62 protein-coding genes, 1 tRNA gene and 1 pseudogene (1 of these 64 only partly in view) are annotated in these 54,714 nt (G+C 44.5%); 18 read left to right on the forward strand and 46 right to left on the reverse strand.

The genetic code is table 11. The annotated features are described in order from the left end of the window. A protein-coding gene (rodA, locus tag C2740_RS09040; RefSeq protein WP_215293360.1) for a rod shape-determining protein RodA crosses the window boundary here: on the forward strand, positions 1–91 show its 3' portion. 1,061 nt of this gene lie to the left of the window's left edge; the window shows 91 of its 1,152 coding nt (coding positions 1,062–1,152); its start codon lies beyond the left edge, outside the window; it ends in the stop codon at positions 89–91. 86 nt (positions 92–177) lie between these two features. Here the strand turns inward: rodA and C2740_RS09045 are convergent, their stop codons facing one another. Beyond that, a complete protein-coding gene (locus C2740_RS09045) occupies positions 178–462 on the reverse strand; it encodes an HU family DNA-binding protein (RefSeq protein WP_087908896.1) in 285 nt (94 codons plus the stop codon). A gap of 113 nt (positions 463–575) precedes the next feature. Then, positions 576–968, reverse strand: a complete 393-nt coding sequence (locus C2740_RS09050) for a hypothetical protein (protein ID WP_251369642.1) — start codon at positions 966–968, stop codon at positions 576–578. A 131-nt stretch (positions 969–1,099) separates the two neighbouring features. On the opposite strand from C2740_RS09050, the gene C2740_RS09055 reads away from it, so the two are divergent. Then, the gene (locus C2740_RS09055) at positions 1,100–1,996 is read left to right on the forward strand and encodes an aspartyl/asparaginyl beta-hydroxylase domain-containing protein (protein ID WP_251369728.1); all 897 of its coding nucleotides are present in this window, start codon (positions 1,100–1,102) and stop codon (positions 1,994–1,996) included. Here the strand turns inward: C2740_RS09055 and C2740_RS09060 are convergent, their stop codons facing one another. Next, on the reverse strand, positions 1,997–2,293 hold the full coding sequence (locus C2740_RS09060; protein ID WP_215293362.1) for a DUF167 domain-containing protein: 297 nt from the start codon (positions 2,291–2,293) through the stop codon (positions 1,997–1,999). Positions 2,294–2,315: 22 nt separating this feature from the next. On the opposite strand from C2740_RS09060, the gene can reads away from it, so the two are divergent. Genes can through C2740_RS09090 form a run of 6 tightly spaced genes read left to right on the forward strand, consistent with a single transcriptional unit; the run spans position 2,316 to position 8,558 of the window. After that, complete coding sequence (gene can / locus C2740_RS09065; protein WP_215293363.1) at positions 2,316–2,981, forward strand: carbonate dehydratase; 666 nt, start codon at positions 2,316–2,318, stop codon at positions 2,979–2,981. A 7-nt stretch (positions 2,982–2,988) separates the two neighbouring features. Beyond that, positions 2,989–3,888 (forward strand): lipid A biosynthesis acyltransferase, encoded by a 900-nt coding sequence (locus C2740_RS09070; RefSeq protein ID WP_215293364.1) that lies wholly within the window; start codon positions 2,989–2,991, stop codon positions 3,886–3,888. Between the two features lie 25 nt (positions 3,889–3,913). Continuing rightward, complete coding sequence (locus C2740_RS09075; RefSeq protein ID WP_215293365.1) at positions 3,914–4,666, forward strand: metallophosphoesterase; 753 nt, start codon at positions 3,914–3,916, stop codon at positions 4,664–4,666. 4 nt (positions 4,667–4,670) lie between these two features. After that, complete coding sequence (locus tag C2740_RS09080) at positions 4,671–6,089, forward strand: protein kinase (protein ID WP_215293366.1); 1,419 nt, start codon at positions 4,671–4,673, stop codon at positions 6,087–6,089. 47 nt (positions 6,090–6,136) lie between these two features. Next, positions 6,137–6,874 (forward strand): pseudouridine synthase, encoded by a 738-nt coding sequence (locus C2740_RS09085; RefSeq protein WP_215293367.1) that lies wholly within the window; start codon positions 6,137–6,139, stop codon positions 6,872–6,874. A 55-nt stretch (positions 6,875–6,929) separates the two neighbouring features. Continuing rightward, on the forward strand, positions 6,930–8,558 hold the full coding sequence (locus C2740_RS09090; RefSeq protein ID WP_215294380.1) for a peptide chain release factor 3: 1,629 nt from the start codon (positions 6,930–6,932) through the stop codon (positions 8,556–8,558). On the opposite strand, the gene C2740_RS09095 is transcribed toward C2740_RS09090, so the two are convergent. Next, the gene (locus tag C2740_RS09095) at positions 8,559–8,804 is read right to left on the reverse strand and encodes a hypothetical protein (RefSeq protein ID WP_215293368.1); all 246 of its coding nucleotides are present in this window, start codon (positions 8,802–8,804) and stop codon (positions 8,559–8,561) included. A gap of 25 nt (positions 8,805–8,829) precedes the next feature. Further along, positions 8,830–9,060 carry a DUF2798 domain-containing protein gene (locus tag C2740_RS09100; RefSeq protein ID WP_215293369.1) on the reverse strand — a complete coding sequence of 77 codons (231 nt, stop codon included), beginning with the start codon at positions 9,058–9,060 and terminating at the stop codon, positions 8,830–8,832. Positions 9,061–9,229: 169 nt separating this feature from the next. Here C2740_RS09100 and C2740_RS09105 point away from each other — a divergent pair, with 169 nt between their 5' ends. The 4 genes from C2740_RS09105 (at position 9,230) to C2740_RS09120 (ending at position 11,288) form a co-directional block, all read left to right on the forward strand. Further along, on the forward strand, positions 9,230–9,367 hold the full coding sequence (locus C2740_RS09105) for a hypothetical protein (RefSeq protein ID WP_215293370.1): 138 nt from the start codon (positions 9,230–9,232) through the stop codon (positions 9,365–9,367). A gap of 79 nt (positions 9,368–9,446) precedes the next feature. Then, a complete protein-coding gene (locus tag C2740_RS09110; RefSeq protein WP_215293371.1) occupies positions 9,447–9,842 on the forward strand; it encodes a GNAT family N-acetyltransferase in 396 nt (131 codons plus the stop codon). 20 nt (positions 9,843–9,862) lie between these two features. Then, complete coding sequence (locus tag C2740_RS09115) at positions 9,863–10,507, forward strand: histidine phosphatase family protein (RefSeq protein ID WP_215293372.1); 645 nt, start codon at positions 9,863–9,865, stop codon at positions 10,505–10,507. 10 nt (positions 10,508–10,517) lie between these two features. Then, a complete protein-coding gene (locus C2740_RS09120; protein ID WP_215293373.1) occupies positions 10,518–11,288 on the forward strand; it encodes a MipA/OmpV family protein in 771 nt (256 codons plus the stop codon). Here C2740_RS09120 and C2740_RS09125 read toward each other — a convergent pair. From C2740_RS09125 to C2740_RS09135, 3 genes are all read right to left on the reverse strand, one after another. After that, the gene (locus C2740_RS09125) at positions 11,281–12,054 is read right to left on the reverse strand and encodes a sulfite exporter TauE/SafE family protein (RefSeq protein WP_215293374.1); all 774 of its coding nucleotides are present in this window, start codon (positions 12,052–12,054) and stop codon (positions 11,281–11,283) included. The two genes, C2740_RS09120 and C2740_RS09125, sit on opposite strands and share 8 nt — an antisense overlap. A 15-nt stretch (positions 12,055–12,069) precedes the next feature. Beyond that, positions 12,070–13,371 carry an alpha/beta fold hydrolase gene (locus C2740_RS09130; protein ID WP_215293375.1) on the reverse strand — a complete coding sequence of 434 codons (1,302 nt, stop codon included), beginning with the start codon at positions 13,369–13,371 and terminating at the stop codon, positions 12,070–12,072. A gap of 79 nt (positions 13,372–13,450) precedes the next feature. Then, on the reverse strand, positions 13,451–14,005 hold the full coding sequence (locus C2740_RS09135) for a peroxiredoxin (protein ID WP_215293376.1): 555 nt from the start codon (positions 14,003–14,005) through the stop codon (positions 13,451–13,453). Between the two features lie 532 nt (positions 14,006–14,537). Here C2740_RS09135 and C2740_RS09140 point away from each other — a divergent pair. Continuing rightward, positions 14,538–15,296 carry a hypothetical protein gene (locus C2740_RS09140; RefSeq protein ID WP_215293377.1) on the forward strand — a complete coding sequence of 253 codons (759 nt, stop codon included), beginning with the start codon at positions 14,538–14,540 and terminating at the stop codon, positions 15,294–15,296. A 13-nt stretch (positions 15,297–15,309) separates the two neighbouring features. Here the strand turns inward: C2740_RS09140 and C2740_RS09145 are convergent, their stop codons facing one another. Together C2740_RS09145 and C2740_RS09150 are read right to left on the reverse strand one after the other, a co-directional pair. Then, positions 15,310–15,909, reverse strand: coding sequence for a histidine phosphatase family protein (locus C2740_RS09145; protein WP_215293378.1), 600 nt, complete (start codon positions 15,907–15,909; stop codon positions 15,310–15,312). Between the two features lie 141 nt (positions 15,910–16,050). Beyond that, on the reverse strand, positions 16,051–16,404 hold the full coding sequence (locus C2740_RS09150) for a MarR family winged helix-turn-helix transcriptional regulator (protein WP_215293379.1): 354 nt from the start codon (positions 16,402–16,404) through the stop codon (positions 16,051–16,053). Positions 16,405–16,473: 69 nt separating this feature from the next. Between C2740_RS09150 and C2740_RS09155 the strand changes: the two genes are divergently transcribed. Beyond that, positions 16,474–17,046, forward strand: a complete 573-nt coding sequence (locus C2740_RS09155) for a hypothetical protein (protein ID WP_251369643.1) — start codon at positions 16,474–16,476, stop codon at positions 17,044–17,046. A 150-nt stretch (positions 17,047–17,196) separates the two neighbouring features. Here the strand turns inward: C2740_RS09155 and C2740_RS09160 are convergent, their stop codons facing one another. From C2740_RS09160 to C2740_RS09180, 5 genes are all read right to left on the reverse strand, one after another. Further along, positions 17,197–17,844 (reverse strand): MIP/aquaporin family protein, encoded by a 648-nt coding sequence (locus C2740_RS09160; protein ID WP_215293380.1) that lies wholly within the window; start codon positions 17,842–17,844, stop codon positions 17,197–17,199. After that, positions 17,841–18,320 carry an arsenate reductase ArsC gene (locus C2740_RS09165; RefSeq protein WP_215293381.1) on the reverse strand — a complete coding sequence of 160 codons (480 nt, stop codon included), beginning with the start codon at positions 18,318–18,320 and terminating at the stop codon, positions 17,841–17,843. The genes C2740_RS09160 and C2740_RS09165 overlap by 4 nt, the downstream gene beginning before the upstream one ends. After that, positions 18,317–18,646 (reverse strand): helix-turn-helix transcriptional regulator, encoded by a 330-nt coding sequence (locus C2740_RS09170; protein ID WP_215293382.1) that lies wholly within the window; start codon positions 18,644–18,646, stop codon positions 18,317–18,319. The genes C2740_RS09165 and C2740_RS09170 overlap by 4 nt, the downstream gene beginning before the upstream one ends. Positions 18,647–18,792: 146 nt before the next feature. Continuing rightward, a complete protein-coding gene (locus tag C2740_RS09175) occupies positions 18,793–19,308 on the reverse strand; it encodes a DUF1003 domain-containing protein (protein WP_215293383.1) in 516 nt (171 codons plus the stop codon). Positions 19,309–19,418: 110 nt separating this feature from the next. After that, entirely contained in the window at positions 19,419–20,084 is a 666-nt protein-coding gene (locus C2740_RS09180) for a glycosyltransferase family 2 protein (protein ID WP_215293384.1), read from the reverse strand. Positions 20,085–20,269: 185 nt separating this feature from the next. Here C2740_RS09180 and C2740_RS09185 point away from each other — a divergent pair, with 185 nt between their 5' ends. After that, on the forward strand, positions 20,270–20,773 hold the full coding sequence (locus C2740_RS09185) for a hypothetical protein (protein ID WP_215293385.1): 504 nt from the start codon (positions 20,270–20,272) through the stop codon (positions 20,771–20,773). Here C2740_RS09185 and C2740_RS09190 read toward each other — a convergent pair. From C2740_RS09190 to C2740_RS09240, 11 genes are all read right to left on the reverse strand, one after another. Beyond that, positions 20,747–21,010, reverse strand: coding sequence for a Txe/YoeB family addiction module toxin (locus C2740_RS09190; protein ID WP_215293386.1), 264 nt, complete (start codon positions 21,008–21,010; stop codon positions 20,747–20,749). The two genes, C2740_RS09185 and C2740_RS09190, sit on opposite strands and share 27 nt — an antisense overlap. Then, entirely contained in the window at positions 21,007–21,249 is a 243-nt protein-coding gene (locus C2740_RS09195; RefSeq protein WP_215293387.1) for a type II toxin-antitoxin system Phd/YefM family antitoxin, read from the reverse strand. Before C2740_RS09195 ends, C2740_RS09190 begins: the two co-directional genes overlap by 4 nt. Before the next feature lie 156 nt (positions 21,250–21,405). Continuing rightward, entirely contained in the window at positions 21,406–23,049 is a 1,644-nt protein-coding gene (locus C2740_RS09200; RefSeq protein ID WP_215293388.1) for an ATP-binding protein, read from the reverse strand. A gap of 693 nt (positions 23,050–23,742) precedes the next feature. Then, the gene (gene cydB / locus C2740_RS09205; RefSeq protein ID WP_215293389.1) at positions 23,743–24,756 is read right to left on the reverse strand and encodes a cytochrome d ubiquinol oxidase subunit II; all 1,014 of its coding nucleotides are present in this window, start codon (positions 24,754–24,756) and stop codon (positions 23,743–23,745) included. Between the two features lie 2 nt (positions 24,757–24,758). Continuing rightward, complete coding sequence (locus tag C2740_RS09210) at positions 24,759–26,111, reverse strand: cytochrome ubiquinol oxidase subunit I (protein ID WP_215293390.1); 1,353 nt, start codon at positions 26,109–26,111, stop codon at positions 24,759–24,761. A 199-nt stretch (positions 26,112–26,310) separates the two neighbouring features. Continuing rightward, positions 26,311–26,487: a hypothetical protein gene (locus tag C2740_RS09215; RefSeq protein ID WP_215293391.1), complete on the reverse strand. Its 177-nt coding sequence runs from the start codon at positions 26,485–26,487 to the stop codon at positions 26,311–26,313. A gap of 90 nt (positions 26,488–26,577) precedes the next feature. Next, on the reverse strand, positions 26,578–27,108 hold the full coding sequence (locus C2740_RS09220) for a YeeE/YedE thiosulfate transporter family protein (protein ID WP_215293392.1): 531 nt from the start codon (positions 27,106–27,108) through the stop codon (positions 26,578–26,580). 2 nt (positions 27,109–27,110) lie between these two features. After that, positions 27,111–27,665, reverse strand: a complete 555-nt coding sequence (locus C2740_RS09225; RefSeq protein ID WP_215282143.1) for a YeeE/YedE thiosulfate transporter family protein — start codon at positions 27,663–27,665, stop codon at positions 27,111–27,113. A gap of 45 nt (positions 27,666–27,710) precedes the next feature. Beyond that, a complete protein-coding gene (locus tag C2740_RS09230) occupies positions 27,711–27,923 on the reverse strand; it encodes a DUF2892 domain-containing protein (protein WP_215293393.1) in 213 nt (70 codons plus the stop codon). 137 nt (positions 27,924–28,060) lie between these two features. Further along, positions 28,061–28,420, reverse strand: coding sequence for a hypothetical protein (locus C2740_RS09235; protein WP_215293394.1), 360 nt, complete (start codon positions 28,418–28,420; stop codon positions 28,061–28,063). A gap of 22 nt (positions 28,421–28,442) precedes the next feature. Continuing rightward, positions 28,443–28,721 carry a heavy-metal-associated domain-containing protein gene (locus tag C2740_RS09240; protein WP_096673119.1) on the reverse strand — a complete coding sequence of 93 codons (279 nt, stop codon included), beginning with the start codon at positions 28,719–28,721 and terminating at the stop codon, positions 28,443–28,445. A 20-nt stretch (positions 28,722–28,741) separates the two neighbouring features. Here C2740_RS09240 and C2740_RS09245 point away from each other — a divergent pair, with 20 nt between their 5' ends. Next, positions 28,742–29,392, forward strand: coding sequence for a Crp/Fnr family transcriptional regulator (locus C2740_RS09245; RefSeq protein WP_215293395.1), 651 nt, complete (start codon positions 28,742–28,744; stop codon positions 29,390–29,392). Positions 29,393–29,667: 275 nt separating this feature from the next. On the opposite strand, the gene C2740_RS09250 is transcribed toward C2740_RS09245, so the two are convergent. The 13 genes from C2740_RS09250 to def form a co-directional block, all read right to left on the reverse strand. Beyond that, the gene (locus C2740_RS09250; RefSeq protein ID WP_215293396.1) at positions 29,668–30,450 is read right to left on the reverse strand and encodes a DUF4239 domain-containing protein; all 783 of its coding nucleotides are present in this window, start codon (positions 30,448–30,450) and stop codon (positions 29,668–29,670) included. A gap of 145 nt (positions 30,451–30,595) precedes the next feature. Continuing rightward, positions 30,596–31,960, reverse strand: a complete 1,365-nt coding sequence (locus C2740_RS09255; protein ID WP_215293397.1) for a TAXI family TRAP transporter solute-binding subunit — start codon at positions 31,958–31,960, stop codon at positions 30,596–30,598. 431 nt (positions 31,961–32,391) lie between these two features. Further along, a complete protein-coding gene (locus C2740_RS09260; protein WP_215293398.1) occupies positions 32,392–32,778 on the reverse strand; it encodes a hypothetical protein in 387 nt (128 codons plus the stop codon). Further along, positions 32,775–34,052: a polyhydroxyalkanoate depolymerase gene (phaZ, locus tag C2740_RS09265; RefSeq protein WP_215282801.1), complete on the reverse strand. Its 1,278-nt coding sequence runs from the start codon at positions 34,050–34,052 to the stop codon at positions 32,775–32,777. Before phaZ ends, C2740_RS09260 begins: the two co-directional genes overlap by 4 nt. A gap of 278 nt (positions 34,053–34,330) precedes the next feature. Further along, positions 34,331–34,406 (reverse strand) — tRNA-Phe (locus C2740_RS09270). 57 nt (positions 34,407–34,463) lie between these two features. Next, positions 34,464–36,668, reverse strand: coding sequence for an OsmC domain/YcaO domain-containing protein (locus C2740_RS09275; protein ID WP_215293399.1), 2,205 nt, complete (start codon positions 36,666–36,668; stop codon positions 34,464–34,466). A gap of 76 nt (positions 36,669–36,744) precedes the next feature. Further along, a complete protein-coding gene (locus tag C2740_RS09280) occupies positions 36,745–37,428 on the reverse strand; it encodes a response regulator (RefSeq protein WP_215293400.1) in 684 nt (227 codons plus the stop codon). 2 nt (positions 37,429–37,430) lie between these two features. Continuing rightward, complete coding sequence (locus C2740_RS09285) at positions 37,431–39,740, reverse strand: ATP-binding protein (RefSeq protein WP_215293401.1); 2,310 nt, start codon at positions 39,738–39,740, stop codon at positions 37,431–37,433. Further along, positions 39,737–40,318, reverse strand: a complete 582-nt coding sequence (locus tag C2740_RS09290) for a DUF4390 domain-containing protein (RefSeq protein WP_215293402.1) — start codon at positions 40,316–40,318, stop codon at positions 39,737–39,739. Before C2740_RS09290 ends, C2740_RS09285 begins: the two co-directional genes overlap by 4 nt. Continuing rightward, positions 40,315–41,631, reverse strand: coding sequence for a 16S rRNA (cytosine(967)-C(5))-methyltransferase RsmB (gene rsmB / locus C2740_RS09295; protein ID WP_215293403.1), 1,317 nt, complete (start codon positions 41,629–41,631; stop codon positions 40,315–40,317). Before rsmB ends, C2740_RS09290 begins: the two co-directional genes overlap by 4 nt. Then, positions 41,624–42,499, reverse strand: coding sequence for a zinc metalloprotease HtpX (htpX, locus tag C2740_RS09300; protein ID WP_215293404.1), 876 nt, complete (start codon positions 42,497–42,499; stop codon positions 41,624–41,626). Before htpX ends, rsmB begins: the two co-directional genes overlap by 8 nt. A gap of 2 nt (positions 42,500–42,501) precedes the next feature. After that, positions 42,502–43,500 carry a methionyl-tRNA formyltransferase gene (fmt, locus tag C2740_RS09305; RefSeq protein ID WP_215293405.1) on the reverse strand — a complete coding sequence of 333 codons (999 nt, stop codon included), beginning with the start codon at positions 43,498–43,500 and terminating at the stop codon, positions 42,502–42,504. Between the two features lie 9 nt (positions 43,501–43,509). Next, positions 43,510–44,025: a peptide deformylase gene (def, locus tag C2740_RS09310; protein ID WP_215293406.1), complete on the reverse strand. Its 516-nt coding sequence runs from the start codon at positions 44,023–44,025 to the stop codon at positions 43,510–43,512. A 71-nt stretch (positions 44,026–44,096) separates the two neighbouring features. Between def and dprA the strand changes: the two genes are divergently transcribed. Together dprA and C2740_RS09320 are read left to right on the forward strand one after the other, a co-directional pair. Beyond that, complete coding sequence (gene dprA / locus C2740_RS09315; RefSeq protein ID WP_215293407.1) at positions 44,097–44,771, forward strand: DNA-processing protein DprA; 675 nt, start codon at positions 44,097–44,099, stop codon at positions 44,769–44,771. Between the two features lie 222 nt (positions 44,772–44,993). Continuing rightward, entirely contained in the window at positions 44,994–47,657 is a 2,664-nt protein-coding gene (locus C2740_RS09320) for a DNA topoisomerase III (protein WP_215293408.1), read from the forward strand. A gap of 59 nt (positions 47,658–47,716) precedes the next feature. Here the strand turns inward: C2740_RS09320 and mnmC are convergent. The 7 genes and pseudogenes from mnmC to rpmH form a co-directional block, all read right to left on the reverse strand. Continuing rightward, positions 47,717–48,718: pseudogene (gene mnmC, locus C2740_RS09425) on the reverse strand (FAD-dependent 5-carboxymethylaminomethyl-2-thiouridine(34) oxidoreductase MnmC); the annotation flags it as partial. Positions 48,719–48,751: 33 nt separating this feature from the next. After that, complete coding sequence (locus tag C2740_RS09325) at positions 48,752–50,617, reverse strand: phosphoenolpyruvate carboxykinase (GTP) (protein ID WP_215293409.1); 1,866 nt, start codon at positions 50,615–50,617, stop codon at positions 48,752–48,754. Positions 50,618–50,708: 91 nt separating this feature from the next. Continuing rightward, on the reverse strand, positions 50,709–52,064 hold the full coding sequence (mnmE, locus tag C2740_RS09330) for a tRNA uridine-5-carboxymethylaminomethyl(34) synthesis GTPase MnmE (protein WP_215294382.1): 1,356 nt from the start codon (positions 52,062–52,064) through the stop codon (positions 50,709–50,711). A gap of 43 nt (positions 52,065–52,107) precedes the next feature. Continuing rightward, on the reverse strand, positions 52,108–53,781 hold the full coding sequence (gene yidC / locus C2740_RS09335) for a membrane protein insertase YidC (RefSeq protein WP_215293410.1): 1,674 nt from the start codon (positions 53,779–53,781) through the stop codon (positions 52,108–52,110). A gap of 15 nt (positions 53,782–53,796) precedes the next feature. Next, a complete protein-coding gene (gene yidD, locus C2740_RS09340) occupies positions 53,797–54,030 on the reverse strand; it encodes a membrane protein insertion efficiency factor YidD (protein WP_215293411.1) in 234 nt (77 codons plus the stop codon). A gap of 1 nt (position 54,031) precedes the next feature. Continuing rightward, positions 54,032–54,349, reverse strand: coding sequence for a ribonuclease P protein component (gene rnpA, locus C2740_RS09345; protein ID WP_251369644.1), 318 nt, complete (start codon positions 54,347–54,349; stop codon positions 54,032–54,034). A gap of 8 nt (positions 54,350–54,357) precedes the next feature. Then, a complete protein-coding gene (rpmH, locus tag C2740_RS09350) occupies positions 54,358–54,492 on the reverse strand; it encodes a 50S ribosomal protein L34 (RefSeq protein ID WP_011903922.1) in 135 nt (44 codons plus the stop codon). Positions 54,493–54,714: the final 222 nt, after the last annotated feature.

Below are 54,714 nucleotides of genomic sequence, written 5' to 3' on the forward strand. Positions count from 1 at the left end.
TAGCTATGGTGGAACGGCCCTAGTGACCCTTGGATTTGGTGCTGGCATATTGATGAGCATTCATCGCCATCGCCGCCTTGTGCAAAGTTAATTTAAAAATAGTTAGCTTGATTTTTTGAATTCTTGAAGGAATAAAAAAGCCCGGCATGCCGGGCTTTTTTATCAAGCAAGGAAGAATTACTTCTTGCGCTTGTTAACTGAATCCTTAAATGCTTTACCAGCAGAAAACTTCACTGTTTTAGCTGCAGCGATTTTGAGTGGCTCACCAGTTTTTGGATTACGGCCCATACGAGCTGCACGCTTGCCAGATGCAAATGTACCGAAACCGATCAGTTGTACTGAATCGCCCTTGGTAACAGCTTTGATGATGTTCTCAATTGCTGAATTCAATGCAAATTCAGCTTTTGCTTTAGAGATCTCCGCGTCGTCAGCAATCGCTGCGATTAGTTCGGCTTTGTTCAAGTGAAGCTCCTTATAGATATTGATGTCAGCGCACATTACGCTTACATGATTTTAACCACAAAAAATTACAAAAATAAAGCTTCGTTGCAGCAATTTTTTAATTCCACTACAAATTACTCATCCAAAACAACTATATCGGAAACAAAATATTCTGTGTCGCCAAAACAATTTGTAGGCAAGCCAATATGCTGTTCATATTTTAGGGCTACCTTTTTTCCTAAGTTAGCATTTATTTTTTGCGCTACGGCATCTTCACGCACCGTAAAGAGGAATTTTTCTGACATAGTGCCAGGCATGGAAACCATCGCCAACTCACCTTCCCAAGTTTTACATATGTAGCCACGATTCGAAAATTTCTGCACATATCCTGCACGCTCGCCACTTCCATAGCTCCAAGTGAGCATCACCCATGTGTATGCCGAAACACCCACTAGGCCAATTAAAACAAGGCTTAAGAGCCCCTTTATAAACCTATTCATACGATCATCCTTAGTCAATGTCCACATAAACCCTAACTGGGCGCCGGAAACTATCTTCTTTCAGTATATGAGCATCCCCCGATAAGAAATAGTCCATCAAGAGCCTACAGACAAATTAAAATGTTGCCAGTTACCTCACATTGGCAATCTCCATGCAAATTCGACACATTGTGTTTTTTATTTTTGTAGCCTCAGCTATTTATGTTTATTTTAGAGGCAAAGTTCGCTTTGGGATCGTGAGATCACTTATGGACTACCAGGTGCTTTTAGCTCCCGTCAATACGCTTTTATATTTATTTTCCAAAGTAAAAGCAAGTGCTTTTATTCCAGTAAGCCAATTTCCAGAAATGAAGCTTTTACAAGATAACTGGGAAATGATTCGCCAAGAGGCGCTCTCATTAAATGCAGATGGCGCTATTGCAGCAGCAACCGGCTATAACGACATTGGCTTTAACTCCTTCTTTAGGACAGGTTGGAAGCGTTTTCACCTCTATTGGTACGGAAAAGACTTACCCTCTGCGCAAGCGAACTGCCCTAATACAGTGGCGCTCCTCAAGTCCATACCAAGCGTTAAAGCAGCGATGTTTGCCTCTTTGCCCCCAGGGGCAACACTGGTGCGCCATCGCGACCCCTACGCAGGATCTTTGCGCTATCACATTGGCCTTGTTACGCCAAATGATCCCAAGTGCTTTATTGAGGTTGATGGGGAGCGCTATTTTTGGAAAGATGGCGAACCTGTCATGTTTGATGAAACCTACATTCACTTCGCTGCAAATGAAACTGATCATCAACGCATCGTTTTATTCTGCGATGTTGAGCGCCCCGTTTATACGAAAGTAGTGCGATGGATTAATCATTGGTTTGGTCGCTATGTTATGAGCGCAGCAGCATCCCAAAATGTTGCAGGTGAAAAAGTTGGATTTGTAAATGTCGCATTTAAATACTTCTATCACCTCAGAGCGCAAGCCAAAAAGCTGAAAGCTTCACATCGCAGCGTTTATTACATTGGCAAATGGGTCTTAATTTTGGGAATCTTGTGGGCGATCTTTTGGTAGCTAAGGTTTAAGTGTCTCAATAATCTGCTCAAGACTAATCGGCGCCCAGATTTCCACCCGCTTCTTTCGGCTATTTTGCCCAGAGATAAATTGAATTTGTTTTTGAGGAATCTTGAGTTGCTTCGAAAGCCAGGCCAACAGAAGCTCGTTAGCCTTATTTTCTAGGGCGGGTGCTTGAAGAGAAATTTTTAGACAGCCATCGTGTAAACCCGCCACTTTGGTGAGCTTTGCCCCTGGCTGACAATGCAGATTTAACGTAATTCCGTTAGGGGTTTGTTTTAGCCAAATAGGAGTCATTAAAGTACTTTAAACTTAAACCATGATTATGAAGAGCTCTAAAACATTAGATCACCTATTTGCTAACAATCGCGCATGGGCTGAAGGGATGATCGCCAAAGACCCCGATTTCTTTAAGCGCCTAGTAAACCAACAAGCCCCAGAATACCTTTGGATTGGCTGTGCCGATAGTCGCGTACCCGCCAATGAAATTGTTGATCTTTTGCCAGGTGAGCTATTTGTTCATCGCAATGTAGCCAACGTGGTTGTTCATACAGACTTAAATTGTTTATCTGTAATTCAATTCGCAATTGACTTATTGAAAGTCAAACATATCTTGGTAGTTGGGCACTATGGTTGCGCTGGTGTACATGCCGCACTGAGTGATCGTCGTGTAGGTCTTGCTGATAACTGGTTGCGTCATGTTAAGGATGTGCACCAAAAACATGAGCGCTACTTGGGTGAAGTTTTACCAACACCCAAACGTCAGGATCGTTTATGTGAGCTCAATGTGATTGAACAAGTCGTCAATGTATGCGAAACCACTATCGTTCTAGATGCTTGGGCCCGCGGCCAAGATCTTACTGTGCATGGCTGGGCTTATCGTCTTGATACAGGGCTTGTAAAAGATTTAGGAATGTCTTGTAGCTCTACTGAAGAGATGGAAGTTCGCTACAAAAAAACTTTAACCCGTTACGACTCCGAATAATCCGCATTTGCTCAAATCATTTTCTAATTACGCAGTAGTTGCTTTTCTGAAGCTCCTTTCCCTGTTGCCCTATAGACTTTTGGTGTCGATTGGCTATGGCCTTGGTTACATTGCTGCCCGCATTCCGGGGGATCGAAATCAGGTTGTAAAGACAAACCTGCAGCTGTGTTTTCCCAAATTGAATAATGTGGAGATTGATCTGTTGCGCAAAAAACATTGGCGCCTACTTGGTCGAAGCCTGGTTGAGAAAAGTATTATTTGGTTGGGCAGCAAGCAACAGCTGGCCGATATGATTGAAGTGAAATCAGCCGTAGACCTAGCGAGTAAAAAACCCCGGATTTTAGTTAACATGCATTTCACCGGCATTGAGGGCAGCATTATTTTGAGCGCTCTTGCAAAGCAAAATCATTGGCCACGCACTTCTGGGTTTTTTCAAAGAATGAAAAGCCCCTTCTTCAATCAGAAAATTATTGAATGGCGTAATCGTTTTGGTGGCAATTCAATTGATCGGCAAGGGAACTCAAAAGAAATTATTCGGGAGATTCGTAATGGCGACTTCATTATCATTGCGCCAGATATTGACCTTGGTACAAAAGATTCCGAATTCGTTCCTTTTTTTGGCATTGAAACCAATACCATTACTGCGGTATCACGTCTAGCCAAAATTACCGGGGCTGATGTTTGTCTGATGACAACCACTTTAAAGTCAGATGAATCTGGCTACCTTTGTGAAATCAGCAAACCCTTGGAAGATTTTCCGGGGCCCGATCCCAAATCAGATACTGCTCGCCTAAACCAATATTTTGAAAAAGAAATTCGCCTGCGCCCTGCTGAATACTATTGGGTTCATAAGCGCTTTAAAAATCCTCCTGGCAACGAAGCCAATCCCTATAAGCCTTCTATCTAAAGGTCTTTTAACCTATCATTGAGGGATGAGTGAGCGTATTGGGCTATTTGCCGACCTTCATAGCAATCTAGAGGCTTACGAGGCCTGCATGGCCAGGGCTGAAGAACTTGGCGTAACCCGCATGGTCTTTTTGGGAGATATTGTTGGGTATAACGCTGATCCCGTAGCCATCATTGATCGCATTGCCGAATTGGTAGAGGCGAAAAAAGCAATTGCTGTATTGGGCAACCATGATGAGGCCATCTATAAAGATAGTCACAAGCAAATGAATGCCAGCGCAAATACCGCCATCGAATGGACTAAGACTCAGCTAAAAGAAAATCATATTGAATTTCTGAAAAATTTACCGCTGATAGTGAACGAGGAAAAAATTTGTTTTGTGCATGCTTCTGCTCAAAATCCTGCCGATTGGAACTACGTCACCGATAGCATGAGCGCCTGGCATTGTGCCCAACACTCCGGCAAAAACTATACCTTTGTAGGGCATGCGCATGAACAGGCTCTTTTTTATCAAAGTGCCGTTGGGAAATTAATTCGATTTGCACCCCATCCCGGTGATGAAATTCCAGTCTTACAACATCGCCAATGGGTTGGGGTTGTTGGTTCCCTTGGTCAACCAAGAGATGGAAATCCAGAAGCCTGCTTTGCAGTTTTTGAGCCCGAAACTGAAGTGCTGACATTTCATCGCACTCCGTATGATCATTTTTCTGCTGCAGAAAAAGTTCGCCGTGCTGGACTTCCGGAAGACTTAGCCAATCGCTTAATTACTGGCAAATAAATCAATGCCAATCAACACAGATATTGAAGCAGTAGATGACATATTTCAAGAGGGTAAAGTAGTTGATGGCTTTGTATTGGGAAAAGAAGTTCATAGAGGTGGTATGGCGAGTCTTTTCTCGGCCACGAAAGAAGGAATTAATGGCCCCATCCTAATTAAGATACCTCGAGTAGGAAAAGATCAGCCAGTTGAGAGCTTAATTGGTTTTGAAACAGAGCTGACCATTCTGCGCTCGCTGAAAAGCCCCTATGTTCCAAAGTTTTTAGGTGCGGGAAATATGGCAACTCGCCCTTACATCGCCATGGAAAGGGTTGAGGGTCGGCCACTAGAAGACCTCATTCAGGAGGGCAAAGTTTTTACGATTGATGAAGTGGTTCGCATTGGCGCCGATCTCGCACAAGCGGTTCAATCACTGCATTCGCAAGATGCAATCCATTTAGATATCAAGCCAGAAAATATCCTGATTGATGCCAAAGGTAAATTAACGCTGATTGATTTTGGTCTATCGCATCATGAGCGCTATCCAGATTTACTTGCAGAGGAAATGCGCAAGGGAATTGGCTCTGCGCCCTATATCTCTCCCGAACAAGTAGCTGGCGTACGGTCTGACTCACGCAGTGATATTTATTCCATTGGTGTGATTATGTATGAACTACTCACTGGTGAATTGCCTTTTGGCAACCCTCAAACCATGAGTGGCCTCAGAAGACGTATGTGGGCAGAGCCCTTTCCGCCACGCGCGATTCGTCGAGAAATTCCCCGCTGGCTACAAGAGGTAGTTTTGAGATGTCTAGAGCCGCAAGCTGCGGGTCGTTATCAAAGCGCTACCCAACTACGACAAGTATTACGAGATCCTGAGGGCATCAGAATTACAGAACGTGGTGAGCGAGTAGAGCCGCCCAGCTTTTGGCAAAACCTGAAGGGCATCTTTAGAGCAGCGGGCTACGAACCCTCCCCAAGTCCTCGTCCTAGCATGGGTAACTACGATGCCCAGTTGATCATTGCCGCAATTGATACCCGTCAATCTGATCAAGACTTACGAGAACGCATGCAAGTCACCGCCAAAAACGTATTGCTTGCCTATCCCGAAGGTCGTTTAATTTGCCTGAGTACTATCGCAAGCACCCCGACCTATGAGGGCAATCATGAAAGCGAAACTGCAAGCGGTATCGTGCGGGGACACTTAGTTCAGCTAATGGAGTGGGCTAAACCCCTCAAGCTTCCTCCAGAAAGAATTTCTTATCACGTTCTGGAAGCGCTTGATCCTGCCGCACGGATTGTGGAGTTTGCGAAAGACAATGATGCGTCTCTCATTTTGATTGGTGCATCACACAAACCCCCTAATAAGGTCACGCCCTGGAGAACCTCCATGACAAAGATTGTTGAAGAGGCGCCTTGTAGCGTTCATATTGTCCGCACCTAAAAATCTGCTTTAGCGCCTGGTGCGAGTAATTACCGGATAATGGAGATATGGAAGAAAAAGTACGGGTTTCTAAACTGCTGTCAGAGTTGGGCTTATGTTCACGTCGTGAAGCAGACTCCTATATAGAGCAAGGCTTAGTCACTATTGATGGCGAAGTAGTCAATGAGTTAGGAGTTCGCGCTTATCGGCATCAAAAAATTGAATTGCAATCTGGTGCTAAAGCACAACAAGCTTCTCGCATTACTGTAATTCTGAATAAACCTGTTGGCTATATCTCTCACTATGATGATGAGCAAGAATACCAACCAGCAGCCTCCTTAATCACGCCTGATAATTACTTTGCCAGCCCACTTGATAGAGGCCGCAACCCTCGCTTTAACACTAAAGGTCTAGCGCCTGCAGGTAGGCTCGACATTGACTCAACTGGGATGCTGGTACTAACCCAAGACGGCCGCATCGCCAAGCTATTGATTGGTGAAAACAGTCCAATTGAAAAAGAATATTTAGTTCGCGTTGAAGGCGCGCTTTCCTTTGAAGACTTAGATCGGCTGAAACATGGCTTGTCTCTAGACGGTGTTGCGCTCAAGCCAGCACAAGTGAGCTGGCAAAATGAAGATCAACTCCGATTTGTATTGCGCGAAGGTCGTAAGCGCCAGATTCGTAGAATGTGTGAAATGGTTGGGCTCAAGGTTATTGGCCTAAAGCGCGTCAGAATGGGACGCATTTCACTGGGGCCGCTGCCCCCAGGTCAATGGCGATTTATAAGGCCTGAAGAGCAATTCTAGGCAGCCTAGCGCGCTTATAATTGCCTCCAAACTAGATAATAAGCACGGAATTACCATCGATACCACTACCTCCAGCACTCCGGCCGCAGAAGTATTGCGTCGTCGCAGCTTTGCCATCATCTCCCACCCAGATGCCGGCAAGACAACGCTTACTGAAAAATTATTGCTATATGCAGGCGCCATCCAAATCGCAGGAAGCGTTAAAGCACGCAAAGCCAGTCGACATGCAACATCTGACTGGATGGAAATTGAAAAGCAGCGCGGCATTTCTGTAGCAAGCTCGGTCATGCAAATGGAATATCGCGACTGCATCATTAATCTTTTAGATACGCCAGGTCACCAAGATTTTTCCGAGGACACCTACCGTGTGCTAACGGCGGTAGATTCCGCTTTGATGGTAATTGATGCTGCCAATGGCGTCGAATCGCAAACCTTACGCCTACTTGAGGTATGCCGCGCTCGCAATACGCCTATCGTTACCTTCATTAATAAAATGGATCGCGAGGTTAAGCCTCCGATGGAATTAATGGATGAGATCGAAACTGCCTTAGGTATTGAGGTGGTTCCGTTTACCTGGCCCGTTGGTATGGGCAAATCTTTTGCAGGCGTGATTGATATCGCTAATATGCGTATGCGCATGTTTAAGGCGGGTGAAGATCGCGTTACAGAAGACTCACATGCCGTAGTCGATGTGAATGACCCAGTACTCAAAGACCGACTTGGAGCAGATTTAGAAAATGCCCTGGCAGAAGTAGCGCTTATCAAAGAAGCCATGCCTGCCTTTGATCGAGAAGCATTCTTGGCGGGTCGCCAATCCCCAGTATTTTTTGGCTCAGCCATCAATAATTTTGGCGTGCGAGAAATTTTAAATACGCTTGTTGAATTAGCGCCATCGCCAGGATCACGCAAAGCACTACAACGCGAAGTAAGTCCTGCTGAAAATAAATTCTCTGCAGTAGTCTTTAAGATTCAAGCCAATATGGATCCAGCGCATCGTGACCGCGTAGCTTTTTTACGTATCTGCTCAGGACACTTTCAGCGAGGCATGAAATTAAAGATTTGTCGTAATAACAAAGAGGTGCGCACCAACAATGCATTGTCTTTTCTTTCACAAAGACGCGACATTTTGGATGAGGCATTTCCAGGTGACATTATTGGATTACCCAATCATGGCCTGTTACGGCTGGGCGACACCCTTACTGAAGGTGAGCAATTGCAATTTACTGGCCTGCCTTTTTTTGCCCCAGAAATTTTTCGCATGGTTGAATCTGCAGATCCCTTGCGCTCTAAACAGCTCAGAACTGGCCTCATGCAACTCGGCGAAGAAGGCGCTATTCAGGTATTCCGTCCCATGGCTGGCGGCATCATGCTCCTAGGAGCCTTCGGTCAGCTGCAATTTGAAGTCGTAAGTCATCGCTTACAAACTGAGTATGGCGCTGAAGTGCGCTTGCTACCTGCTCGTTATAACTTAGCGCGCTGGGTTAGCTCAGATGATCCCGTTGCTTTGAAAAAATTTATTCAAGAAAATATCCATCGGATGGCAGAAGATGTTGTAGGTGCATCTGTTTTTCTTGCCTCGCACAAATCAGAACTGGATGTGGCCCAACAACGTTGGGAATCCATTCAATTCCATGCGCTGAGAGAACATGCCGGTCTCATTTATCAATCAGACCTAGCTGGTTGATTATTTATTTTTGACCTGCGCTAGCTTACAGTCAAAAACTGCAACCAGTTGCGTATCGCTATTTCTAAAAGAGGCAATCTTGCCATATTGCGCACAGTAGTCAGCCGCCTTTTTTGTCAATTGCTCCATGGTCTCGCCGCTACTGTTTAAAAAGGTAACGTGATTTGCATCAGATGCATCCGTGTACACGGCTGCACACGCACTCAAAGCCAATAGGCAAAATACAGTAGGGAAATAAAGCTTCATATATATCATTCCTTATTTTTAAGTGCTATTTGGACATAATCTTCTCAACCAGTAAGGCGGTTATCTTGGTGGCAAGTGGTCTATAAATCAAAATGCAAACAATGGCGACGGGATAGGCCACCGACCATACCTCAAGCCATACTAGAAAGAAATTAGCAGCAGGCCCAACGCGCAAAAAGGTGGTTGCGAGCGTGATGCTTAATGACATCAAACACCCCATAACCAAGGCAAAGATGATATTTGGAAGATTAATCATGCCCTCATCATAGCGCCTGAACTTTTAAGCTGTTATTCTGAACTGTGATCACTATTGTGCGCCCTAGATAGGGGGATCTCTTGAGCATCTCTCTTGAATTCATCATTTCATTACCCTAGGAAAACTCATGGCTGTAGGCCAAAATCAAAGAAACAGAAAAAATGACCCCATGCTCACAAAAACAGGCAAACCACGCCTTGGGCCACTAAACGCTACTCAGCTCAATAAACTACTCGAGGCCAGCAATAAGCCAAAAGAGAAAAGCAAAATTTTGCGCGCAATTAGTAAACAGGCAGCTGCTGCATAAATACCAAGCCCCGATATTTCGGGGCTTTTTTTGATTTGAATGTTTATCATGGGCAATCAACTCTCCTAAAAGGAATCGGATGATTAGCTACCGAGTCAATGCCAACATCACTACAGAGCAAGCCATCGACCTCTACACTCATTCAACATTAGGAGAGCGAAGGCCCATTAATAACATCAATACTTTTGAGTCCATGCTCAAAAATGCAAACCTCACTATTACGGCATGGGATGGTGACAAGTTAGTCGGCATATCGCGCTCATTGACTGATTTTGCTTATATTGCCTACTTGGCTGACTTAGCAGTGGACCAAGAATATCAACGCACAGGAATCGGCAAGCAATTGATCGAGGAAACCCAAAATCATCTGGGCCAAGATTGCATGATCGTCCTGCTGGCTGCGCCAAAAGCACATGAATACTACGAACACTTAGGGTTTGAACATCACCCACGAGCCTGGACTCTCAAGAAATAATTAGCCCTTATTATTGCTACATGACTACAACACGCTTTTGCTTAGTGCGCCATGGAGAAACCGATTGGAATGCCGAGCGCCGCCTGCAGGGCCACACTGATATTGAGCTAAATACTCGCGGCTTAGCCCAGGCAACTCAGATGGCCAGAGCTCTGAAGAACATGAATTTTGAATTTGATGTTCTCTACACCAGTGACTTACAAAGAGCTCGGCAAACCGCTAAAGCCATCGAAAGCTTGTACTCGGTTTCGGCTATTGGCCACAGTGCCCTGAGAGAACGTAATCTTGGTGCTTTGCAGGGTCTCACCCTGAATGAGGCGCCCCACATTGAGCCAGATCTCTGGCAAGCTCACCTGAGCAGAGATATTCACCAAGAGATGCGTGGCGGAGAAAGTATCCTGCAATTTTCAAGTCGGATCAAATTTGCGCTTGATGAAATTCAAAAAAGTCATGCTGGCAAAACTATTTTGCTAGTAAGTCATGGCGGAGCCTTAGACATGATGTATCGAATAGCAAGTAATCAAGCGCTTGATTCAGAAAAAGTAGTAGCCGTTCCAAATGCATCGCTCAACTGGATTAGCCATGATGGATTGGGCTGGAAAGTCGAAAACTGGGCAGACACTAGCCATCTTGATAGCTTGGCCCTGGATAACTTGGACCTCTAAAGTAGTGAACATGAAACTATTCCTAAAAGCCCCTGCTTATCTGCTGCTTGTCCTTCTATCGACACCACTGTATGCCATGGACGATGTTCCAGATAGCCTCCCAGATCATATAGTCGGCGATATTGGTGCAGCGGTCTACACCTCCAACCTGCGCATTGGAACTGAAGGAACGCAATCTCTAGCATTGCCCTATGCCTTTTTTGACTATCAGCGTTTTTTTGTGCGCATTGATGAGGTAGGCATTAAAACCGTCAAGATGGGTTATGGTTACTTAGAAGTCATCGGCAAAATTAATCTGGATTCCTATAAAGTGAAGTCGCCATTTAATGGCACCTCGATTAATCGTAGCGATCCAATACCTCTTGGTATAGGAAGCTTTCAAGAAACTCCCATTGGTGGATTCTTTGTGAACGCCTATCATGATTTTGGAAAATCCAAGGGTGCTCTTTATGAGTTTCTTTATTTTGCTGAACTAGAAACCTATCAGAAAATTATTGTTTATCCACAAGTGGGAGTAGAGAGGCAATCAAGCCAGTATGCCAATTACTACTACGGCATCAATCCTGGAGAGTCCCAACTCACAGGCTATAGCGCCTACTCGGCACCGGCTACTAACAACCTACTAGCAGGTGTAATGGTTGAGATACCTGTAGTCGATAACTGGTATGTGAATGTATATGGCAAGCGCAAATGGATGGGTAATGGGGTTAACAATAGCCCAGTGATGAATCGCTCTTTTCAAGACAATCTATTTGTTGCCCTGGCTTATCGCTTTAAATAAGACGCAAACGATTTACTAATGCCCCTAAAAAAGACATCGCCAAGATAGAGGCTCCTGAGATCAGCATAACTAGCTCCATCAGCAATAAAAACTTCTCTTCTGGTAAAGCTAAAACAATTCGTTTAGAAAAAATTGAGCCTATCAAGACAAAGCCGCCAATCAATAGACCCTGCACAATTGCAGCGGCATTTAAAAAACCAAGCTGATGAAAAGTAATCCCCTTGGTCAATAAAATGGATAAGGTGCTTGCAGCCTCAGTGCCCAAGAAGGCGCCCTTCGTTAAACCAAATGCCAAGAAGAATGGTGTATTAATGGCGCCTGTCGTCGCCACTATTCCAGTGAGATAGCCAATTCCAGCACCCACCAAACTCATTTGCCATAGCTTCAAATAAAAATTCTTTTTTCGCATCCATCTACGAATCGGAATAAGGAAAATGAGAAAAAGCCCAAGGGTAATTTCAACAAGACGATCGTTAAGAGCAACCAAAGTATTCACGCCTAATATCACTGCGGGTATTGCAGTGATACTGTAGACAAAACATACCTTCCAGTTGATCGCGCCCCACCACAAAAAGATACGAGATAAATTTGCGACTGTGGCAACCAGTGCAATCACGGGTATTGCTTGAATTGGCCCGTAAAAATACACTAGGGCTGGCATTAAGATAATCGTAGTACCGAATCCTATAACGCCCCCCAAAACCCCAGCGCCCAGACCCAGGAAGCCCAGTACTAAGGCCTGAATCAGTAGGTCTGGAAAAATCATACTATTAAATTACCGTCAATTTTGTGGGCAGGCATTCGCTAAAGTTTTTCCTGCAATACGATCCTTTACCCAAGGTAAATATAAAGGTGCGGCGGTGCCTGGCGTAGAAAAATGGGTTTGTTCTCCCGGCAATTGAACTCTATCAATATTGCCGCCCAGCTTACACATCTGTTTTTGATAAAGCTCGCCCATCACGGGGGGTACAACCGTGTCTTTTGTGCCCCAGTAAATAACTACGGGGGCCAATGGCTTAACTGGATTAACACTTCCCCTCAAAAACGCTTGGGCCCACGCCAAAGTATTCTGCGCCTGAGGCTTTAAGAGATTTTTATATTCTGAACCATAGGCATAGTTCAAGGTATCGGCTGATGCATGAATACACTTATTAGAATAAATTGTATCGATTGCTTTAGCGCCATCATCGCTTAATAAATCCGTTAATTGAAGATTTGGAAAGGCTGCCTGTGTACCCCATAGGGTCATCGAAAAATGTGCAAAGTTAAAAACATTATCTGAGAAACTTGCCGTTAACTCACTAATCATTTTTTCTGATATCGCTTGATCAAGCCTAGTTCCAGGCATTGTTACCGCAACATCATAGGGAGCTAGTGCCACGAAACCTACTGGCTGAATATCGTCAAATGCCGTTCCTTTTTTGGAGACGTAATCTGGCATGCTGGCGGCAGCAATAGTAGTTCCACCACCTTGTGACCAGCCATAAATGATTGCCTTCTTGCCCGCGCCGGTTTCTGGCATAGAACCAACCGCTCTAATTGAGTCAATCGTATCTTTGGCCTGAGTAATTGCTACTGCGTATTGATGCTTGCCCCCGCCGCCCTGACCCTGATAGTCAGTGCCAACAACTACATAGCCTTCTTTAATAAAGGCCTCTACGCTTGGAAGTCCATAATCTGTCCAAGAGTTTCCATTCAATAAGAAATATTCATTTAGTGGAACAGCGGGATTGGTTAATTGGGACGGCCCACAGTTTTGCGCCGTTCCTGTAGTGCCATGTGCCCATGCCATTACCGGCCTACCCTTTGCTGGGGCCTTACCAATCGGCGCAACAATGAGTGCAGTAGAAATGGTTTTTCTATCGCTCACATCTGAAGAGATGTATGCAATTCGCCATGCTTGTGCTCCAGAAATGGGTGTTGGTATTTGTTCTTTTTTGATGACTTGTCCCAATTTACCCTCTGGAGTCATTTTGCTCACAGCCTGATAAAAAGGAGGAATCGATGGTTCTGCGTGAGAGACTGCCGCATACAGACTAAAGCCAATAGATATAGCAACAACTTTGCATAAGATCTGTTTCATTCTGGCTGACCCCAACGTAAATTAATAAAATTATTCTAGCGAAGCTTTTATATTCCAGACTGGAGGGCGAGAGTGTTGACTAACGCTTTTTTAAATAATCTACAACCCAAGCTGCGTCGCTGTCGCTCGGAAAGATTGGATAGTGAACAGCTTCGATCACGCCATGATTCGCTATCAGAGTAACTCGCTTCAGCAATGTCATACCTGCCGCAATAAAAGTTGGCATATCCAGTGCTTTTTGAAACTCATAATTTGCATCACTTACAACCGGAAATGGTAAGTGCAGTCTATCAACCATCTCTTGTTGATAATCTGTGGTTTGAACGCTTAAGCCCATTACATCAGCGCCAAGAGCCTGTAACTCTTGATAGTGATCTCTAAATGCACAGCTCTGTGGCGTGCAGCCTCGAGCACCAGGAATCTGATCCCAGCCATCAGGCAAAGCCACATTAGGCTGCCCCGTCATTGGGTAACAATAAATCACCAACCTTCCCTTAACGCCCCCGATTTCAATCAACTGGCCATTGGTGGCCCGCAATGAAAGGTTGGGAAGCCTCATGCCTTGTAGATGATCCGTAGAGCCATCATCCTGCGGAATAGGAAGATCGGCAGGGAGTTCGCTAAAGTTTGTCATATGTAATGAAGGGGATTATCTGCCCTGACAAACAAGCGGCCGCTCCCAGATTGGCTTTTCTTCACTAGGGCCGCAATTGACCCCTACCGATGAGTCGGTACTAGCAAGGCAACCCCCTAGAAGCGCAACAAATAAAAGCAAGGAAACTAGTTTGAATATTTGCTTCATATAAAGACATCCATCAATTTATATGATGACATTCTCTCATGTGCCGCGAAGCGGTAACCAGGCCAAGAAATTACCTGAGGGTGGCTTTAATGCGCCTCAGTGACGTGGGGCGTAGCTGAATGGAGCGACCATCCACTTCTAGACCGCCTTTTTTAGTGGAAGGTCAAATAAATAACCTCCAAAACCTCAAGTTTCTCTTAAGTTTTCCGTTATTTGATATGTAAAGGCACGGTTTTATGCAAAATTTATGGTTAAATGACAGTAGGTCATTTATATATGGGTGCCTCGAGTGTCTTCCTTAATTTCCAAGCTTTCCCCCACATTATCTAATGCGATAAACACCGTTCAGAGTAAAGTCGCAACTGTGCAAACTACATTAGCAACTAATGTAAATCCAGATTTAAGTGCGGCAAGCGCGAGCGCTATTTTGACCCTCACCTCAGACTTGAGCACCTGGGATACAAGAGCGACTAATCTAAAGACAGTAAAAGATATTGTTGACGTTGCACAGACGGGGCTTACATCAATCTCTAGCCTGATGTACCAAATGAAGACTTTAGCTAACTTAGCCGATTCGTTAGATCCAACAAGCTCAACTTATGACACTGAACTCAATAGCCTTTGGGCTAGTTATATCACTCTTGCAAACCAAATTACCAACACCGCTAGCAGTGCGTACATCAATAGTAATAGTAACAATCTACTAACAAGCGACGACGGAATCACTATTTATCCGGCACTCAGCTCAGACACAAACTCAACTATTGCCCTTACGAATAATTACGAGGATATTGGCAATCTATTTTCAGATTACAGCTGGACTGAAGGTGATACAGACTATCTCAGCCCCGGGGTTACATATGATGAGCTAACAACATACATAAGCAAACTCTCAGCAGACCAATCGGCTTTAACAGGATACGGCACCCTATTAAGCTCAGCCATTAGCAATATTACTGGGATCGAGAGTGGGATTAATTCTTATATCAGTAATTTGCAGGATATTGATACAACAGCCCTACAAGCAGACTTACAGTCATATAACAATCAACTAAGTATTGATTATTATTTAGTAGGCCAAATGAATGCGGCGGCCTCTTCTGAATTGGCGATCTTTCACTAAAAGTGGGTTGTAATCATTTAGAGGCATCAGCTAGTTCCCGACTAGGATATATTGTGTGGGAAAGATATCCTCCATCTTTATTTACCCTCACCAAAACCATATCACCCTGACTGATATTTTTCCCCATAAAGGCTCGAATATTGACATGATGTGTGACCAGAATAATGGGGGCGTTAGCTTGCTTATCTAATGTACCTTTAATAAATTGCGTTAGTTCTTTTGTTTTCTTTTGCTCCAAGCTCATATCATCAAAAAAAGAGCTTAGTGACAACTCTGTTTTTACAGGGCCCAAATTCAGCAGCCGAGCCGTATCAGAGCATCTGCACCAAGGGCTACTGAAAATTCGAGCATTCTCGATACCTTGCCTGCTTAGCCAATCGCCAATCGCTTTGGCTTGCTTTTTCCCATAATCACCTAAGTTGCGTTGGGTTGAACACTGGCCAATTACATAGCCAGCTGGGTCTCCATAGCCGGGAGCATCAGCATGTCGCATCAATAAAACATGCTGGCCATCTTTTAGATCGTCTGCTAGGCCAGCGTTTACTTGCGAAGCAAAAAGTAGGGTGCTGAATACAAAAATTAAAGTAAGAATTTTTTGATTAAAGCGGCTCATTTGAATAGGATTATTTGGTAGTTGAAATAAGAGCCCCATCCTAATCTAAGGTGCGAAATTCTGCCAGATCAAAATAAAAAACCGCCCTAAGGCGGCTTTATTGCTTCTTGATAACCCAAGGCATAAAAAGGACTATCCCACCTAACTACTTTTTAGCGCCTTCTCTAAACAAGCAGATAAATCCTCATAATGCTTCATTGCTTTTACTGTAGGAACCACTTGCTTTCTACGAGCATCGGCCTTGTCCTCATTGAGCTTTACGTAACCCATTGCGACTAAATTCTGAATGCGCCCATGGAGCGTCGCTTGTGAACCAAGTTCACGCAAGGAAATCAAATCGCTAACCAGCAGCACACTGCCTTGTGAGGCTCCCAAGGCAATGCGGTTAAGGAGTTGCTCTTCGGTTGCATCTAGTTTCTTACCTGGACTGATTCGATCTAGGCCATCCATAAAATTCAAAAAACGAATATAGGCTGAAGGTTTAATAGCTTTCATGGCCGAGATTTTACCCCCCCCGTGGTAAAAACCAGTATGCTGTGCACTAATAAAGCTCATAATTATTGAATGCCTATTTTCAAAGCCTTTGGCCAATCCCTCGTCGAAGTCGCCCTTAGTATCACGCTTTATATGGGATTCTTTTACGTCAATAAATTCATTACTGCGCCACTTGAAGATGCTAGAGGGGTTAATTGGATTTTCCTGCCTGCGGGCATCCGTATTTTTCTGACGCTGATATTCGATTACTCCGGCGCCATCGGCTTAGCCATCGCCTCTTTGTTCATTAACTATATTGGCTACTATTACGCCGACCCAATGACAACCCTGGGCATTGCGATTATCTGTGCGGCGGCACCTCTACTGGGTAGGCATTTTGTAATTCACAACCTTCGAGTTCGACCGGATTTGAGCAATATTTCCTTCAAACAGCTTTTGGGGTCAATCCTTGCATACTCTTTATTGAGCTCGGGATTTCATCAGTTATGGTTTGTGACAAGGGGCCTAGATTCGGGCAGCTTAAATCACTTCATTGCCATGTTCTGCGGAGATGTGATGGGGTCAATCTTATTCGTAGCCACAATCAAATATGGTATCGATCTTGTAAAAGGCAAGCGAGGTAGAGATCATTTGATTGAGTAATGCTGTTTTTCATGGACGGTCTAGTCACAGGGAGGATTGAAAATCCTTGAGAAATGGAATCTAACCAAGCCGAGCCTCAAGAGAAAATGGCCTGTTTACTGGGCTATCTTGATTCTTGGTGACCTAGGTCCAGGAGGCTTAATCCTATCGCTAAGACTGCCGCTTTGAATGACAAAACAATACTAGCATCACCAATGCCGCCAGCACTTCAAAAAGCGCAAATCCGAAAACATCATTCGGGGCGATTCCAACAAATGTATTTGTCAAACTTCTTGCTAGGGCAACGGCAGGATTGGCAAAAAATGTTGAAGAAGTAAACCAATAGCCTGCTGTGACAGTTAGGGCTACAAGCATGGGTACTCTATCTTTAGCCTCTTTGTCACCAATACGAATTACCGCGAGTAATGCGAGGGTTGATACAAATTCACTTACCCAAATACCTGGGCCTGCTCTGACCTTGGTAGATTCTTGAATTATGGACAGACTGTACATTAAATGGGTCAGCCATATTCCAGCAATAGCGCCACTGAACTGACAAACCCAGTAGCCCAACATTTTTTTCAAATCGAGATGGCCCAACTTCCAAAACATCAATGTAACGACTGGATTGAAATGCGCACCAGAAATGGGTCCAAGCAAAGTAATTAGCACATATAAGCCTGCTCCGGTGGCAATGCTGTTTCCTAGAAGCGCGACTGCAGCATTACCAGCCCCCAATGTCTCGCCCATAATTCCCGAGCCGGTAACGATTGCTAGTAGCAGGGCTGTGCCAATAAATTCAGAGAGGTAAGATTTCATGCTTTTGTGTGAATCTCTTTTAGGCTCATTGAATCTAGTTTATCCAATGGCATTGCGGCAAGAATGTTAATTCGCTTTTCAAGTCCATTCATAACGCTTACGAAAGCGGCTTTCTTTTCTAAGTCTGTACCCTGAACTTGTGATTGATCTGGAAAGCCCCAGTGAGCAGTCACAGGCTGGCCCGGCCAATAAGGGCATTGCTCGCCAGCAGCTTGATCACAAACAGTAATGATGAAATCCATCTTAGGAGCATCAGGCAGCCCATAGACATCCCAACTTTTGCTTTTGAGCTTGGCTGAGTCATAGCCCATTTCTTTTGCGAGGTCGGCTGCAATGGGATTAACAGAAGTGCCTGGACTAGAACCCGCTGAATAACCAACAAACTTGCCACTTGGGTGAGTAGAAGAAAGTGCCTCACCAATAATTGAGCGGGCTGAGTTATGGGTGCATAAAAATAGAATGTTGTATTGTTTCATTTGGCCTTGGCTTTCTGAAGAGGTTGAACGAGGCTACACGGTTTACCACCACAGCAGTTATCTAATAAAAACTCACTTAACTTTAGTACCTGTTCTGCATTTGGGCGATAAATCAAATTACGGCTTTGACGCTCAACCAACAAGAGTTCGGCATCAAGCAAATCTTTTAGGTGAAAACTAAGCGTGGCATTAGGAATGCCTAGTTTTTCAATAATCTCGCTCGGAGTTAATCCCTTATCACCACGCTGAACAATGAGGCGAAATACATTAAGCCGGGTTTCTTGCCCTAGTGCGAGAAATGCTGAAATAACTTGAGTATTTTTCATATTTCCAATTATATGGAAATATATATTTCATGATTGTGACAACTAATATCGTTTCAGACGATAGTAAGCAGCATCAGGATGTCTAGTGGATAAGTTCTTTTAAGGACAAATCATCATTCGAACAAATAGGCGAGAGATACCGCCTCTTACTTGCGATAGCTATCAAATTTTTGACTCAGCGCCTCTACGGCCTTTGTTAAGGCGAACAGCTCTTTCTCTTTCATCATATCTATTTTTTGATGGAGCAATTCAATTTCCAGCTCTGCCTTTACATTAACCTCAAAATCATTATTAGCCTGTTGCCGATCAATTTCTGAGAGTCGATTTTGGCTCATCATAATTGCCGGTGCGGTATAGGCAGCCTGAAATGACAGCATTAGATTTAAAAGAATAAAGGGGTACGGATCCCAAGTATTGCTGTTGCTTATTGAGTTATAAACAATCCAAGTAGAGATACATACACTTTGGATAATGATGAACTTCCAAGATCCCACGGTCTTTGCTACCACATCTGATATTTTTTGCCCGATAGTTAATGATCCGATGGGCTGTTCTATGTGCGCAGAACTTTGAAGGGGAAGACCGGCGCGGTGCTTTCTTCTGTGGGCACGCAGAGCCTCTAAAACTTGTAGCTCTTGATTGGTGGGCGTAGCTATTGTCATGTGGCTCTCCTAATAAACTTCACTCTACACCCTATAAACAATAAAACCACCCGTAGGTAGTTTTATTGTTTATAGGTGGCCCGGGGAGAAGTTGACCTGGGTTCTAGCCATTATTCAAAGTCGTAACTTTTCTCTAACTCCGGTATCTGGAAAATTTCATGAGAGTATTTCAAAAAATTTTCTCGGTGCCTTCTATAGAATAAAAGTCCCTCTTTGATACTAGCTACAGAGGCACCTTGTTCAAGCATCTTATCCCAAAGGTTCCAATCCTCTTGGGGGTGGGCACCATCTTCATATCTCTTTTTATAGCCGATTTTTTGACCCAAGGCTGTTCTATACATCATGGATCCGTGATGCTGTTCTTGACGATTCCAATATAAATCACCTTGATGGGGAAACGCTTGGATGGGTATCCGCATTAAGATGTCCTTCTTTAATTCTCCGGTAACAATAACGTCGTAAGTGACAATATCGGCACTGGCATTAGATAGCATTTCAATTGCGTCTGAGCGCAACCAATTATCAGCCCCTATAAATAAGACATACTCAGTATTTACTCTAGAAAGCATGTCTTGAAAGTTATCTACAACACCTAAATTTTCATCCCTCAGTACGTATTCAATATCAGGATATAAAGCTGGTAAATGATTGCAATCAAAGCCACCATCATCAACAAATAAAATTCTCGCAGGAGAAATCGTTTGGGAGAGCAGTGACTCGATGCAATGGGCGGCAAGGTGTCCATATCTATAAGAAGCAATAACGACAGTAATCATATTGAGTGTCATTAGAGCATGAAACCATGACATTAATACTCATATAATTCGAACCGCCATTCCCCAGACCCCAAAGATGCTTTGAATATTTTTTGGCGTTGCAGAATCGATCAATTAAATACATGTAATGAGCAAGTAACAAAGAAATTGTAAATTCTTTGGTTTTCTTCCAACACTTAGGTTTCATGCCACTAATTCGTAAAATTCTTTTGCTTCTTATTTTGATGGGGTCCTGCTTTGTTGCTCTGTCTTCTGAAGTAAAGTACGTAGTCCTACTTGAAAATGGAGTCAAAGCAGGTCATCAAACCGTCAAACGTCATGGCAATAAAGTTGATGTTAATTTTGACTTTAAAGAAAATGGGCGAGGACCAACCCTAAAAGAGCACATAACGCTAGCCTCTGATGGGACCATGAAAAACTATCGCGTTTCGGGTATTTCTGAAATGGGTGGTGCAGTAAGAGAACAATTTACCATCAAACATAGCCCCAAGAAATTAAATCAAGGCGGCTTTTATCTTCCCATGAATTCCTCTTGGGAGGTAAATTCGCTGATGATTACCGCCCTTAGTAAAAGTAAGAACAATTACTTACCATTGCTCCCCTCGGGCGGAATCGACCACGGCTACAGGATGCCTACATCCGCACTTAGACTAATGCCTACTTTATTCGTAGTGAGTCCACATTCTTAAGATTCGAACCGTCTTCTCCTTGCGGAAAATTTCATAAACTAAGCGATGCTGAATATTAATTCTGCGTGAGTAAGCCCCTTTTAGATCACCAACTAACTTCTCATAAGGCGGTGGATTTTGTAGGGGATCTACTTCTAAAATATCCAATAAAGCCTGGGTTTTATCTTTAAGGCCAGCGGCAGATAGTTTTTTTGCATCCTTAATGGCATATTTGGAATAAGCTAAATTCCAAGTCACCACTTCAATGCCCTTTTACTTTTAGCAATAGGCTCAGCCATAGCGTCTTTAATTGATTCACGCATTCCTGGAATTGCCAATAGATACAGCGTCTCCTGAATAGCGCTCCAATCTTCTTCAGAAACTAAAACCGCATTTGCTCGCTTACCAGAAATAACTACTGGCTTGTGTGACTCTGCTGTCTGATCAATCAACCGGTAGAGACCGGCGCGTGCTTCGCTTGCGGTTATTGTGGTCATGATTTCACTCCTTTTGAATATAGTACGCAAAAGCGTACGCTTTGTCAAGTTGCCATCTCATGCGCCTGACCAAAAGAAAATGCCCCGCATATAGCAGGGCATTATTAAGTTTGGTGGCCCGGGGCGGAATCGAACCAGGGCCTAGGATGCCTAACTCTAGCTATAGGCAGCAGATGGCAATTCAATGACAAACCGTGTACCACCGCCAACCAAATCCTCATGATGGATTGAGCCACTATATCTAGTAACAATATGCTTACAAAGCCATAAACCTAGACCCATACCAGTCTGCTTGGTTGTACTCAGGAGCTCAAAAAGCTGGGGTTTGAATTCAACGGGCACACCTGGCCCATTGTCAGAAACACTGAGACGGACGGACTGACCAACCTTAGTAGCCTCTAATGCTATACGATGCTGGAGCGTTCCTGACTTAGCCAAAGCCTGAATTGCGTTATTCAGTAGATTTAATATGACTTGCTCGATTTCAGATGGATTCACCATAATCACCAGATCATCATCGACTCGAAGCTGAATTTGAATATTCTTGCTCTTAAGCTCTGGCTTGACAATCTCTAGAACGCTTGAAACCAAGTCGCCCAATTGAACTGCTTGAGTGTTGGATTCGCCATCTGTAAAGATTGATCTGAGGGATTTAACAATCGTCGCAGCCCTCGTATTATCTTGCTCAAGTGAATCCAAGATTTCTTTACCCAACTCAGGATTAAGAGCCCCATTTTCTAATTTCATTTTAAGAAACTGAATATTCAGATTCGATGCGCCAAGTGGTTGATTGAGTTCGTGCGCAATGGATGCCGATAGGGCACCAGTCGCCGCGGTCTTATTGGCTTTTAGTAGTGAGCCAACCATAAAATCGCGTTCGTCTAATAACATTTGTATTTGTGCTTTTTCTTTTTTCAGCCTTTTATTCCAAGACCAAAAAAGAATGAGTCCCAGCAATAGCATCACCCCAAAGATGGATGCGTAAATTGCCACAATACGCCAATAACCATAATCAAATCGTACTGAAAACCATTTTTCTTTTAGGCTTTGCTTTTCCTGCTCAGTTAATGTGTCGAGCACTTTGTTGGTTAAGGTGACTAACTCAGGCCAATCCTTTCTAACCATCATAGACTCACCCTGAATGGGAAAGTTTGTAGGGGCCGCTACTGTAAGATTCGAAAAACCATACTGAGCGATCATAAAAGTAGCATTGACTAAGTCCGCGACATAAGCATCGCCAACGCCCGATGAAATGGCTTGTAGCGCTTCATGTTGTGTCTTTTTTTCGATAAACTCAAAATCAGATACCTCTTTACGCACCAAGCCATTTACGACAAAGCCCTTAACGCCTACAATTTTTTTTCCAGACAGATCACCAAGCGAAATAATTCGCGCGCTATCGGTCCTAGTGATAATTACCCATGGAGAGAAAAGGTACTGATTTGTATACAGCACATACTTCAGTCGTTCTGGTAAAAATCTGCCAGTCATGAACACATCTGGACCATTCGCTGTTCCTATAAAAGGGATTGCCTCAGAAAAAGAGCCAGAGAATTGATCTTTGAATTCGCAATTTAGCTTATATACCGCACATGTAATCTTGGCGTAATCTATTGCCAAGCCAACGGGCTGCTTTTTATCGTAAAAATATGGCGGGGCTTCAGCACTTACCCAAAATCTAATTTTATGATTGGCATCGATCCACTGTTTTTCAGAATCCGATGGCTGAATTTTCCCAATCAAGCGATCTGAAATCGCTACAACATCTGGGCTAATAGCATCATCTTTTATCTGAGCCAACGCATTGGAAGTAAAGATCCCAATAAAAAAGACAATATAAATATTGCTTAAATGGATTTTGGCAATATTTTTCAAAATGAATTTGTTGGCGCCTTTTTTTCTTAAATTCTATAGCAATACTTTGGCAGAACATAGAGGTAATAAATGTCGTTTTAAACGACATTGAGAGTTAATGGACTCTTGACCGACACAGGGATGTTTAATTGACATGTCCTTTAAAAGGACAATTCATGATGAGGATATCGGGCTCTAATGGTGGCTACCCCTACCAAGCCACTAAAGAAAATAGCCCAAAAAGTGGGCTATTGAGATTCTTGGTGGCCCGGGGCGGAATCGAACCACCGACACAAGGATTTTCAAATATCCTCCGATAGACCGCTTTCGCAAGCATTTCAAGGGCTTGAGTCACTAGTCTCGACTTATCAAAAACTATACGTCCTTGTGCCGGTCAAATTTGGCAATGAAATCAGAATCTTGCGAGGGGCAATTTTTCTGTGCGCACAGATTGTGTTGCCATATCCTTCCACTCAACTGCCATAGTGTCTTGTAATGTCGTTTAAAACGACATCTATCGTTAATTATCGCGGCAACTTTTACTTTGATAGCCTTATATGCGTATATACGCATATATGAGATGTCTTTTTAAAGGACGTTTCAGTAAGCGTCTATTACATCGACGCTTAAATTGCTGTTTTAGTAATAACTAAGCGGCTCAGTTTTGCCCCAGAAGATTTTGTAGGAATAAATGGTGTATCCGATAATAGTTGGTAGCACAATTACAGCGCCCCAAAATATTACCCATAATGACTCTGTAGCGGAAGCCGCTTCCCAGATTGTCATTTTGTCCACGACGATATAAGGAAACATGCTGTAAGCAATTCCTAAAAAAGCCAGAACAAAGATGGCTACGCTTAGGGCAAAAGGAATCCAAACTGCCGCTGGCTTATCTCTTTGCATTTTTATCAAGTTCAAATCAATTAAGACAAAACACGCCAGGGTCAGAACTGGAAAAGGAAGTAAGAAAAAGATATTAGGAAGGTTAAACCACTTAGCCGCAATCGCTGAACTAAAGAATGGTGTCGCCACAGAAATAATCCCAACACCTAGCGCCGTTAATAAGAGGCATTTTCTTGCCCAGCCAACAGCCTTAAGTTGTAACTCGCCAGACGTCTTCATAATCAGCCAGCTGGCTCCTAATAGAGCATATCCAGCAGGCAGACAAAGCGCCACGATGAAAGAAAATATCCAACCTAAGTAGCCCGAATCAAAACCAATCACCTCTCTACCAACCATCACACCTTGGGATGCCGCCGCCAAGAAACTACCAAAAAAGAATAAAAAATTCCAGACTGCCTTCTGGCTCAAATGTGCTTTTGCGCGAAAGTCAAAAGATACGCCTCGCAATATTAAGCCGGCCAACATGATGCCCACAGGCAAATAAAGCTCGGTCAGAATGATTCCATGTGCCATTGGAAAGGCAATCAAGAGTACGCCAACTCCAAGCACTAACCACGTTTCATTCGCATCCCAAAAAGGGCCGATTGATGAAATCATGATGTCTTTTTCAGAATCGCTTGCCTGATTTAATAAGATGCCAACGCCTAGGTCATATCCGTCCAGAACAACATAAGCGACCATAGCAATGCCCATTGCAACCAAAAAGAAAAGTGGCAACCAACCCGATGGTTCAGATAAATTAGGAATCATGTTTATGCTCCGGCAATGCTGTTGGTCAAGCCTGATTTTTGCCCATCAATAATATGCACAGGATTAGTTTGTCTTGCCAAATAAAAAACCACCCAAATGTAAGAAACAATGAGTCCCAAATAAAGTACTACGTACATCACCAAGGTTCCCAAAATCATATTAGTAGGCACTTTAGTAACTGCATCAGCCGTTTTTAGGACTCCACTAACAAGATAGGGCTGTCTACCAATTTCAGTCACGTACCAACCAGCAAGCACTCCTAGCCAACCAGAAAATGTCATAACGTTTAGAGCTTTTAAGAACCACCTTGGTAATTCTTTACTTTTTCTGGTCAGATAAAAGCCAATGCCTGCAGTAAAGAGCATCAACATACCAATGCCGACCATAATGCGAAAAGCAAAAAACACGGGCTTAACTGGTGGAGTAGCGCCAGGGAAGGCATCTAAACCTTTCACCTCTCCATCTAATGAGTGAGTCAAATATAAAGATGCCAGCTTTGGAATGGCTATTTCATATTGATTAGCTTTAAGGCTTTCATCGGGTATGGCAAACAAAACCGCAGGGGCACCTTTTGTTGTTTCCCAAATTCCCTCCATTGCCGCCACTTTTACAGGCTGATACTCTAACGTATTTAGGCCATGCAAATCACCAAGCACAATTTGAAATGGTGTCAATACAACCGCTACAGACATTGCTAACTTAATCAGGGCTCGGTTGCCAGAAAGATTAATGCCCTTTAAATATCGATAAGCAGAAATGCCTGCAATTAAAAATGTTACCGTCAAAAATGAGGCTGTCATCATATGGAACAAGCGATAGGGCATCGAAGGATTAAAGACAATCTCAATCCAACTGGTCGCATGTGCTTGTCCATTGATCATCACAAACCCTTGTGGAGTTTGCATCCATGAATCTAATGCAATGATCCAAAATGCTGAAAGCGAAGTACCGAAAGCAACTAGAAATGTGGCGACAGTATGAGCCCTTTGAGAGACTCGCTTAGAGCCAAACAACATGATTCCTAAAAAAGTTGCCTCAAGAAAGAATGCGGATAAAACCTCATAACCCAGTAATGGCCCTGCGATATTGCCTACAGTCTCCATATATCCAGGCCAATTGGTTCCAAACTGAAAGCTCATCGTAATGCCACTAACAACACCCAGAGCAAAAGTTAAGGCAAATATCTTGACCCAGAATTGATAAGCATCACTCCATATCGAATCGCCTGTTTTATTAAATTTAACTTTGAAATAGAAGAGTACCCACCCCAATGCAATGGATATCGTTGGGAAAAGAATATGAAAGGTCATATTCGAAGCAAATTGAATTCTGCTCAAAATAAGCGTATCAAGCATTTAATTACCTCTTATTGATAGATTACCTAAATTATTATGCTCTTTACTTTCATGGCTTGCTGAGCCTGACTTAATAGTCTTTTTCTCAACATGATGATTGAAATGAAAGTGCTAATAGCCATATATGCGTATATACGCATATATAAGATGTCCTTTTAACGGACGCTCGAGTCTGCGTCGCTTAAATCGACACTTGAAGTTAAAGCTCTTTATATTTCTTACCCAACTTCTCAGGATTGCCATTTCCATAAAGACACCACTGCTTAATTTCTTCGGTGAGCTGTTCAATATCCTTCATCTTCAGATTTCTAAAGTCTTCAAGCCCAATAGACCCAGTCTGTCTTAATTTCTCTAGAGCTTCTTTTAATGCCTTCATATGAGTTTTAGATAATGCCGAATTTGTCGTTTAAAACGACATCGCGAGTTAAGGCGTAGCGAGAGCCAACTACAAAGCTCTCGCATACCTTCAAAGTCCTTTTTTCTCAAACCAGCGAAACATACCAAGAGTAATCAACGCGAATACTACGGCAACAACCCATTGATTAACGCCAAGAGTCTCGGGTAATCCAATCTTTCCTAAGTCGGCCCAAGCAAGCACCGTTGATTTAAAGAATGGATACATTTGGGCATAAATTCCTGCGCCTACAACCATACCAATCACGCCAAAGATTGCAGTCCAGCGACCTTCACCCACTGCGCCTACTGAGGTGCCAGGACAATAGCCCAAGACTGCCCAACCCACACCAAACAATGCGCCGCCCACCAAAATGCCACCGACATTCATTGCTTTAAGGCTCAATGTAATAAGCCCCATCTCATGCAAAGCTAAAACACCAAACATACCCACAACAATGGCTGAGAGCATGAACTTAAATATTGTCATGTCTTTTAATAGCAATGCGGCAACTTGCTTGTCATAGCGTAGAACACGCCCTTTTTGTAATAAGAAACCAAAGATAACGCCAGTTGCTAATCCTAATAGTTGATCTATAGACATGATTAGCTTGCCTTTCTGTACATGAAGCTTGCGACGATGACGCCAAAACCAAAGAACATGGCTAATGCGACAAAAGAACTTACTGATAACTGCATCATGCCGCTCAGTCCATGTCCACTAGGACAGCCATCGGCTAAGCGAGCGCCAATCATTGCCACGATGCCGCCAACAAAAGCAAATACAGCACGCTTTGGAACTGAAGAGCCAAAACGTTTTTCCCATAATGGTGGCAGGCTTTCTAACTTAAAACTGCCATCCATTTTTGAGGAAAGCAATGCGCCAAAAAAGATGCCAATCACCATGAGAAATTGCCAATCAATAACAACTTTTTCTTTTGCGTAATAAACATTTTGTGCAACATAGCTAGGGTCTACCACTTGAACTGCTAGACCTGCCGCGCGAACAAAAGTAGTTGATGCTCCTAAGTAGGTGGACTTGCCCATATAAACGGTAGTCAGATAGACAGAAACGATAGCCAGCACTCCAACTAAGGCACCTGCCAAATAGGGACTCCAACCTTTAGAGCTAGATGCTCTGGTTTGTTCTGGATTGATCATCTTGGATCCTTATCAGTGATTTGCTTGTTAGCTGTTGGCAAAAGATTACTTAGAACAACTGCCATTGCTACAGCCAGCGCCGCAAGAATTGATTCCCAAGATTGGATACATTGGGCAGAACTTAAATAAGCCAGTTGCCAAAGGAATAATGCCAATCCAGCCCCATACGCCAACCACATTGCTTGCGGCTAAACCAACTAAGACCAGTCCAACAGAGATGCGTAGTACGCGATCGATACGGCCAACATTACATTTCATATAACCCCCATTAATTATTATTTTTGCTTTGTTAAGACTATGCTCATAAGCACCAAGCCATTTGATCTATATCAATAACTTGTCTGCATTGAGCGGTGTTACCACCCGAAGGTGGCTTCTACCCACGCTCAACTGATTTATCCGCAGTTTCTGCCCGACATCATTTGCGGGCCATGTCCTGCTGGCAAAGTAATGCCTTTTTCTTTGGCGCGCTTTTCCATCTCTGTATGTGTAGCTGTCATGATTGCTTGCCGCTCTTCTACTGTCTTGGCATCAATCATCTTGTCCATCATGGCCAGTCTTTCGGCAGGAGTCATCAACTCACGCATAATTTTCATGTTGGCGTTTTGCCCCATCATCTGACCTTGCATCATTTGGCCACGCATCATGCCTGGGCCCATGCCATTACCCATTGGACCTGGCTGAGCATAGGCTACAGCCAATCCAAGACCCATGACAGTGGCAACGCTAATTGCAATTTTGTTTACAGTTTTCATTTTGAATTTCCTATTCATTTAGTTAGTTACAGCAACAACTTGTGCCACTCTTACAAGAACCACTCTTAGCCTTTGCTTGAGGCGATGCATCAGAACTGATCTTTGCGGGATAACCATCCTCTTCTAATGCCGCAATAATCTCTTTTACCTGTTGCGAGATATTGCCTTCAACCTTGACTGCGCCAGAGGCAAGATCTACCTCAACCTTTTGCACCCCAGCAATTGAATTAATGGCTTTTTCAACATGCTTTACGCAAGCACCACAAGTCATTCCACTTACCGTTAAATTGATTGTTTCCATACCAACCTCCTTTGTATGAATTGATTATTCGCTCAATCATCCAAAGAGCGTATGATTTAAATCATATGGACATCTATATTCCTGAACTGCTAAAGGAGCTCCTGCCCAAAGGACTATTGGGGCAATGTCATGCCCATCACTTTGAAAAAGGTGATTACCTTTTCCATCAGGGCAAAAAACCTGAATACATGTTCTTTATTGTTTCGGGCGAAGCTGTTCTTACGAGAATCAGTAGCCATGGAGAGCCCACTACATTACAAAGATGTAAGGGTGGCTTTGTCAGTGAAGCCAGTTTGTTAGTAGATGCTTATCACTGTGATGCTATTGCGACTCACAATGGACAAGCGATCACGCTACCCATTAAATCTTTAAGAGAAGCACTCGCCGATAGCAAGTTCTCAATGAAATGGGTGCAGTTGCTTAGCAAAGAGATCATGCGCCTTCGAACACAATCTGAACGATTGGGACTTAAAGACATTCGCAGTAAATTAATTCATCTGATTGAGACCGAAGGCAAACAAGGCGTATTGACACTTCAGTCTGATTTCAAATCCATGGCTTCAGAGATCGGCGTTACGCATGAGGCGTTATATAGGGCTATCGCCACATTAGAAAAAGAAGGTCTACTAGAAAAACATCCTGATTCCTTGGAATTGCTAAAGAAAAAATAATACTCAAGAGGTAATGTCGTTTAAAACGACATCTCAAGCACCGACCCTAGATGAGTGTCGCTTAAATCGACACTTGACCACTACAGGGATGTCAAATCCCCCGTTCATTAAGCGTCCTTTAAAAGGACGATTCAATATGGAGATATCTGGGAGAAATGGTGACTGACCGCGGCTGACACTAGAGATTCTATGGGCCAACTCTAATGCTTCAAGAATTCTTGGTGGCCCAGGGCGGAATCGACCAGGGCCTAAGGAGTTCTCATCCTATCTGAAAACTACATCTGCCTTGCTTTCATTAGTTTAATTGTGTCAACAATCGCATCAGGCTGAATTGCCGTCTCCCCTAGGAATGGCTGATCAAAAATGAATACGATGGCCAAGAGCGAGGCGAGCACCACCATCTGAACGCCCAAAGAAAATGACTCTTCACGGGAGGGCTTATAAGCTGAAGAAAGCAATGTCTTGGCCACAAAAAGAATGGCGATTGCCAGCCAATAAATATATGGGATTTGAATATGGGCAATCTCAATTCTTGAATCTCGTGACTCTGCTATAGATTCGGTTAATTTGACTATTTCACCGTAAAGCATTTCTTCACGACCATTTGATGGCTTAATGCCCACAGCCGCTCGTGCTACAGGCAAAAATAGTTTTTGGGTTTTATCGCTTCCGTGCCCCTCATAAAGAGTGGGCCACTCATCTTTCACAATTGATTCGGTGTAAGCAAGTAGGTCTGATCTTATGACATCAAACTTATGGTCGCCATAGCGAGTCAATAACCGATCCAGATTGTTAATTTGGGTTGCCTCAAGCGAAACAATCGCGTCAGATTTTTGAAAATTGGTTAAGGCTTGAACCATTGAAAACGCGATGATTGCCGCTAAGGCCGACACCATGGTGCTGTGGATACTGATTGATAGTTCTCGTTCCTCGCCCGGTATCAACTTATTTAAAATAGGCCTTAGAATGGCATGAAGTGAATACATCGCAATTAAGCAGGCTATTGAGAACAGCAGAATAATTAGCCAATCAGGCCATGAATTAAGTATCTTGATCATTATTGGGATCCTATTTTTTGTTTTTACTAAACCCTGCCAATTTAAACATTTTTCTGCGTCAGAGCAAATGAAAATGCCCCGCACGAAGCAGGGCATTATTTAAATCTTGGTGGCCCGGGGCGGAATCGAACTCGCGATCGACGGATTAATATCTGGAATTAGATGCAATTTTACTTCTTACTAATTCAATCGCACTAAGGAGATTGAAGTATGAATTTTCCATGCCAATGGGTACTCTTTCAGAGATAACCTGTTTATTTAATTTCTCTAGCCGCTGAAGAAGGTATTCAGCATCAGATTTAACTAATTGAGAAGCGGTGATCTTTCTCTCTATTGAGAGTAATTCCTCAAGATATGGACTTTGCCTGATTTCATAATTAATAGAACGCAACTTCATATTTAATTTTGCCAATGGATACAGTAGCGCAAATGCGGTGAGCAAGAAAATCCATAATCTATTTGTAAATCCTGCTAAGAAAAAAGGAAGGTGACTAAATATTTGCGGCACACCTTGGTTATAAAATTTTCTAGCAACTGGGCTTATGGGTATAGAGGGGTCCATATATTTCGGAAATTCCCCTCTAGATGCAAAAAACAAACTTTTAAAATCTTGTAAACAATCACGTACAGTTACAAGGAGTAAAGTTTGAACGTCTTCATTCAAATCCTTCTTAACAGCAAGCGTTGTAGTAGTAGCAATTAAAGAAATATCTTTATCAGGTATTGATTTAGCAATATCAACAGAATGGGCTGGTAAGACAAGTTTTTCAAGGTATGGAACTGACATTTGATAAGCTTTTGCATCTGGTATACCCATTAGTGCAATTTTTGGGTTTCTGAGTAGAAACTGAACTTTCCTATCATGATAGGGCATCACTTCAATTGTGCAATCTAATTTCGATTTGAGGAGATCTTCAAAGTCAGCCTCGTAAGAGCTGACTCTAAAATTATTTCGACTGGCAATCTCAATTCCATTCGCCTCAAAAAGGCGCTTTACTAAGGGGAGAGTGCCTCCCCCTGCTGGTCCTAAGCCTACGTTTAAATTAAGTCTTGCTAAATCTTTGAATTCTTGCGGCATTTTTACTAAATCTTTTCTACAGAAAATCCATACTGGCTCATAGGCAATGCTTCCGAGTGAGTAGAAATTTTGTGATTGCTCATTGCTTATGGCCCCACCTTGAATAAGAGCAACATTGACATCACTATTCGGATTCTCGAGCAGATTAGCATTTTCTATAGTGCCAGCTGTAGCAATTAAATCCACTTTTAAGCCATTTTCCTCAAGCGAATCTCTGAAGGCCTCCGCCAACCTGGTGTAAGCATACTCTGTGCTTTTATTTGTCGTTAAAGTGACTGAGCGTGGCGGGAATGGTTTAAGAAGCAATATGATAGCCAGCAAAATGGCTATGACTATGATGAGGAATATTTTTCTCTCAATAAATAGTTCTTTGAGTGCTAGAAATTCATCGCGCAGAACTAACTTAATGTAGTTGAATCCTTGATTTTTCAAAGGTATGACCTTTAATCGGAAATTGAGGGGCAATCTTTCGGTATTGAGAATTATATGGCAATGAATGAAGGGTTTTTAGAATTCAATTTTTCTAAGTAATAGCCGTAAGCAACCCCTCAGACCACAATCTACTGGTATCGCCATTGAGAATGTGTAGTAATTGCCTAGATACTTTCCAGCATGCCCAGCATTACTTAAAGTAACGCCTAAAAGACAAAACCCCCACCATTGCTGGTGAGGGTTTTGTACGACTCGACACATAGTTAACACTTTATGCCGTGGAATGAAAGTACGAAGATTGCTTACTGCAGGTGTAAACCATGTGTCCGGTACGGACCGGTGTTTCTTGGTGGCCCAGGGCGGAATCGACCAGGGCCTAGGATGTCAAATCCTTGAGGCATTAATGGGTATGCCCTGGCCTGACAACTTTTTTATATCTGACTGGCATCTTTATAAATCTGCTGATGCCCTTTATCCATTAGCTGAAAGAAGCTGTCCATAAATTGATGATGTTGCTCAGCCATGGCGCTATAAATTGTTAGATTCGTTTGTCCAAATGCTTGACAGGCAATAGTCATGGCCGCCATAAATTCATTAGGCTTACTATGATCAACCGCTTCAACTGCTCTATCAGTAACCCGCTCATTGGCTTCTTGCATTAACTCAATTAATTCTACGTGTAATTTTTTATGATTTTCAATAGAATTACTCGTCATAGCCCAAATAGGCATCAGCAAACTATAAAATCCCTCCATAGTTTTCATGGGGTTCATTTGTCCTGATGTCTGTCCTGATCCACCAAAATGGTTTAAGGTCATGATTGGTCTCCTGTTGTAGTTACTTGGGAAGGTGAAACTGTTACTTCATGGTGCTGATCAGCATCTTGAATAAATTGGGTAATCATTGGGGCAATCGTGCGACGAAACACTGCGCCATTAAAGGTTCCGTAATGCCCTACTCCTTGAATCAACTCGTAGCGTTTGTGTTTTTCAGGTAGGTTTGGCGTGATATCAAATGCCGCTTTCGTTTGACCAACACCACAAATATCATCCTCTTCACCTTCTATGACCATCAAATAGCTTTTGCGAATATGTTTAGTATCTACCTGATGCCAACGGCTCATCATCTTTCCTTGTGGTAAGGAATGTTCTTGAAAGACTTCTTTGATGGTTTGAAGATAAAACTCTTCGGTTAAATCCATCACTGAAAGATATTCATCATAAAAAGCTTTGCGCCGATGGGCTTCTTCTTCATTTCCCCGAACCAATGCCTCGTGCATGGCATCAATTGAGATGGCATGACGATCAGAATTCATAGCCATAAAACTGTTTAGCTGTAAAAAACCTGGATAAACCCTTCTGCCCATGCCTAAAAATGGTGGTGGCACAGGTTGAATCAAATTTTTCTCAAACCACTCTAGATCGTGAGATTTTGCAAACTCATTAACCTTGGTTGGATTTACTCGAGTATCAATCGGTCCAGCGATCAGCGTTAATGAGCATGGCTGACAGCGATCACCCCAATCTGACATGATGGCAGTAGTTGCAAGGGCGGCTACGGTAGGCTGACACACTGCCAACACATGGGTCTTAGGGCCTAAGAAATGCAAGAAATCAATTAAGTAGTCTATGAAATCATTAAGATTAAAGCGATCTTGATTGGTGGGAATGTTCTTGCAATCTAACCAATCAGTAATGTAAACATCATGCTCTGGTAGCATTGCCTCAACGGTACCTCGCAAAAGGGTGGCAAAGTGCCCCGAATAGGGAGCAACAATGAGTAGTTTTGGTTGATGTAATTTTGTGGCTACTTTTTTGAAATGCACTAATTGGCAATAAGTTCGCTTGAGAACTATTTCATCTTGAATCTCAACTGCCCCTCCATTAACCTCAGTCTCATGAATACCCCACTCCGGCTTGAGATGAGCGCCTGACAATTGCTCTATGACATCTAGCCAAGCAAGATTAGATTTATGGAGTTCCGTATTAATAAATGGGTTGGCCGCACTATTTAAAGTAGCCCGCACAATCCTGAGAGATTGACGCATTGGTCGAATACTGGAAGCAATTGTGTTTTGCAAAAGGTATAGCATGCCCATCCCTTAGCTAAGAGTTTGAACCCTGATAGTTATCCTTAGATATGACAACTTGATTACAAGCTGTTTAATCTCGTTTTAAACGACATTACAAGCAGTGATGGTAAATAAGCGTCGCTTAAATCGACGGTTAACCAACGCAGGGATGACAAATCCCCAATAAATAAAGCGTCCTTTTAAAGGACAGTTCATGATGGGGGGATGTGAACGGCAACTGTAAACCATGTGGTCGGTACCGGATGTAAACCGTGTGTCCGGTACGGACCAGGGGTTCTTGGTGGCCCGGGGCGGAATCGAACCACCGACACAAGGATTTTCAATCCTCTGCTCTACCGACTGAGCTACCAGGCCAAGACTTGGGATTATAAATGAAACTGTGCTTTAGCCCAGAAATTGGCCCTGTCCCAGCTAAGTAGCCCTGGCATGGACCCTGGAGCGTGCCTCATGTAATTTTCTATAGCTATCGATCAAGCGATGGTGCCTATCAAGGCCTTCCAGTTTTATGCTGGTTGGAGTTAGTCCGTAGAAACGCACGCTGCCATCCACCGAGCCCATTACGGCATCCATTCTGATGTCGCCAAACATCCGGCGTAAGTTGATTATGTAGTCATCAATCTTCAAATCTTTGTTTTGCAGAATCTCCAGCACCGCCTCTAGAGCCCGATAAAATAACCTGCGCTCCATAGTATTGTCGTTATATTGAAGGAAGGCGCCAACCAGCTCTAGCGCCTCATCAAATTGCCCCAACGCTAGATGAATTAGAAGCTTCAATTCCAGAACTGTTAGCTGACCCCAGGGCGTATTTTCATCAAACTCAACACCAATCAATGTAGCGATATCGCCATATTCATCTAGTTCATTATTCGTGAGGCGCTCAAGCAAAGCACTTAATTGTTCATCACCCAAGGAATGGACATTCAAAATATCCTCGCGGAACAGCAACGCTTTGTTGGTGTTATCCCAAATCAGATCTTCTACTGGATAGACCTCTGAATAACCGGGTACCAAGATCCTGCATGCAATCGCACCCAGCTGGTCGTATACCGCCACGTAAGAATCTTTACCCATATCTTTGAGAATGCCAAACAAGGTTGCCGCCTCTTCGGTATTTGAGTTCTTGCCGTGACCAGAAAAATCCCATTCGACAAAATCGTAATCGGGCTTTGCGCTGAAGAAGCGCCAGGACACAATACCGCTAGAGTCAATAAAGTGTTCAACAAAATTATTTGGTTCAGCCACTGCTTCACTTGCAAAGGTCGGCGGAGGCAAATCATTTAAGCCCTCTAAGCTTCGCCCCTGCAACAATTCCGTCAAACTCCGCTCCAGTGCGACCTCCAAACTGGGGTGCGCTCCGAATGATGCAAACACACCGCCTGTCCGCGGATTCATCAAAGCGACGCACATCACTGGATAAACTCCACCCAGCGATGCATCCTTTACCAGTACAGGAAAGCCCTGCTCTTCTAGGCCCTGAATGCCGGCCAAAATACCGGGGTATTTAGCGAGCACTTCCTTGGGCACATCAGGAAGAGCGAGTTCGCCTTCCAGAATTTCGCGCTTAACTGCGCGCTCAAAAATCTCTGACAGACATTGCACCTGCGCCTCAGCCAAAGTATTGCCAGCACTCATACCATTGCTGACATAAAGATTTTCAATAAGGTTAGATGGAAAATAAACGGTCTTACCATCTGATTGACGTACATACGGCAACGAACAAATACCGCGCTCAGAATTTCCAGAGTTAGTATCGATTAAATGTGAGCCACGTAATTCGCCATCAGGATTAAAAATCTTCAGGCAGTATTTGTCTAGAATCTCTGTTGGCAGAGCGTCGTTGGTGGCTGGTTTGAACCAGCGCTCATTCGGGTAGTGAACAAATGTGCTGTTGGCAATCTCTTCACCCCAAAATGTTCCGGCGTAGAAGTGGTTATTGCTTAGTCGCTCGATATACTCGCCCAAGGCTGATGCCAAAGCGCTTTCCTTCGTTGACCCCTTGCCATTGGTAAAACACATCGGTGAGTGCGCATCACGAATATGTAAAGACCAGACATTGGGAATAATGTTGCGCCATGAGGCAATTTCAATCTTGATTCCGAGATTCGCCAACATACTAGTCATATTGGCAATCGTTTGCTCAAGCGGCAAATCTTTACCAGCAATAAAGGTGCTGGCATCACCAACTGGCTTTAGAGCCAACAATGTCTGTGCATCCTCATCCAGGTTTTTTACTTCCTCAATCACAAACTCTGGGCCAGCTTGCACCACTTTTTTAACTGTACAACGTTCAATGGAGCGCAAAATACCTTGGCGATCATTGGCAGAAATATCTTCCGGTAACTCAACCTGAATCTTAAAAATCTGCTGATATCGGTTTTCAGGGTCAACAATATTGTTTTGAGATAGACGAATATTTTCTGTGGGAATCTTGCGCGCATCACAATACAGCTTCACAAAATAAGCAGCACATAAAGCGGATGAGGCCAAAAAGTAATCAAAGGGGCCAGGGGCAGAGCCGTCGCCCTTATAGCGTATCGGCTGATCCGCGATTACAGTGAAGTCATCGAACTTCGCCTCTAGACGAAACTTATCGAGAAAGTTGACCTTAATTTCCATGGGAGTAATTTTAAGAATGGTAGCGAAAAGAGTGCTCTGCCAACATCCTATTTGGCAGATTTATTCGCCTGCAGTCTTATTGCTCGCCCTTATTGCGAGATGTATCTATGCCCAGGGCTTTTAGCTTGCGATACAAGTGGGTTCTTTCTAAACCCGTGTACTCAGAAATCTTGGTCATGCTGCCACCCATGATTTGCATTTGATGCTCAAAATAAGCTTTCTCAAAGAGGTCTCTTGCTTCCCTCAAAGGTAAATCAAAATAGGTTTTTGCAATACCGCTAATGTACTCACCCTCAAGCGGCACTGGAGCCGGCTCACCAGCAGCTGGCTTTGGGGCGGCGGCCTGATTGGCGTTGGATGGAACGGCCCTTTCCGTAGCTGGCTCAACATATTTTGGGGAACTTTCTAGGGCCTTACTAACGGTCTTCAACAGCTTTTGTAATGCAATTGGCTTTTCTAAAAAATTCAATGCGCCAATTCGTGTAGCTTCAACTGCCGTATCAATAGTGGCATGACCAGACATCATCACCACGGGCATGGTGAGCTGACCTGTTTTAGACCACTCTTTAAGCAAGGTAATGCCATCAGTATCTGGCATCCAAATATCCAGCAAGACAAGATCAGGGCGCATTTGCTCACGAATGGTACGGGCCTGAATAGCACTCTCCGCTGCATACACCGTATGACCTTCGTCCGTCAGAATCTCATTGAGAAGCTCACGAATTCCCATCTCGTCATCAACAACCAAAATACTAGCCATACTTAGGCCGCCTCTTTTGCTAGATTCATAAACAATACCGATACCCGCGCACCAATCACTTCTGCCCCCTGCATACGGTTTCGTATTTCAATTTTGGCAGAGTGATCATCAATGATTTTCTTAACAACCGCCAAACCTAATCCCGTGCCCTTAGTCTTGGTTGTGACATAAGGCTCAAATGCTCTTGCCAATATCTTAGCTGGAAATCCTACCCCAGAATCACTAATTGTTAATCGCACGGCTTTTTGTTCTACGCCATTGTGCTCTCCATAGGGCACTAATTCTGTTTTTACCTCAACGACCTCGCCAGGATGGGGGCCCTCAAGCGTGGCATCTTGTGCGTTTTGTAATAGATTATGAATAACTTGCCTGAGCTGAGTTGGGTCACCCATAATTTCTGGACAGCTTGGGTCAAGTTGAGTGCGCAAGGGGCTGCCTTCGTATAAGCCCAAAATTTCTGTAATCAGTGTATTGATCGAAACTGGCTTTAGCTGTGGGGTTGGCGTTTTGGCGAAATCCCTAAAGTCATTCACCATCTCTTTCATTGCCTGCACCTGACCAATAATGGTCTCAGTGCTGCGATTAATCATTTCTTCCTGCTCCGGACTCAACTTACCAGCCAGCTTATGCTGCAAACGCTCAGCTGATAGCTGAATTGGGGTCAGTGGATTTTTAATTTCATGGGCCAAGCGTCTAGCAACTTCACTCCAAGCAATTGATCTTTGTGCGCTAACCACATCGGTAATGTCATCAAACACCACCATACGCAAATCTGCTGTCAGTTCTGTGCCCCGGACAAACAAGGTGACGCCCAGTTCGTTCTCAAATTCATTGGCAGTGTGTAGCTGGATTTGTTTTTGCCAGACAGGGGCCCCTTTTTGAGAAATCTGGGGCGCGGGGGGGCTTTCATTAGCAACCGCAAGCTTCATCGTTGCAAAACCCTCTTTAATGGCCCCCTCAAACTCTGAAAGCGCCAGGTTACTGCTGAGTGGCTTACCATCTAAAAGGGTTAAGTCTTGCGCAAAAATTCGATCTGCACCCGCATTGCTCGACACTACATTGTAGTTCTTATCAAAGATACAAACACCTGCCGTTAGGCTCCCTAGAACCTTCTCCAGGAATGCCTTGGACTCTTGCAAAGAAGTACGCGTATCAGCAAGCTGCCTAGTCATCACATTAAATTGGCGCGTCAACATGCCGAGTTCATCGCCGGTATCTAGCTCGGGCTTGGGCGATAAATCGCCTTGTGCAACCGCCTGAGTTCCCTTAAGCAGCATTAATAACGGGCGCGCTAATTGACGCCCCAGCAGCAAAGCCAAAGTGACGGCAACAAATAGAGCGAAAAATAAGGTGAGCGTTAGTGTGCCAACAAACATTTTACGAAGGCCAGCGCGCCCTAAAGACTTCTCTTGATACTCGCTATAAGCAGACTCAACAGCAAAAATATTTTTAGCTACCGGGCTTGGAATAAAGCGCACCAATTGCAAAAAATATTTATCTTCTGCGTCTTTATTGGACTCCATTTTGCCTAGCATCGGCTTCTTACGCACAATCGGCACAATCGCTCTTACCTGATAACCGCGCTGACCATCTTCCATTTCAACCTGGTCTAAAAAAGTCACACCCTTCTTTTTAAAAGATTCGGCAACTATCTCAACGCTAGGTGCAGGTAAATATTTTTTAGGCCTTAACTCGCTCGTTAAGATCAAGTTACGCTGAATATTAAAAAGGCTAACCTCTTGAATACCGAATTGATTGCGTATCTTCATGATCATCGCGCCAACCTGATCAGATGTCGCACCAGCAGGTACTTGTACAACTTGCTCGGCGATAAAATTTCCCTCGGCAAGAATCTCTTCTTGAGCAATTCGCAAGGTAACGCGCCCCAACTCTAAGCCAGAGTTCAGTGCTGACTCGACCTTTACATCAAACCAAGTTTCAATGCTACGTGATACGAACTGCAATGAAACGCCATACAAAATTAAGCCTGGAACAATCCCAACTAAAGCAAAAATCATTGCCAATTTAGCAATCAAACGAGTGCCAAAATGGCCCCTGTACCAGCGAACACCAATCACCGTTACCAAAGTCAAAATCACCAGGGTTAGACAAACCCCAATAACAACATTGGCCGCATAAAGCCAAATAAAGTAGTTATCAAAAAACTCTGTGTTTGAGGAGGCAATCGATAGCAAGACCAAGAGCAATAATGCGAACGCGCCAATCACTCCAATCGCAACTGGAATTGCCTTTTTTCTCCAGGCCCTAGATGTAAAAAAGGCCCCCTTTAACGGCGTTGAGGATGCTCTCATCGCTTAATGAGATTGGAGCTGGTTGGCAAAAAGGGAAAGCGCAGCCAATCGCTAGAAACATTCCAATCACGATTGTTTAAGGCATTCACCTGAAATGGCTTGGGTAATTTGCTTAAATCCAAATTCATACGTAAGGAGGCCGTATATGCTTTACTTGTATCTAACTGACTACCATCAATTACACGCCAGCCGCCAATGCTGCCAACCGCTTGCAAGGCCTCTGAAATTGTCTTTGCGGAAAATGTAAATCCTTCCGAAGCAATTCGGTACTGCTGGGTAAGGGGTTGATAGGACAGCCGAGTTTGTCTTTGGGTAAGCGCTGACTTCTCATCAAACCAGTACCAACGCGAGCGGGTTAAATCAAACTCTGTTTGAAAATACAGAACCACCCCTTTTTGCACAGCGTCTTCAAGACCAGGGGAAAGCTCAATCTGAAAAGTGGCATTTAAAAGCCAGTCGTTATCAACCCTCTCCAACTCAAAGGATTTGATTTTGATTCCTTCTGCACTTGCGCTTGTTGAAAATACACTCAACGCCATCAAGCATAAGAAGATGAATTGTTTAATTCTTTGGCTCATGGCCCGTTTTTCTTAAACAAAGCATAGTAAAAACCATCACTTATATCCGTCGGCAGAATCTGTCCTGGAGCATCTAATCGTACCGCATTGCCATGCTCTGCGGTAAACCAGTGTGCTTGCCCCTCCCCCTCCTCTGGAAATACTGAGCAGGTAACGTAGAGCATTAGGCCATCGGGCTTCAACATTTTCCAAGCCTGTTCCAAAATACCACGCTGCTTGATCTGCAAAGACTTGATATCCGCCTCACGCCTTAAAAAGGGAATGTCTGGATGTCTGGCCACAATACCCGAGGCAGAGCATGGTGCATCGAGCAAAATTTTGTCGAAAAGGCGACCATCCCACCAAGATGCCTTGGATGCATCGCCTCGAAGCACCTGTACCTTGTCAGAGTGCAGGCGCAACCGGTCTAAGTTACCGCTAATCTTGCCAAGACGCTCACCATCGATTTCTAACGCCACCATCTCGCAATCAGACAGCTCTAACAAGTGTGCGGTTTTTCCACCGGGTGCTGCACAAGCATCCAATATTCGCTCGCCCGGCTGAGGGCTCAAAAGGGTTGCCGCCAACTGCGCTCCAGCATCTTGAACCGATACCGAACCACTATAAAAGCCTGGCAGCTCTGAAACAGGAACTGCATTCCTTAAGAGCAAACTAGCGGAAAGTTTCACTCCCGCAAGCTCTTCAATTGGGTGAGACTCAATTCCAACATCGCTCAATAGTGCCTGATATTGCTCCCGTGAATATTGTTTTTGATTAACGCGCAAAATTAACGGGGCGCGTTTTGCTTGGGCGAACAAAATTGACTGCCAAGTCTTCGAGTAATTTCGTTTTAAGTTGGCACGCCACCAGGGCGGAACAAACATCGGAACAGGATCTGGGGGAAAACGTCTTTCACCCTCTGGAGGCTGCACGACAAGACTAACCTTGCGAAGCACTGCATTCACCAGGCCTTTGGCATACATCGTTTTATCGTAGTCAGCGCAAGCGCTTACAGCCTCATCAACAATGGTGTGTGCGGCGTAGCCTCTGCCATCTGTGATTTCATTTAAAAAAAGTGCAATTGCAATACTCAACAGATGATCCACCTCTGGCGGTGGATTCTTTGGAATAAATTCTTTAATGTACTCGTGCGACCGAACCCATTTACGCAAGGCATCAAAGCTCAGGCTTTGCACAATGGGGCGCTCATGAGGATCTAATTCATCCAGAACCTCCGTCAGTGACCGGCCACTCATTACCTCACCAATAGCTTGTGCAGCAATACTGATTGCTTCAGAAAGTGGAAGACTATGCGGTATTTTTTTATCAGTCAAATGAATTTGCTCTGGGATATGCCCCATTTTTTGCCATAGCCATGAGGCGTGCCACTCGCTCTTCAGTTGGTGGGTGGGTTGAAAATAATTGCGCAAGGCCGCCAGCACTTAAGGGATTCAGAATCATCATCTGTGCCGTCTCTGGATGGTGCTCCACAGCCTGAAATGGAATGTCTTGTGCGTAAGCATGAATTTTCTCTAGTGCGCAAGCTAAGGCCTCTGGGTCAGAACTAATTTCTGCTCCGCCGCGATCTGCTTCATATTCTCTTGCACGCGAAATACTCATTTGAATCAAACTCGCGGCAATGGGCGCCAAGATAGCAACCAATAGACTCGCAATCGGATTATTAGGCCTGCCCTCAGAATCACGCCCACCAAAAAACATTGCAAAGTTAGCGAGCGCAGAAATTGCACCAGCCATCGTAGCTGCAACTGTAGAAATTAAAATATCTCGATGCTGAACGTGCGCTAGCTCATGGGCCATTACTCCGCGCAGCTCCCGGTTAGACAAAATCTTAAGAATTCCAGTGGTAGCTGCGACAGAAGCATTCTCTGGATTGCGTCCCGTTGCAAATGCATTGGGCGCATCCTCATTAATTAAAAATACTTTGGGCATGGGCAGGCCAGCTTTGTCAGCAAGCTCTTGTACCAATGCATAAAACTGTGGTGCAGATCGTTCATCAACCTGCTGCGCATTGGTCATCCTCAACACCATCGTGTCGGAAAACCAATAGCTAAAAAAGTTCATGCCAAGGGCCAATAACAATGCCATTAGCATCCCTTGCTCCCCGCCCAACATCCCACCAACGACAATAAACAATGCCGTAATTGCCGCCATCAAGACAGCAGTTTTTGCGAAATTAAACATTCCTACTCCTTTGCATGAAAGCGTATTGATTGTTCATGGGAACCAAGTGACTGCATGCAAAGACTGGGGGTCATTTTTTTTCCGCCCGGCTTTTGCATTTCTAAAATCTCAATAACTCCCCTGCCACATTGAATAAAGGCGCCTTCCTCGCTAAAGCCTAAAAGCTCACCGGGACGGGCGGTTTCGCTAAAAGATCCGGCCTTTGGGATACGAGAGTTCCAAAACTTCATTGCAAGATCTTCAACATTGCTTGTAGCGCCAGGAAAAGGATTAAAGGCTCGAATGCGTCGATCAATTTCAGGTGCGCTCAAGCTCCAGTCAATTTCTGCCTCACCCTTCATTATTTTTTCAGCGTAAGTAATGCCTTCACCTGCTTGCGGGCTAGGAAGCATGGCCTTACCCTCTTGCAAAAGATGTAGCACATCAACAATTAACTTGGCGCCGAGTGTCGCCAGTCGGTCATGCAAAGTGCCGCTGGTTTCTGCGGGGGTAATTTCAAGTTCATCGCTGAGGACTGTGCCGCCTGTATCTAGACCGGCATCCATTTGCATAATACAAATACCGGTTTTTGTGTCGCCTGCTTCAATGGCCCGCTGTATCGGAGCAGCGCCACGCCAACGAGGCAAGAGAGATGCATGAATATTAAAGCTGCCATGCCTGCCTGGGCGCTGCGCAATGTCTAAAACATCTTGCGGCAAGATCAGGCCATAAGCAACCACAACCATGACATCAAAATTAATTTCAGCAAGCCGCTGGAATGCCTCTTGCTCCTGCACCTGCTTGTGTGGGTCAGCACTATTACATTTAAGCGTTTCTGGCTGCAGCACAGGAATATTTTTTTCTAAAGCAAACTCTTTAACCGGGCTAGCTTGTAGATGCATGCCCCTGCCAGCGCGGCGATCAGGTTGAGTGAGCGTTAGAACAATTTCATGTCCAGCAGCATGTATAGCGCGCATTGCTTGCGCAGCAAACTCAGGGGTTCCAGCAAATACAATTTTCATTAGCAGCGCTTAACGCTCACCCACTAACTCTTTGGTGCGCTTTTTTAGTTTTTGTGAAATACGAGTTCGCTTAAGCATCGATAAATATTCAACGAATACTTTTCCCTGTAAATGGTCAAGCTCATGCTGCAAACAAACTGCCAATAGTCCATCAGCGTCAACCTCGAATTCTTTACCAGCAATATCTAAGGCCCTCACTCGGACTTGTGCAGGCCTTTCAACCTCATCGTAAAACTCAGGCACTGAGAGGCAGCCTTCACGCCAAGACTTTTTCTCTGGGCTCGACCAAATAATTTCCGGGTTTATAAAAACCATCAATTCATTTTGCTCATCAGACACATCGATAACAACGATGCGCTCGTGAATGTCGACCTGGGTTGCAGCCAAACCAACCCCCGGAGCCTCATACATTGTGTCGGCCATATCGGCGACTATTTTTTTAATGCGCGCATCCACCTGCGCAACTGGTTTGGCAACCTTATGCAAGCGTGGGTCTGGATAACAAAGGACATTTAGCAAAGCCATATAGGAATTATCCAACAGAGCTATCAGCCTGTCCCGATTGTTCTAATTTCCCCAAAGTTCACAATCCTTTAATGCTCCAATTCCCAAAGTCAAAGCACATCGCCAGAATTACGCTAGGCGATAAAAATTACCCGCCACGTCTGAATGATTTATACGATCCCCCCAAGCATCTATATATAGATGGAAATCCCGACTTGCTCCAAATGCCCATGGTTGCAATAGTGGGCTCTCGCAAAGCTAGCGCTGAGGGCCTTAAAAATACCGCTTTGTTTGCTGAGGAGCTATCGCGAGCCGGCTTACTCATCATTTCGGGGCTTGCAAGAGGGGTTGATGGCGCCGCCCACAAAGCCATCCTGAGCCTAGGCCCCAAGCACCTCACCATGGCAGTCTGCGGGACCGGACTTGATATTGTTTACCCCGAAGAACATCTTGATTTAGCAAGCAGCATTAGGCAGCACGGGCTTTTAGTCTCAGAGCTTCCCTTAGGGGCGCCCCCAAGATCATGTCACTTTCCCAGGCGCAATCGAATTATTGCTGCGTTATCGCTCGGCGTGCTCGTGATTGAGGCAGCCGAAAGATCAGGCTCTCTGATTACTGCACGCCTAGCTGGAGAGCTGGGAAGGGAGGTTTTTGCAGTGCCGGGAGCTATTGGACACCCCCTTTCTGGCGGCTGTAACCTCCTGATACAGCAAGGCGCGAAGCTCGCAAGAAAACCTAGAGACGTCTTGGAGGAGTTAATTTTTTGATAAAACCCTCATTTAAAGTGGTTTAAATGAGGGTTTTTGCTCCATTAGGGTCACAAAAATAGGTCCCAGAAAATCAAAAAACCAGTGCGTTTGGACTTTTCCCAATTTATCGGTTAATAATAAAAAAGGGATAAGCAGCTGACCAAACCCTGATTTGGTTTAAATTGTTCATCCTTTTTCCCTATTAAAAACATCATTTCAGGCTCAAATTTAGGCAAACGCGTGGCTAAAGCATCTACCAAAAGCAGCTCCAAAACCTCTTCTACGGATCAACCGAAGGCGCTCATCATTGCCGAGAAGCCATCGGTTGCCAATGACATTGCCAAGGCCCTGGGCGGCTTTACGAAGTACGAAGACTATTTTGAGAACGATGACTTTGTCATCTCCTCTGCAGTTGGCCACCTATTAGAAATTGCAGCCCCAGAAGAATATGACGTTAAACGAGGCAAATGGTCTTTTGCCAACTTACCCGTGGTACCCCCTTATTTTGATTTGCGCCCAATCGCCAAAACTGAATCACGTCTCAAGGTTTTACAAAGATTAATTAAGCGCAAAGATATTAATTCTTTAATTAATGCCTGTGACGCGGGCCGTGAAGGCGAATTGATTTTCCGTTTAATTGCGCAACACGCAAAAGCGCCTCAAGCAATCAAGCGCTTATGGCTGCAATCAATGACTCCTGCGGCAATACGCGATGGCTTTGCAAGTTTGCGCAGCGATGAAGATATGCAACCATTGGCCGATGCAGCGCGCTGTCGCTCAGAGGCCGACTGGTTAGTGGGCATCAATGGCACTCGCGCGATGACTGCCTTTAACAGCAAGAGTGGTGGCTTTTTCTTAACTACTGTAGGTCGCGTGCAAACGCCAACGCTCTCCATCGTTGTTGAGCGCGAAGAGTTGATTCGTAAATTCATTTCTAAAGATTATTGGGAAGTAAAGGCGGAATTTATTGCCGCAGCAGGAATTTATGAAGGCCGCTGGTTCGACCCAAAATTTAAGAAGGATGTTGCAGAACCTGATGCACGTGAGAATCGCCTATGGAGCGAAGCTGCGGCCCAAAGCATCGTTGCAGCATGTCGCGGTAAAAAAGCGGCTGTTACCGAAGAAGCTAAACCGGCAACACAACTAGCGCCCCAGCTATTTGATTTAACAAGCTTACAACGTGAAGCGAATGCTCGTTTTGGTTTTTCTGCAAAAAATACGCTCGGTCTTGCGCAAGCGCTTTATGAACGTCACAAAGTTTTAACCTATCCACGTACTGATGCAAAAGCATTGCCAGAAGACTACTTGGATACCGTTAAACAAACGATGGAAATTCTTGCTGAGAACTCACAGGACTATCGTGCGTTTGCCAAGCAGATTCTTAAGGGCGGCCCAGAAGATGCAAAAGCAAAAGCTGGTTACGGCTGGATCAAGCCAAACAAGCGCATCTTCGATAACTCCAAAATTTCTGATCACTTTGCGATCATACCAACGCTCGAAACACCTAAAAATTTAAGCGAGCCAGAGGCAAAACTATACGACTTGGTCGTTCGCCGCTTCTTGGCTGTTTTTTATCCTGCTGCAGAATTCCGCGTCACAACCCGCATTACAGAAGTCTCTGGCCACCATTTCAAAACCGAGGGTCGTGTTCTTGTTAATCCAGGCTGGCTTACTGTTTATGGAAAATCAAACCAAGCCGACGATGAGCTTGTGCCGGTCCAAGAGGGCGAAACTGTTCAAAGCGAATCCATTGCTGCGGTTCCATTAAAAACGAGGCCGCCAGCACGCTATTCAGAAGCAACCTTGCTATCCGCCATGGAAAGCGCCGGCAAGTGGGTTGATGATGACGAAATGCGCGAAGCGATGGCAGAAAAAGGTTTAGGTACACCTGCAACGCGTGCAGCAATCATTGAAGGATTACTCGCTGAAAAATATATCGTGCGCGAAGCACGAGAACTTATTCCCACGGCAAAAGCTTTTCAGTTAATGACATTATTGCGCGGCCTAGATGTTGAAGAATTAACGCGCCCCGATTTAACTGGTAGCTGGGAAAATAAACTTTCCTTGATCGAGCAGGGTAAGATGAATCGCGATACTTTTATGCAAGAAATTGCACAGATGACTCAGCGTATCGTCAAACGCGCCAAGGAATATGATAGCGATACCATTCCAGGCGACTACGCGACCATGACCACGCCGTGCCCCCACTGTAAGGGTCCGGTGAAAGAAAACTATCGCCGCTTTGCCTGTGAAAAGTGTGGCTTTACGATCAGCAAAACCCCCGGTGGTCGCGCATTTGAATACCCTGAAGTGGAAGAATTGCTGCGCGAGAAAACAATAGGGCCACTACAGGGCTTCCGCAGCAAAATGGGTCGCCCATTTGCAGCCATCATCAAATTAAGTGAAATTCCAGAAGATGATGCCGACTATCCAAATGCAGGATTTAAGCTTGAATTTGATTTTGGTAATTCACAAGATGAAGAAACTGAAGCTATAGATTTCACAGGTCGCCCAGCATTGGGTGTTTGTCCAAAATGCTCTGGCGCGATTTATGAGGATGGCATGCGCTACGTTTGCGAGAACAATACTGGACCAAGCAAAACCTGTGATTTCAAAACTGGCAAAGTTGTTTTGCAACAAGAGATTTCGACTGAGCAAGTGCAGAAGCTGCTTAAAGAGGGTAAAACAGACCTCTTAACCAATTTCAAATCAAACCGCACTGGTCGTGGCTTTAAGGCTTATTTAGCCTTAGGCGCTGATGGCAAAATTGGTTTTGAGTTTGAGGCCAAAGCTGCCGGTGCAGCAAAAGCGCCTGCGAAGAAACGGGCAGGGGCTAGCGCTGCAAGCAAATCTGCGGCAAAGCCTAAGCGCGCAAGCAAAGCAAAGTCATCGCCTAGCACCTGAGATGTAATCAGCTTAGCTGCTAGGGCGGACCATAAGATGCCGCGCGATCCTAGCGCGGCAGCCAAAAAGATACCGGGTCTTTGAGTAAGCGCACCAATGATTGGCAGGCGGTCACCAGCAACGCAACGCACGCCAACAAATTCTCCAGCTTTCATTAGCGACCCTGGATCCCCCTCGGGGTAAGCGAGCAAACCTTGTGCTTGTGCGCGATTAAAGTCATCGCTGATCATTCTTGGGGAAAGGTCGTCCTCTCCCTCATCGAAGCTAGAGCCTACAATCCAGCGGTAGCTGCCGTCTTTAAGCTGTTGGGCGGGAAGACAATAGCCATCACCTGAGATACCCACTCTTGGCAAGCGGTTTGCCCAAGCATCATTTTCTTTAATGGAAAATATGCTGAGCTGCCCGCGAACCGGCTTCAGGGGCAGACGTATTCCGATGCTGCTCATTAACGCTTTGCTCTCGATTGCAGCTGCCACCACTACCTTATCTGCGGAAAGAATTACTTCATTAGCATCATTCAATAAAAGCCATTTTTCATCAGCCTTCGCAAGTTGTGCAACGCGAGTGTTCCAAAGGCAAGATAAGTTTTCATGCTCTTGCAATAGGGCCTTACTTGTCTCAAATAAATTTAAAGAAGCGCCGCGAGGAAGCCAAACTCCGCTTTGTTGAATGCCGCAAATTTTTTCTGCCTCCTGCGCATCTAAGGGTTTTGCAATGTCGTCATCAAGATCTAAAGACTGTAGAAAACTACTTACTTCTGCAAGATCAAAATGTTTATCTTTTCTGGTTGGCTGAAAGATGCCATGCTGGTTCCAAACCTTGCCCCACCTGACCTCAGCCATTAAAAAGGCAATTCTTGTTAAACGTAGTAAACGCGGAGATCCCCTACCTATGTGTGGATGGGCAATAGCATAAGCATGGCTTGAACAAGCGGTGGCGGGTGAGGGTGCTGCATCAATAATGCATACGGATTTGCCGCGAAGAAGCAACTCATTTGTAATGGTTGCCCCGCAAATGCCCGCCCCAATCACCACTATTTCATGGTGTTGGGGTGTTGTCATTTAGCTGGTGTAGATGGATTTGTAGTGCTGGGGTTAGGCACTCAAGCGTTGCTCGATTTTGCTATGGGTCTCTTTCAACTCTTTTGGCAAACGATCGCCAAGGTGATCAAACAATTCTGTATGGAGTTTTAGCTCGTTCTTCCAGTCATCAACTGCAACATGAATGGCTTTAGCAAATTTCTCTGTTGAATAATCAAGGCCATTCCAATGCATATCGCCGTGCTCTGGACAAATGCCAAATGGAGTTTCTTTGCCGCTTGCTTTGCCTTCTGCGCGCTCCAAGATCCAAGAAAGTACGCGCATGTTTTCGCCAAAACCAGGCCAAACAAACTTACCATTCTCATCCTTGCGGAACCAATTAACGCAATAAATCTTAGGCAATACGGCGCCTTCGGCCTCCAGCTTCTTGCCTATATTGAGCCAATGCTGGAAGTAGTCGCTCATGTTGTAGCCGGCAAATGCGATCATGGCAAATGGGTCACGGCGTACAACGCCAATTTGGCCGGTAATCGCTGCGGTAGTTTCGGAACCAAGAGTGGCAGCCATATAAACACCCTCAACCCAGTCGCGGGCTTCGCTAACCAATGGCACAGTGTTTGAACGACGTCCGCCAAACAAGAACGCATCAATTGGAACGCCTTCTGGATCGTCCCACTTAGGATCAACCGCCGGGTTATTAGTGGCGGCAACCGTAAAACGTGAGTTTGGATGTGCGGCTTTGCGGCCTCCAGCACCATCGGCTGGAGTCCAGTCTTTGCCTTGCCAGTCGATTAAGTGTGCTGGCGGGGTTTCTGTCAAACCCTCCCACCAAACATCGCCATCATCTGTCAAACCAACGTTCGTGAAAATCACATCTTGGTTTAAAGAATCGATACAGTTTTGGTTGGTCTGGCGGTTTGTGCCTGGGGCTACACCAAAGTAACCAGACTCTGGGTTAATTGCAAACAAGCGGGTTTTGCCTGTCGCGGCATCTTTGCGTGGCTTGATCCATGCAATATCGTCACCAATAGTGGTTACTTTCCAACCATCAAATCCTTTTGGTGGAATCATCATGGAGAAGTTGGTTTTGCCACAAGCAGATGGGAATGCAGCCGCAATGTGATATTTTTTACCCTCTGGTGAAGTTACGCCCAGAATCAACATGTGCTCAGCTAGCCAGCCCTGGTCTCGACCCATATTGGATGCAATACGCAAAGCAAAGCATTTTTTACCCAAGAGAGCATTGCCGCCATAACCAGAACCAAATGACCAGATCTCACGAGTTTCTGGGTAATGAACAATGTATTTGTTCTTATTGTTTGGCCAGGCAACATCTTTTTCGCCAGCAGCCAATGGCTTGCCAACAGTATGAATGCAGGGAACAAACTCACCATCGGCGCCCAATTGATTAACCACGGCCTTACCCATCCGAGTCATGAGGCGCATATTGATTGCAACATATGGGCTGTCAGACAACTCAACACCAATGTGGGCAATTGGGGAGCCTATTGGGCCCATAGAGAAAGGCACCACATACATTGTTCTACCGCGCATGCAACCATCAAACAATGGATTCAAGGTAGCGCGCATTTCGCTTGGCTCAACCCAATTATTGGTTGGACCAGCATCTTCTTTTTTGGCGGAGCAAATAAATGTGCGGTCTTCAACTCGCGCTACATCCTCAGGATCCGAGAGGGCTAGAAATGAATTTTTACGCTTAGCTGGGTTTAGGCGCTTAAACACTCCAGCACCAACCAAAAGCTCGCAGAGCTCATCATATTCAGCCTGGGAGCCATCACACCAACGAATCGCATCTGGCTTAGTAAGGGCGGCAACTTCTCCGACCCACTCAATCAAGCGCTTGTTTTTTACGTACGCTGGCGCATTAGCATTAATTTGGCCGGCAGTTGCTGTAGTCATATGTTTTCCTATGAAGATTTAAATTTTTAATCCCGTGATTTTAACATTTTGGTCATATTTGAAGCCCTTGACCAGGCACAGAGGAAACCCTCTATTTACCAATGCAGAATTGGCTAAAAATTTTTCCCAAAAGGTCGTCTGGAAGCAGCTTTCCAGTGATTTGCCCTAGGTGATTTTGGGCTAAAGATAACTCTTCTGCGAATAATTCGAGCGAATTATTCCCATTTGCTGCGAATTGTTCAGATCTTGCAATATGTTCTGAAGCGCGTTCGAGGCAGTCTAAATGCCTTCTTCTGGCTACAATCGCGCCCTCTTGGGAGCCGTTCCACCCCACAATTTCTAGTATTTTTTGCTTTAAACGGTCAATTCCATCGCCATTTTTGGCTGAAATCACAATAACCTCTTTTGGAGCCGCGGGAGATACCAAAGACATCAAGTCTGATTTATTGATAACCTCTAAAACCGGGCACTTTGCAGGGAGCTCTTGGAGAATCCGCTCTTTCAACCCATCTTCAGCGGAATTGGGGTCCGTTAAAAAAACCACCAAGTCAGCCAGACGAATTGCATCCCAAGATCTTTCGATGCCTTTTGCTTCAACCAGATCGCTTGTCTCACGCAAGCCGGCAGTATCAATAATGTGCATCGGCACACCCTCGATGGTGATGCTTTCTTTTACACGATCACGAGTGGTGCCTGCGATAGGGGTAACAATAGCAACCTCTTCGCCTGCAAGCCTGTTGAGTAAAGAGCTCTTGCCAACGTTAGGAGCACCGGCAAGAACAAGCTGAATGCCGTCACGTAGAATTTTTCCCTGTTTAGCGCCATTCCGCAAAGACTCTAATTTTTCTTTGACAGCAAACAGTCGAGCGCGTGCCTGCGCATTCTCCAAAAATTCAATTTCTTCTTCGGGGAAGTCTAAAGTGGACTCAACCAAGATGCGCAGCTGAGTAATCTCTTCAATCAGATCATTAATACTCTCCGAGAAATCGCCTTGCAATGATCTGGCCGCGCCACGAACGGCAGCCTCACTTTGTGCGTCAATTAAATCGGCAATAGCTTCGGCCTGAGCTAAATCAATTTTGTTGTTCAAATAGGCGCGCAGGGTAAATTCTCCAGGCTCAGCAATCACCAGGCCATCAACCTTTCCCAACTCAAGGCAGCGCTTCATGACCAACTCTAGAAGCTGAGGGCCTCCATGACATTGAAGCTCCAAAACATCTTCGCCAGTAAACGAGGCGGGGGCGGCAAAATAAATTGCGATGAGCTGATCGATGGTCTGACCACCGGCATCGCGCAAGGTAAGTAGGTTTGCCTGTCTGGGTGAAAGCGCTTTTTGAAAAAACGCTTTTGTAATTGATTGGAGGCTTTGTCCGCTGATACGAACAACCCCAACGCCAGCCCTACCAGGGGCGGTAGCTACAGCAATGATGGGCAGCTTTCTAGTCATCATTGCTGTATGTTTTCCATGGAATGCTTATGCCATCAATAAATTACTTGGCTTCTTTTTTTCCAAACATTTGGTTAATTTGCCACTGCTGCGCAATCGATAACAAATTATTTACCACCCAGTAGAGCACTAAGCCGGCGGGGAAGAAGAAGAACATCACCGAGAATACGATTGGCATGTACATCATCACCTTTGCTTGAATAGGATCAGGTGGAGTTGGATTGAGTTTGGTTTGCACAAACATCGAAACAGCCATGATGACTGGCAAAATGTAATAAGGGTCTGGAACGGATAAGTCGCTAATCCATAAAACCCAAGGGGCGCCACGCATCTCTACAGATGACAACAAGACCCAATACAAAGAAATAAATACGGGGATCTGAATCACGACTGGCAAACATCCGCCCAAAGGATTGATTTTCTCTTTGCGATACATCTCCATCATTGCCTGATTTAGCTTTTGTGGCTCACCCTTATATTGCTCTTTCATTGCCATCAGGCGTGGCTGCACTTCTTTCATACGCGCCATCGACTTGTAGCTTGCGGCTGAAAGCGGGAAGAAGACCAGCTTAATCAAAATCGTCAGGAGAATAATTGACCAGCCCCAGTTACCAACATAGCCATGAATTTTTTCTAGCAACCAGAAAATGGGCTTTGCCAAAATAGTCAAGTAGCCATAATCCTTTAATAATTCAAAGCCCGGAGTAATTGTTTCTAAAACACTTTCCTCTTGTGGGCCAACAAATAGGCGAGACTTTTCAACAACCGTTGAGCCCTGCGCAACCACACCCAAAGGCGTTTGCATTCCAATGCGATACAGGCCGTTATCAATTCTTCCCACATAGATATCGCGTGCAAATTTATCGGCAGGAATCCATGCGCTAGCGAAGTAGTGCTGAACCATTGCAACCCAGGCGGGATCGCCAGCGGGCACCTGTGTTGGAAGGCTGACCTTATTTTTATCAATCGCCGTAAATTCCAGCTTATTAAATTTTTCTTTATCGGTGTATGCGGCTGGCCCAGTAAAGGTGCTTGCCGAGAAGGCGCCATCAAACGGCCCAATTTTTTTCTCTTGGCTACCGTCTCTTACTAACTCTGTATAGAGAACCAAGGGCGCAGCGCTAGTGCCCGACTGAGTAACACGATGGCCCACATCAACCACATAGCTTCCTGGATTAAGAATGAAGGTCTTTTCTAGCTTGACGCCATTGCGCTCGCTGGCAATGGTCAGGTATGGGCGCCCTGCGCCGTCCTTGCCCGATTGAATAAACTTAAAGTTACTAGTGTGATTTGGTAGGTCGTTATTGTTTAAAGAAATCAAACCAGAACGAGCAAAGTATTTGTGATTTGGTGTGTATTGGAAAAGTTCGACCGGCTTATTTTCTACAGTCAATGCTTTTAATAATTTTGCGTCGATTACATTGCCGCCGTTAGCGCTAATTTCCAATACCAATACATCGTTTTGCAAAACAAACTTTTCGGCACTTTCAATCGCGCTCGAATTAACAATTGGAGCAGTGGCAATAGTCGGCGCACCCGATATTTGTGTTGGTACATCTACCTTGTTTACGGCTACAGCCTTCTCGGCTCCGGTTGGACTGCTTGCTGGCACACCACCAAACAAAGATGGCTTGCCTTCATGAACCTGCCAATTGTTGTAGAGCATGAGACCTGACATCGAGAACACAGCCCAAAGAATTGTTTTTTTAAAGTCCATTTGTATTCGCTTAAGTTAATGAGTTGTTTGTTTTACCGCAGGATCATAACCGCCTCGTGACAGCGGGTTACATCGCAGAATGCGCCATGCAACAAGTCCAATGCTTTTTATAAGCCCGTAATGACTAAAACAGTCGCAGGCGTATTGTGAGCAACTCGGCACATATTTACAGTGCATACCAAGATAAGGGCTCAAAAGTAATTGGTAGGTTTTTACCAGCCTGATTGCCGCATCATTTAAAACGCGCACCTTAAATCAACCCCGAAATCTGAGAGCGTAGAAGGTCTTTTTCTTTTTTTCTAAGTCTGCCGCGAGTTTCGCGACCAATGGGCTTGTTGAGCTTGACCACCACATCTTTATTTAAGGTGGTGGCTTGGGCCGTCCAAACCAATTCGCGAATCATCCTTTTTAGTCGATTGCGGTCTACCGCTCTTTTTGCTAATTTCTTAGCTACAGCAACCCCCAAATCTGGTTTACTGCCATCTAAAACGGGCGCAGCATACATGCCCCAATACAAACTTGTCTTGGGGCGTATTTTTAGTAATTCAGAAATCCTAGCGCTGTTCAATGACTGGATTAAACAGCCAAACGCTTACGGCCTTTTGCACGACGTGCGTTTAAAACTGCGCGCCCACTCTTCGTTTTCATGCGAATACGAAAGCCGTGTGTACGCTTGCGACGTGTTACTGATGGTTGGTATGTTCTTTTCATGATAGATCCCTGCAAAACCTGCTATTTTCCTTGTTGCAAAGCAAAAGGTCAATCAATCTTGATGAATATGTAGGTGTTTTTCTCTATTTTTGTATGATTTTTTCTTAAACCATTAATTTATATGGATTTTTCGGGTTTATACACAAGTTATCCACAGCTTTTCCACGTTTTTGTAGCTTGTGGATAACTTTGTAGCATCGCTACAATGGACCCTCCAAAAAT

The sequence above is a fragment of the Polynucleobacter sp. MG-5-Ahmo-C2 genome, from assembly GCF_018687735.1.
Taxonomy (GTDB): domain Bacteria; phylum Pseudomonadota; class Gammaproteobacteria; order Burkholderiales; family Burkholderiaceae; genus Polynucleobacter.

Coding starts and splice junctions, on each gene's coding strand:
- C2740_RS09230 (WP_215293393.1), bottom strand. CDS start 27,923: ATGAAATGTAATGTTGGCCGTATCGATCGCGTACTACGCATCTCTGTT.
- C2740_RS09195 (WP_215293387.1), bottom strand. CDS start 21,249: ATGACCACAATAACCGCAAGCGAAGCACGCGCCGGTCTCTACCGGTTG.
- def (WP_215293406.1), bottom strand. CDS start 44,025: ATGGCTTTGCTAAATGTCCTTTGTTATCCAGACCCACGCTTGCATAAG.
- C2740_RS09185 (WP_215293385.1), top strand. CDS start 20,270: ATGCCACTAATTCGTAAAATTCTTTTGCTTCTTATTTTGATGGGGTCC.
- phaZ (WP_215282801.1), bottom strand. CDS start 34,052: ATGCTATACCTTTTGCAAAACACAATTGCTTCCAGTATTCGACCAATG.
- C2740_RS09150 (WP_215293379.1), bottom strand. CDS start 16,404: ATGAAAGCTATTAAACCTTCAGCCTATATTCGTTTTTTGAATTTTATG.
- C2740_RS09240 (WP_096673119.1), bottom strand. CDS start 28,721: ATGGAAACAATCAATTTAACGGTAAGTGGAATGACTTGTGGTGCTTGC.
- C2740_RS09080 (WP_215293366.1), top strand. CDS start 4,671: ATGCCAATCAACACAGATATTGAAGCAGTAGATGACATATTTCAAGAG.
- C2740_RS09325 (WP_215293409.1), bottom strand. CDS start 50,617: ATGACTACAGCAACTGCCGGCCAAATTAATGCTAATGCGCCAGCGTAC.
- C2740_RS09105 (WP_215293370.1), top strand. CDS start 9,230: ATGCTCACAAAAACAGGCAAACCACGCCTTGGGCCACTAAACGCTACT.
- C2740_RS09235 (WP_215293394.1), bottom strand. CDS start 28,420: ATGAAAACTGTAAACAAAATTGCAATTAGCGTTGCCACTGTCATGGGT.
- fmt (WP_215293405.1), bottom strand. CDS start 43,500: ATGAAAATTGTATTTGCTGGAACCCCTGAGTTTGCTGCGCAAGCAATG.
- C2740_RS09135 (WP_215293376.1), bottom strand. CDS start 14,005: ATGACAAACTTTAGCGAACTCCCTGCCGATCTTCCTATTCCGCAGGAT.
- C2740_RS09120 (WP_215293373.1), top strand. CDS start 10,518: ATGAAACTATTCCTAAAAGCCCCTGCTTATCTGCTGCTTGTCCTTCTA.
- C2740_RS09050 (WP_251369642.1), bottom strand. CDS start 968: ATGTGGACATTGACTAAGGATGATCGTATGAATAGGTTTATAAAGGGG.
- C2740_RS09115 (WP_215293372.1), top strand. CDS start 9,863: ATGACTACAACACGCTTTTGCTTAGTGCGCCATGGAGAAACCGATTGG.
- C2740_RS09280 (WP_215293400.1), bottom strand. CDS start 37,428: ATGGCTAGTATTTTGGTTGTTGATGACGAGATGGGAATTCGTGAGCTT.
- rpmH (WP_011903922.1), bottom strand. CDS start 54,492: ATGAAAAGAACATACCAACCATCAGTAACACGTCGCAAGCGTACACAC.
- C2740_RS09155 (WP_251369643.1), top strand. CDS start 16,474: ATGCCTATTTTCAAAGCCTTTGGCCAATCCCTCGTCGAAGTCGCCCTT.
- C2740_RS09125 (WP_215293374.1), bottom strand. CDS start 12,054: ATGATTTTTCCAGACCTACTGATTCAGGCCTTAGTACTGGGCTTCCTG.
- yidC (WP_215293410.1), bottom strand. CDS start 53,781: ATGGACTTTAAAAAAACAATTCTTTGGGCTGTGTTCTCGATGTCAGGT.
- C2740_RS09130 (WP_215293375.1), bottom strand. CDS start 13,371: ATGAAACAGATCTTATGCAAAGTTGTTGCTATATCTATTGGCTTTAGT.
- C2740_RS09100 (WP_215293369.1), bottom strand. CDS start 9,060: ATGATTAATCTTCCAAATATCATCTTTGCCTTGGTTATGGGGTGTTTG.
- C2740_RS09060 (WP_215293362.1), bottom strand. CDS start 2,293: ATGACTCCTATTTGGCTAAAACAAACCCCTAACGGAATTACGTTAAAT.
- C2740_RS09170 (WP_215293382.1), bottom strand. CDS start 18,646: ATGAAAAATACTCAAGTTATTTCAGCATTTCTCGCACTAGGGCAAGAA.
- C2740_RS09165 (WP_215293381.1), bottom strand. CDS start 18,320: ATGAAACAATACAACATTCTATTTTTATGCACCCATAACTCAGCCCGC.
- C2740_RS09215 (WP_215293391.1), bottom strand. CDS start 26,487: ATGAAGGCATTAAAAGAAGCTCTAGAGAAATTAAGACAGACTGGGTCT.
- cydB (WP_215293389.1), bottom strand. CDS start 24,756: ATGATTCCTAATTTATCTGAACCATCGGGTTGGTTGCCACTTTTCTTT.
- C2740_RS09085 (WP_215293367.1), top strand. CDS start 6,137: ATGGAAGAAAAAGTACGGGTTTCTAAACTGCTGTCAGAGTTGGGCTTA.
- htpX (WP_215293404.1), bottom strand. CDS start 42,499: ATGTTTAATTTCGCAAAAACTGCTGTCTTGATGGCGGCAATTACGGCA.
- C2740_RS09225 (WP_215282143.1), bottom strand. CDS start 27,665: ATGATCAATCCAGAACAAACCAGAGCATCTAGCTCTAAAGGTTGGAGT.
- dprA (WP_215293407.1), top strand. CDS start 44,097: ATGCTCCAATTCCCAAAGTCAAAGCACATCGCCAGAATTACGCTAGGC.
- C2740_RS09250 (WP_215293396.1), bottom strand. CDS start 30,450: ATGATCAAGATACTTAATTCATGGCCTGATTGGCTAATTATTCTGCTG.
- C2740_RS09260 (WP_215293398.1), bottom strand. CDS start 32,778: ATGACCTTAAACCATTTTGGTGGATCAGGACAGACATCAGGACAAATG.
- C2740_RS09220 (WP_215293392.1), bottom strand. CDS start 27,108: ATGTCTATAGATCAACTATTAGGATTAGCAACTGGCGTTATCTTTGGT.
- C2740_RS09180 (WP_215293384.1), bottom strand. CDS start 20,084: ATGATTACTGTCGTTATTGCTTCTTATAGATATGGACACCTTGCCGCC.
- C2740_RS09075 (WP_215293365.1), top strand. CDS start 3,914: ATGAGTGAGCGTATTGGGCTATTTGCCGACCTTCATAGCAATCTAGAG.
- C2740_RS09160 (WP_215293380.1), bottom strand. CDS start 17,844: ATGAAATCTTACCTCTCTGAATTTATTGGCACAGCCCTGCTACTAGCA.
- C2740_RS09145 (WP_215293378.1), bottom strand. CDS start 15,909: ATGAGCCGCTTTAATCAAAAAATTCTTACTTTAATTTTTGTATTCAGC.
- C2740_RS09175 (WP_215293383.1), bottom strand. CDS start 19,308: ATGACAATAGCTACGCCCACCAATCAAGAGCTACAAGTTTTAGAGGCT.
- C2740_RS09275 (WP_215293399.1), bottom strand. CDS start 36,668: ATGGAAATTAAGGTCAACTTTCTCGATAAGTTTCGTCTAGAGGCGAAG.
- C2740_RS09210 (WP_215293390.1), bottom strand. CDS start 26,111: ATGCTTGATACGCTTATTTTGAGCAGAATTCAATTTGCTTCGAATATG.
- C2740_RS09285 (WP_215293401.1), bottom strand. CDS start 39,740: ATGAGAGCATCCTCAACGCCGTTAAAGGGGGCCTTTTTTACATCTAGG.
- C2740_RS09095 (WP_215293368.1), bottom strand. CDS start 8,804: ATGAAGCTTTATTTCCCTACTGTATTTTGCCTATTGGCTTTGAGTGCG.
- C2740_RS09290 (WP_215293402.1), bottom strand. CDS start 40,318: ATGAGCCAAAGAATTAAACAATTCATCTTCTTATGCTTGATGGCGTTG.
- C2740_RS09110 (WP_215293371.1), top strand. CDS start 9,447: ATGATTAGCTACCGAGTCAATGCCAACATCACTACAGAGCAAGCCATC.
- can (WP_215293363.1), top strand. CDS start 2,316: ATGATTATGAAGAGCTCTAAAACATTAGATCACCTATTTGCTAACAAT.
- mnmE (WP_215294382.1), bottom strand. CDS start 52,064: ATGACTAGAAAGCTGCCCATCATTGCTGTAGCTACCGCCCCTGGTAGG.